We start from the raw sequence: 57,671 nt of genomic DNA on the forward strand, positions 1-57,671 counted from the left end.
AAATCCTGCCTTCAGGAGCGATCGGCCTCCCCCAGAAACGCACTTGCTGTTGTATGACGCCTTGAGCGTAACCTTTCCCCTTGGAGTCAGGGCCAACATACAAGGAGCTGGCTTGCCAGCGAAGGCGTCAGCACAGCCACCACCTATCTGCGCCGGTCTGCGCTACCATGCCTGGCCGGACGCAGCAGCCTGCTGCGCGCAGGAGTCAGCATGGCCCACCCGTTTGAAACCCTTACGCCAGACCTCGTGCTCGATGCCGTCGAAAGCATCGGCTTTCTCAGCGACGCGCGCATCCTGGCGCTCAACAGTTACGAGAACCGCGTCTACCAGGTCGGCATCGAAGACGCCGAGCCACTGATCGCCAAGTTCTACCGGCCGCAACGCTGGAGCAACGAAGCAATCCTGGAAGAACACCAGTTCACCGCCGAACTCGCCGACTGCGAAGTACCGGTGGTGGCGCCGTTGATCCACAACGGTGAAACCCTGCACGAACATAGAGGTTTCCGTTTCACCTTGTTCCCCCGCCGCGGCGGCCGTGCACCGGAGCCGGGCAACCTCGACCAGCTGTATCGCCTTGGCCAGTTGCTCGGGCGATTGCATGCGGTCGGCTCGACCCGGCCGTTCGAACACCGTGAAGCCCTGGCGGTGAAAAACTTCGGCCATGACTCCCTGGCCACCCTGCTCGACGGCAACTTCATCCCCCGCAGCTTGTTGCCGGCCTATGAATCGGTGGCCCGCGACCTGCTCAAGCGGGTGGAAGATGCCTACGCCAAAACCACGCACCAGAACATCCGCATGCACGGTGACTGCCACCCCGGCAACATGATGTGCCGTGACGAAATGTTCCACATCGTCGACCTCGACGACTGCCGCATGGGCCCGGCGGTGCAGGACATCTGGATGATGCTCGCCGGCGATCGCCAGGATTGCCTGAGCCAGTTGTCGGAGCTGATGGACGGCTACAACGAATTCCACGACTTCGACCCGCGTGAACTGGCGCTGATCGAGCCACTGCGCGCCTTGCGCCTATTGCACTACAGCGCCTGGCTCGCCCGTCGCTGGGACGACCCGGCCTTTCCCCATAGCTTCCCGTGGTTCGGCACCGAGCGTTATTGGGGCGACCAGGTGTTGGCGCTGCGCGAGCAATGCGCGGCGCTCAATGAAGAACCCCTGAAGCTCTTCTGACCACAATCCCTCCAACTGTAGGAGCGAGCCTGCTCGCGAAAAACCCAAGGGCAACGCGTTTACCCAGACAGCACGCGTTATCGTTGACGTCCATTCGTGAGCAAGCTCGCTCCTACAGATATCGATGTTCACAAAAGTCCTACCTATTCAGTCAGCATTCGCAGACAAATCTCCTTACAATCCCTCCTTTGTTAGCTGCCTAAGCAAGGATTCTGCATGCAAGCCGCCAACCCGCGTCGCGGGTACATCCTGGGTCTGAGTGCCTACATCATCTGGGGATTGTTCCCACTCTATTTCAAAGCCATCGCCAGCGTGCCTGCCGTGGAAATCATCATCCACCGGGTGCTGTGGTCGGCGCTGTTCGGCGCCTTGCTGCTGATGGTCTGGAAGCATCCCGGCTGGTGGCGCGAACTGCGGGAGAACCCCAAGCGACTGGCGATCCTGGCCCTGAGCGGCACGCTGATCGCGGCCAATTGGCTGACCTACGTCTGGTCGGTGAACAACGGCCGCATGTTGGAGGCCAGTCTCGGTTACTACATCAACCCGCTGGTGAACGTGCTGCTGGGCATGCTGATCCTCGGCGAGCGGTTGCGGCGCATGCAGTGGATTGCCGTCGGTCTGGCGGCGGTGGGAGTGGCACAGCAAGTCTGGCAAGTCGGCAGCCTGCCCTGGGTGTCGCTGGTGCTGGCGCTGACCTTCGGCTTCTACGGGTTGATTCGCAAGCAGGCGCCGGTCAAGGCATTGCCGGGGCTGGTGGTGGAAACCTGGATGCTGGTGCCGATTGCCATTGCCTGGCTGCTGTTCAACCCGACGGCCAGCAGTGCACAGGCCGAGTTCTGGAGCACCTCCGAAGCCTGGTGGCTGGTGGCCGCAGGACCGGTAACGCTGGTGCCGTTGGTCTGCTTCAACGCCGCCGCACGGCATTTGCCCTACACCACGCTGGGCTTCCTCCAATACCTGGCGCCCACCCTCGTGTTGTTGCAAGCGGTGCTGTTGTTTGGCGAGCACCTGTCGTCCAGCACCCTGACGGCCTTCATGTTTATCTGGGCCGGCCTGGCGGTTTACAGCATCGATGCGTGGCTCAGCCTGCGCCGCCGCAGCTGATCAATAAACGTACAAACTTCTACAGGCCACGTCTCCCGTGGCCTGCATCGTTCCTTCCCAAGGTTATCCACAGCGTGATCCCCGCCGATTGTGCGCAAGTGGCTGAAACTGCTGGTTTTTTGATCAAATCCAGGAAAAGCCCGGCCGGCGTGGCCTGGCGGGGAGTCTCTACAGGTTATCCACAGGCGGGTGCACGTTTAACTTGGATAACCCGATCAGGGATCACTGCGTAGCACCAACTCAACCATCAAGTCGTCTGCCAGGGTCTCCAGGCGCGATTGCAGCACGTCGAGCGACAGCGTCAGCGGCACCGCTAGAATCGCCTCGGCATGGAACAGCGGCTCGCTGCTCATCGGCGCCGGGCGCACTTGCGTCACCAGCCGTTCCAGGTTCACCCCCTGCTCGCTCAACAGGCGCGTGATGTCCCTCACGATCCCGGGGCGATCGTTGCCCACCAATTCCATCGCGATTGGCTTCCAGGTGCAGGATTGTTCGATGCCGCTTTCGGCGATCAGCACGCGAATGCCATGGGCGGACAACGCCTGTAGGGCATCGACCAATTCGTCGTAGGCTTCGGCCGGCACTCCCACTCGAAGAATCCCGGCGAACTGCCCGGCCATGCGCGACATGCGGCTTTCCAGCCAGTTGCCGCCGTGCTCGGCAATGCATTGGGCAATGCGCTCGACTTGCCCGGGTTTGTCCGGAGCAAAAATAGTGAGTACGAGGTGGTCCATGGCGCAGCCCTCTTTGCTATTGAAAACGAAGTATAGGCAAGGGTTGTTTCTGCGCTGAATGGGAGGACGCCTTCGCTGGCAAGCCAGCTCCTACGCGATTTGCGCAGGCCCTGTAGGCGCTGGCTTGCCAGCGAAGGAGAACACCGCCGATCTGAAGCGCACGACAAATCGTGTACAACTTTCGATATTTAGCTGGAACAATCTATTGGTTTTTTGAGAACATCACGTCCCGCGCCGTGACCGCAATGCGTCATGGGGTCGCAGAACGACGTAATTAGTCTAATTTTCACAACCGCAATTCATCATGTAGTATGCCGCAGCGCGCACTACATAACGTTGGATCGATGTCTGCCGCAGGCACGTTCGCAACCCTGAAAGCCCTGTCAGCAAGGCCCCAAGCCGTTGATTGGTCCCAACCCAGCCGCCGTTTTTCGGCATGTACTGGTAGACGGGTTTGTGGTTTAAATGGCCAACGGCTTCATTGTTAAATTGAAGAGCTGAAAAGCGAAATAGCTGAGCAGAGTGAGGCAAGCAATGACTGAACACGTTCAAGTCGGTGGCCTGCAGGTCGCCAAAGTCCTGTTCGACTTCGTGAACAACGAAGCCATTCCCGGAACCGGCCTCACCGCCGACCAGTTCTGGGCCGGTGCCGACAAGGTCATCCATGACCTGGCGCCGAAGAACAAAGCCCTACTCGCCAAACGCGATGATTTCCAGGCTCGTATCGATGGCTGGCACCAATCCCGTGCCGGCCAGGCGCACGACGCCGTGGCCTATAAAGCCTTCCTGCAAGACATCGGTTATCTGCTGCCAGAAGCGGCCGATTTCCAGGCAACGACGCAAAATGTCGATGAAGAAATCGCCCGCATGGCCGGTCCACAGCTTGTGGTGCCGGTGATGAATGCCCGCTTTGCGCTCAACGCCTCGAACGCCCGTTGGGGTTCGTTGTACGACGCGCTCTATGGCACTGACGCCATCAGCGAAGCTGACGGCGCGGAAAAAGGCAAAGGCTACAACAAGGTCCGTGGCGACAAGGTCATCGCCTTCGCCCGTGCCTTCCTCGACGAAGCCGCGCCATTGGCCGCCGGCACCCACGTCGACTCCACCCGCTACACCCTTGTCGACGGCAAACTGGTGGTCGCCCTGGTGGGCGGCAGCAACACGGGCTTGCGCAACGATGCGCAACTGATCGGCTTCCAGGGCGAAGCTTCGGCACCGACCGCGATCCTGCTGAAAAACAACGGCCTGCATTTCGAAATCCAGGTCGACGCCAGCACCCCGGTCGGCAAGACCGATGCGGCTGGCGTCAAAGACATTCTGATGGAAGCCGCGCTGACCACCATCATGGATTGCGAAGACTCGGTTGCCGCCGTCGATGCCGATGACAAAGTGGTGATCTACCGTAACTGGCTCGGCCTGATGAAGGGCGACCTGTCGGAAGAAGTGGCCAAGGGTGGCAAGACCTTTACCCGCACCATGAACGCCGACCGAACCTACACCGGTGTTGACGGCAACGCGGTAAACCTGCACGGCCGTTCGCTGTTGTTCGTGCGCAACGTTGGTCACCTGATGACCATTGATGCAATCCTCGACAAAGACGGTAACGAAGTGCCGGAAGGCATTCTCGATGGCTTGGTGACTTGCCTGGCATCGATGCACAACCTGAACGGCAACACCTCGCGCAAAAACACCCGCACCGGCTCGATCTACATCGTCAAACCTAAGATGCACGGTCCCGAAGAAGCAGCGTTCACCAACGAGCTGTTCGGTCGCATCGAAGACGTGCTGAACCTGCCGCGCTACACCCTCAAAGTCGGGATCATGGACGAGGAGCGTCGCACCACGATCAACCTCAAGGCCTGCATCAAGGCGGCGAGCGAGCGTGTGGTGTTCATCAACACCGGTTTCCTGGACCGCACGGGCGACGAAATCCACACCTCCATGGAAGCCGGCCCGATGGTGCGCAAGGCGGACATGAAGGCGGAAAAATGGATCGGCGCCTACGAGAACTCCAACGTCGATATCGGCTTGAGCACCGGCCTGCAAGGTCGTGCGCAAATCGGTAAAGGCATGTGGGCCATGCCCGACCTGATGGCGGCGATGCTCGAACAGAAAATCGCCCATCCGCTGGCCGGCGCCAACACTGCCTGGGTTCCGTCGCCAACCGCCGCTGCGCTGCACGCACTGCACTATCACAAGGTTGACGTGTTCGCCCGTCAGGCCGAACTGGCCAAGCGTGCCCACGCCTCGGTGGACGACATCCTGACCATCCCGCTGGCGGTGAACCCGCAGTGGACCGCCGAGCAGATCAAGAACGAACTGGACAACAACAGCCAGGGCATTCTCGGTTATGTGGTGCGCTGGATTGACCAGGGCGTCGGCTGCTCGAAAGTGCCGGACATCAACGACGTCGGTTTGATGGAAGACCGTGCGACGCTGCGTATCTCCAGCCAGCACATCGCCAACTGGCTGCGCCACGGCATCGTGACCCAAGAGCAAGTGATGGAAAGCCTCAAGCGCATGGCGCCGGTGGTTGACCGTCAGAATGCCGGTGATGCGCTGTACCGTCCGCTGGCTCCGAACTTCGACAGCAACATCGCCTTCCAGGCGGCGGTCGAACTGGTGGTCGAAGGCACCCAGCAGCCAAACGGCTACACCGAGCCGGTCCTGCACCGTCGTCGTCGCGAGTTCAAGGCTGCCAATGGCCTGTAACTGAGCGTTGATGCCAGACATGAAAAAGCCCTGATCGAAAGATCAGGGCTTTTTTGTTTTTTCACGTCGAAAGACAAATAACACAATACCTGTAGGAGCTGGCTTGCCAGCGATGGTCGTGCACGATAACGCGTACAAACTGGATAAACGCGGTGCACTAAAGCCCATCGCCGGCAAGCCGACTCCTACAAAATGCAGTTCACGCGCGGCTACAACTTCATCCCCAACTCACGCTTGACCAATTCCAGCAATGTGCCGGCATTGATCGGCTTGAGCAGAAAATCCACCACGCTCAAATGCATCGCGGCAATCGCATCCTTCACGTCGGCATCACCCGAGACAATGATGATCGGCAACGCCGCCCTTACTGACTCGCGCACCTGACGAATCAATTCCAGCCCATCAACGTGCCCCATGCGAAGGTCGGTGACCAGCAAACCAATCGTGGGTTTTTTGATCTCGGCCTCATTGACCAGCATCTTGAGTGCCGCTTCGCCACTGGCTGCGGTCACACAGCGAATACCGTCCAGCGCCAGGATTTCCGACATCAGCTCGCGGGCGTCTTTATCGTCATCGACAATCAGCACCCGTTGCAGCGGCAGGTCAGGTTCGAGCATGACGGCACTGAGCAGTTCCCGCTCGGCGTCACTCAAAATATCGTGGTCGGACATGGCGTTCTCTACATGTTCAATTCAATTCCCTAGCACAGTGGTGAGACATCGCTAAGCAGACCATCAATGTGCACTCCGTCGGATAATTTTCCAATAGGGCAGACGAGAGGTTTTTCGCACGATTGCGTAGGGTGCTTCCGACATTTCAGGGTGCTGACTGCCTACATAGACTTACGTCCAATGGGCACCCCGGCCGCAGGGGTTGACCATGGCTGAGTCACCCGACAACAACAATTCAAAAAAAGACTGCGGTAATGGTTATGAGTAAAGCGGACGCCTTCACACAGGCAGGGAAAACCGCGGTGTTGCAAAACATCCAGGGCACGTTGCAATTTCTCCAGCGCTTCCCGCCCTTCAACCAGATGGAACACGCGCACCTGGCGTTCCTGGTCGAGCAATGCCAACTGCGTTTCTACGCCCCCGGCGAGAGCATCATCAAGCCTGTCGACGGCCCGGTTGAGCACTTCTATATCGTCAAGCAAGGCCGGGTCGTGGGCGAGCGTCCGCACACGGCAAAAGGTGGTACCGAGACGGTCTTCGAGATCACCACTGGCGAGTGTTTCCCCCTCGCGGCGTTGCTGGGTGAACGGGCGACCCGCACCGAGCACCTGGCGGGTGAAGACACCTTCTGCCTGCAACTGAACAAACCGGCCTTCATTCGCCTGTTTTCGCTGTCGGACACCTTCCGCAATTTTGCCCTGCGCTGCGTCAGCAGCCTGCTGGATCAGGTCAACCAGCAAGTCCAGCAAAAAGCCGTGGAAACCCTCGGCACCCAATACTCGCTGAACACCCGGCTCGGCGAATTGGCCATGCGCCATCCGGTCACGTGCGGCCCGCAGACGCCGTTGCGTGAAGCGGTGACGCTGATGCACGAACAGCAGGTCGGCAGCATCGTGGTGGTCGATGAACACAAGGCACCCTTGGGGATTTTCACCCTGCGTGACCTGCGCCAGACCGTGGCCAACGGCAGCAGTGATTTCAACGAGGCCATCGAAGGGCACATGACCCGCTCGCCTTTTTTCCTCTCACCCGACCACTCCGCCTTCGACGCGGCAATTGCCATGACCGAACGGCATATCGCCCATGTCTGCCTGGTCAAGGATCAACGCCTGTGCGGCGTGGTGTCCGAACGCGATCTGTTTTCCCTGCAACGGGTCGACCTGGTGCACCTGGCGCGCACCATCCGCCATGCGCAAAAGGTGGAAAACCTGGTGGCGCTGCGCGGCGAAATCGGGCAACTGGTCGAGCGCATGCTGGCCCACGGCGCGTCATCGACGCAGATCACCCACATCATCACGTTGCTCAACGATCACACCGTGTGCCGGGTGATCGAGCTGACCCTCGCCGAAAAAGGCGACCCTGGCGTGCCGTTCAGCTGGCTGTGTTTTGGTAGCGAAGGTCGTCGTGAACAAACCCTGCACACCGATCAGGACAACGGCATTCTGTTCGACGCCCGGGATGCGGCTCACGCAGCAGAGATTCGCGGCAAGCTGTTGCCCATCGCCCAGCAGATCAACCAGAGCCTGGCGCTGTGCGGCTTCACCTTGTGCAAGGGCAACATCATGGCCGGCAATCCCGAGCTGTGCCTGTCCCGCGCGGAATGGGCGCGGCGCTTTGCGGCGTTTATCCGCGAGGCAACGCCAGAGAACCTGCTGGGTTCGAGCATCTATTTCGATTTGCGCGTGGTCTGGGGTAGCGAACAAGATTGCGAGCAATTGCGTCGAGGCATTCTCGACCAGGTCGGCGACAACCGTTTGTTCCAACGCATGCTGGCCGAGAATGCGCTGCGCAATCGCCCGCCCGTCGGGCGTTTTCGCGAATTCGTGCTAGCCCGCAAGAATGGCGAAAAGGCCACGCTCGACCTGAAGATCCAGGGCCTGACACCCTTCGTGGATGGCGCGAGGCTGTTGGCATTGGCCCATGGCATCGAGGCCAACAACACCCAGGAACGCTTTCGCCGCCTGGTGCAAAAACAGGTCATCGACCCACTGGACGGCGCGGCGTACGAAGAGGCCTATCACTTCATCCAGCAAACCCGCATGCAGCAACATCAACGACAGACCCGGGAGAATTTTCCTTACTCCAACCGGGTCGATCCTGACAGCCTCAATCACCTGGACCGACGCATCCTGCGTGAATCCCTGCGCCAGGCCCAACGCCTGCAAAGCAGCCTGGCCCTGCGGTACCAGTTATGAGCCTGTTTTCCTGGCTACGCCCGGCCACGCCCGACCTGTCCGCCGAACTGCAACAACGCGTGAGTCGTTTGCCGACGGCTGCCGACCTGGGTGAATGCAGCTTGCGCGAGCAACGCTGGGTGGTGCTCGATCTGGAAACCACCGGGCTGAACCTGAACAAGGACCGCGTGCTGTCCATTGGCGCGGTGGTGATCGAAGACGGCGCCATCGACTTTCGCCAGCAATTGGAACGTACCCTGCAATATCCGCAAGTCAAACTCGGTCCCAGCGTGCTGATCCACGGCATTGGCCCCAGCGCCATTGCGGCGGGCAGCGACCCGGCCGAGGCGCTGCTCGACCTGATGACCTTCATCGGCGACAGTCCGGTGCTGGCCTTCCATGCACCGTTTGACCAACACATGCTCGGCCGCGCATTGAAAGATCACCTGGGCTACAAGTTGCAGCATCCGTTTGTGGATGTGGCGGACATCGCGCCGCTGCTGTGTCCACAGGCCAATATCCGTGAAGCCGGGCTGGATGACTGGATCGACTGGTTCAAGCTCGAGGTTTTCGAACGACATAACGCCAGCGCCGACGCCCTGGCCACGGCCGAGCTGGCGTTGATTTTGTTCAGCCGCGCACGACAGCAGCACATTCACAGCCCGCTGAACTTGCAGCAACGGTTGAGTCAGTGGAAGCGCCGGCAGCAGGCGCCGTCCTTCTGAACTTGCACTAACTGCAGGCGCGAGCCTGCTCGCGAAAATCGTCAACGATGAGCCGCTTTCCTGGCAGTCCGTGGTGCCAGATGTTTTTTTCGCGAGCAGGCTCGCTCCTACAAGGGCCTACTCCGATTTCCCACCCGACCAGTGTCAATTGCTTACCTTCCTCGCCTCTGACACAATCGCGAATAATTCTCGTTAGTTAACCTTTCCCAAACGGTGATGCGGCGTGTCGTCAGTCCCAAGCCCCCAACGTGAGCTCGTCGGTGCGTTGTATCGTGACCATCGCGGTTGGCTATTGGCCTGGCTTCGCCGCAATGTCGCCTGCCCCCAGCGCGCCGAAGACCTGAGCCAGGACACCTTCATGCGCTTGCTCGGCCGCGAAGAACTGAAAGCACCGCGCGAACCGCGGGCATTCCTGGTGGCCATCGCCAAGGGCCTGTTGTTCGATTACTTCCGCCGTGCCGCGCTGGAACAGGCTTACCTCACCGAGCTGATGCTGGTTCCCGAAGCCGAACAGCCGTCGGCGGAAGAGCAGCAAATGGTCCTCGAAGACCTGAAGAACATCGACCGTTTGCTCGGCAAGCTGTCGAGCAAGGCTCGCGCCGCGTTCCTATATAGCCGTCTCGACGGCCTCGGCCACGCCGAGATCGCCAAGCGTCTGGGTGTGTCGGTCCCACGGGTGCGCCAATACCTTGCCCAAGGCATTCGCCAGTGCTATATCGCGCTGTACGGTGAGCCGACATGAACCCGGTCAGTTCCAAACCGGTGTCGGCCAATGTGCTGGACGCGGCGATTGCCTGGCAGTTATCGATGGATTCGGCCAACCCGGTTGAACGCGAAGAGTTCGCCAAATGGCACGCCGCCCACGAAGAGCACGCCCGCGCCTGGCGCCAGTTGGGCATGCTCGACCAGCGCTTCAGCGTGGCCAACGGCCCAGCGCGCACTGCCCTGCTGCAATCGCGTGAAGGCATCCGCCGGCGAGTGCGCAAGCTCGGCAATGGCCTGGCGAGTGTGGTGGCGGTGATCGGCCTGGCGGTGTTTGCCGGGCCGCGCTACCTGCCGATCGACTATTGGCTGGCCGACCAGCGCACCGCCGTTGGCGAACAACGCACCTTGCGCCTGGCCGACGGCACGCTGGTCAATCTCAACACCCACAGTGCGCTGGATGTGCGCTTCGACGAGAAGCAGCGGCGCATCGTGCTTCAGGAAGGTGAAATCCTGGTGGAAACCGCCCATGGCGATCCACGACCGTTCATCGTCGAAACCCGCGACGGCAGCATGCGCGCGCTGGGCACGCGGTTTCTGGTCAAGCGCGAGGATGAAGGCACGCGCCTGAGCGTGTTGCAGTCGGCGGTGGCGGTTCATCCGCAATCCAACCCGGACGAGCAAATCCTGCACGAAGGCCAGCAGGTGCTGATCCGCAACGACGGCCTCGGCCCGTTTTTGGCCGTGAACCTCGGCGCGGACGCCTGGACTCGCGGCATGCTGGTGGTGGACAACACCCGTCTGGAAGACCTGGTGCATGAAATCGGCCGCTATCGCACGGGGTACGTTGGCATCGCGCCGGACGTGGCCGACCTGCGCATCACCGGTAGCTTCCCGCTGCGCGACACCGACCTTGCACTCAATGCCCTGCTGCCGACCCTGCCGGTGCAGATCGAACAGCACACGTCATGGTGGGTGAAGGTTGTGGCCAAGCCCTGAGCAGCACGGGCACCGCTGTCCCTGTAGGCGCTGGCTTGCCAGCGAACATCGTCAACGATAACGCGCGTCGATTGGATAGCTGCGGTGCCTTTGAGGGCTTCGCTGGCAAGTCAGCCCCTACTAAAACGAATACTGAATCTAAATTATTTTCATCCAGCCCTATCACTTTTCAATTTTCGTTCGGTACACAGGCAATTGAGAAATATTTCCATTCAGGAGCCGCCGTATGTCCCGTTCGCTAGACACCTTGTTGCGCCCCAGTTTGCTGGCGGTCGCCATTGCCTTTTGCACCCCATTGGCCAGCAGCCCACTGTTAGCCGCTGAACAGTCCAGTGTGCGCGCCTACAACCTGCCGGCGGCTCCGCTCTCCAGCACCCTTAACCAGATTGCCAGCCAAGCCGGTCTGGCCCTGTCGCTGAACCCTTCGCTCGCGGCGGGCAAAACCTCGGCACCGGTCAACGGCCAGTTCGACGCCGCCAGCGCCTTGCGCGAAGCCCTGCGTGGCACCGGGCTGCAACTGGAACAAAGCAGTGCGGGCACCTACACCCTGGTGGCCGTGCCGGAAGGCGTGATGGCGTTGCCTGCGACCAGCGTGATCGGCGTCGAAGACACCGAAAGCGCCTGGGGCCCGGCGCAAGGCTATGTGGCCAAGCGCACCGCCGCCGGCACCAAGACCGACACCGCGCTGGTCGAAGCGCCGCGTTCGATTTCGGTGGTCACTCGCCAGCAGATGGACGACCGCAACGTCCACACCCTCGATGACGCCGTGCGCTACCTGCCGGGTATTACCGCCAGCAGCTACGGCAGCGACACCCGCAGCGACTGGTTGCGTGTGCGAGGCTTCGAACCGACCCAATTCCTCGATGGCCTGCCCCTGCCAAAAGGCGTGTACGCCAACCCGAAACAGGAAACCTGGAACCTCGACCGCCTCGCCCTGCTTCGCGGCCCGGCTTCGTCGGTGTACGGCCAGACCCCGCCGGGCGGCCTGCTGGACATGGTCAGCCGTCGTCCAAGCGCAGAGGCCAGCAACGAAGTGCAGTTGCAATACGGCAGCGACAACCATCGCCAGATCAACTTCGCCAGCACCGGCAAGATCGACGACGAAGGCCAGTTTCTCTACAGCGTGAGCGGCGTGCTGCGCGACGGCGGCACCCAGATCGACCATATCGACGACAAGCGCTACAACATCGCGCCGAGCCTGACCTGGAACATCGACGACGACACCACGTTCACCCTGCTGACCCAGTTCACCCGCGACGATACCGGTGTCACCAGCCAGTTCTATCCGATCCAGGGCACCAAGATCGACATGCCGTTCGGCGAGATCTCGCATCACAAGAACCTGGGCGATCCGGACTACGACTTCTACGACCGGACTTACTACGCGCTGGGCTACGCCTTCGAACATCGCCTGAATGACGTCTGGCAGTTCAAGCAAAACCTGCGCTACACCAAGTCCGAGCTGTCGTTCCAGACGGTCACCGTCAACAGCTACTTCCCCTCTATCGGTTTCGTCGTTGACGATGCTGGCAACACCGGGCGCGGCACCACCAACGTCGATGAAGACATCGCCCAGATCGCCGTGGACAACAACTTGCAGGGTGACTTCGCCACTGGCGACATCCACCACACCCTGCTGATCGGCCTGGATCACCAGCGCAATACCACCAACTACCTGTCGATCTTCGGCAGTGCGCCGGGCATCAACGTCAACCACCCGATCTATGGTTTGCCGATCACGCGTCCTGATCGCTCTACAGCGTTCTACGACTACGAACAGAAGACCCAGCAGACCGGCCTGTACGTCCAGGACCAGATGGCCCTCGACCAATGGCGCCTGACCCTCGGCGGTCGTGAAGACTGGGTCCACACCGGGACCACGTTCTTCAACAAGGGCGATGCCACCAACACCCAGCGCGACAAGAACTTCAGCGGTAACGCGGCGATCAGCTATGTGTTCGATTCGGGCTTCGTACCGTACCTGTCCTACGCCGAGTCGTTCCAGCCAGCCAGCAATGCCGTCGCGACCCCGACCGATTCGTTCAAGCCGACCGAAGGCAAGCAATGGGAACTGGGGATCAAGTACCAGCCACCGGGCAGCAACACGCTGCTGACGGCGGCCGTGTATGACCTGACCCAGAAAAACGTTTCCGTCACCAACAACGTCGGCAACGTCACCGTCACCAGCCAGACTGGCGAAGTGAAAGTCAAAGGCCTGGAGCTGGAAGCTGTTTCCGACGTGACCGAAAACCTCAAGGTCACTGCGGCCTACACCCTGGCCAAGTCCGAAGTGCAAGACGGCGCGTTCAAAGGCAACCGCCTGCAACTGATGCCTAACCAGCAAGCGTCCGCGTGGGGCGACTACACCTGGCACAACGGCGTATTCGACGGCTTCGGCATCGGCGCCGGCGTGCGGTACACCGGCAACACCTACGGCGATGAGGCCAATACCTGGCTGGGCAAGGCCGGCGCCTATACCGTGTTCGACGCTGCGGTACACTACGACCTCGGCCGCCTGGACAACAGCCTCAAGGGCGCATCGCTGGCCATTAACGCAACCAACCTGTTCGACAAGGACTACATCTCGACTTGCGACAGCTTTTACTGCTACTACGGCGACCAGCGCAGTGTCGTCGCCAGCGCAACGTACAAGTGGTAACGCTTTGAGTTGACACGCCAATGACAGGCCGTCCTTCGTGGACGGCTTTGTCTTTTCTGAAGGCAATGAAATGAAAAGTAAAACAATTCGTCGCTGGTCCGCGATCCACACCTGGACCAGCCTGATTTGTACGGTGTTCCTGCTGATGCTGGCGCTGACCGGCTTGCCGTTGATCTTCCACCATGAGATCGACCACTTGCTGGGTGATGCGCCGCAAGTAAAGGAAATGCCTGCGCACACCCCGCGCCTGAATTTGCAGCAACTGGTGCAAGCCGCCGAGCAACACCGCCCTGGCGAAGTCCTGCAGTATTTCGGCTTCGAGGACGATGAGCCGAACGCCATTCTGACGATCATGGCCGCGACCGCCGGAACCGAGCCGAACTCGTCCCACACGTTCATGCTCGACGCCCGCACCGGTGAAGCGCTGGAGACGCCATCGGCCAACGGCGGCTTCATGCTGACCATGCTGCGCCTGCACGTGGACATGTTCGCCGGCCTGCCGGGCAAGTTGTTGCTGGCGTTCATGGGGATTCTGTTCGTGGTCGCCATCGTGTCGGGCACGGTGTTATACCTGCCGTTCATGCGCCGCTTGAAGTTCGCCACCGTGCGCCAGGACAAATCCACGCGCCTGCGCTGGCTCGACCTGCATAACCTGATCGGCGTGGTGACGCTGACCTGGGCTTTGGTCGTCGGCGTGACCGGCGTGATCAGCGCCTGCGCCGACCTGATCATCGCCGCCTGGCGCAACGACAGCCTGAACGCGATGGTCGCCCCGTACCGCGATGCACCGCCGTTGACGCACCTGGCCCCGGCCACCCGCTTGCTCGACATCGCCAAGGAAGTCGCCCCCGGCATGCAGCCAGACTTCATCGCCTTTCCCGGCACGCGGTTTTCCAGTGAGCACCATTACGCCGTGTTCATGAAAGGCAACACGCACCTGAGCTCGCACCTGTTGACCCCGGTGCTGATCGACGCCAGCACCCTGCAAGTCACCGCCGTGGCCGAGCGACCCTGGTACATGGACGCCATGGGCATGTCGCAACCGCTGCACTTCGGCGACTACGGCGGCCTGCCGATGCAAATCCTCTGGGCGACCCTCGATGTGCTGACCATCATCGTGCTCGGCAGCGGCGTCTACCTGTGGGTGGTGCGGCGCAAGGCTGCCAGCCCCGTGCGGGAAAAAGCGGAGAGCGTGGCATGAAACCCCGGCAGTCGAATTTCTGGAAAGTGTTCGCCATCCCGACCGCCATCGCAGTGCTCAGTGCGGGCGGGTTGTTCGCCGCGTTGCTGGGTGATGGTGTTTGGGATTCGCTGAGTTGGGTGGGCCTGGGCATCCCCGCCGCCCTGGCCCTGCGCGGCCTCGTGCAACGCCGCTGACATTGCAGGAGCGAGCCTGCTCGCGAAAGCGGTGGGTCAGCCAACAGGGATAGTGGCTGACATTACGCCTTCGCTAGCAGGCTCACTCCTACAGGTGCAGCCGTCGATATTCCATGGTCATACGACAACACCCTCCCCCACCCGTCGCCTCCTCCCGCAATTCCTCCGACATATTTGTTGACAATTTTACCCTCGCGATCCTATAAAGGCGCACGTTGTACGACAACCTACAACAGTGCAGCACCACACAATAAATCCAAAAAATAACGGTGAAGTGATGAAAGTCAAAGGCATCCGCTGGTGGATGGTCGGACTGGTGACGGCCGGCCTGATGGTCAACTACCTGGCTCGCAATACCTTGTCAGTGGCCGCTCCGACCCTGATGAGCGAAATGAACATTTCCACCGAGCAGTACTCGCACATCGTCGTTGCCTGGCAGGTGTGCTACGCGCTGATGCAACCGGTGGCCGGCTACATCATCGATGCCATCGGCACCAAAATGGGCTTTGCCATTTTTGCCTTCGCCTGGTCGATTGCCTGCGCGCTGGCCGCTTTGGCGACCGGATGGCAGGGCCTGGCGTTTGTCCGCGGCCTGCTCGGCCTGACTGAAGCGGCCGGGTTACCGGCAGCGGTCAAGACTTCCACTGAATGGTTTCCGGCCAAAGAACGTTCGGTGGCGATCGGCTGGTTCAACATCGGTTCGTCGATTGGTGCCGTACTGGCGCCGCCCCTGGTGGTCTGGGCGATCCTGCACAGCGGCTGGGAACTGGCGTTCCTGATCGTCGGCGGCCTGGGCGTGGCCTGGACGTTCCTGTGGATGGTGCTCTACAAACATCCGCGGGATCAAAAGCACTTGGGCGATGAAGAACGCGACTACATCCTCAGCGGCCAGGAACAGCATTTCAAAGACCCGGCGACGAAAAAAGGCAGCTGGAAAAAGATCATCGCCAGTCGCAACTTCTACGCCATCGCCAGCGCCCGCATCCTCTCGGAGCCGGCCTGGCAGACCTTCAACGCCTGGATTCCCCTGTACCTGATGACCGAGCGGCACATGAACATCAAAGAGATCGCGATGTTCGCCTGGCTGCCATTCCTCGCCGCCGACCTCGGTTGCGTGCTCGGCGGCTACCTGAGCCCGTTCTTCCACAAGTACTGCAATGTGTCGTTGTTCACCTCGCGCAAAATGGTCCTGCTGTTCGGCGCCTCGTGCATGATCGGCCCGGCCTGCATCGGCCTGGTGGCCAGCCCGTATACCGCGATCGCGCTGCTGTGCATCGGCGGCTTTGCGCACCAGACCCTGTCCGGCGCACTGTACGCAATCACCTCTGACTCGTTCGGCAAAAACGAAGTGGCCACCGCCACCGGCATGGGCGGCATGTTCGGTTACCTCGGCGCCGCCGCGTTCACCCTGGTGTTTGGCGTGATGGTGACCAAGATCGGCTACAGCCCGCTGTTCGTGGTGCTGGCGATCTTCGACATCGTCGCCGCGTTCATCGTCTGGACGGTGGCTCGTGAGATCAAGCCACACGCTGTTTCCGGTCCGACCGCGGAACAAACACTGCAACCCGCCAGTTAAAACGCAAAACCTGTGGGAGCGAGCCTGCTCGCGAAGGTCGTTAACGATGACGCTGGGCACCAGACACCACGCGGCGCCCTCAGGTTTTTCGCGAGCAGGCTCGCTCCTACAGGTGACGGTGATCTTGAGCTATCGCATCCACACGTTATGCTGCGTGACACCGCCACCAACCGAGACGCCGCCATGTCCGCCCCGAGCATGACCCTGTACCACAACCCCCTTTCCCCCTTCGTTCGCAAAGTCATGGTGCTGCTGCACGAAACCGGTCAACAGGACCGTGTGGCGCTACAGACCAGCGTGCTCACCCCGGTCAACCCGGACCTGACCCTGATCGACGACAACCCGTTGAGCAAAATCCCCGCGCTGCGCCTGGCCGATGGCAGCATCATCCATGACAGCCGGGTGATCCTCGATTACCTCGACCACCAGCACGTCGGCAACCCGCTGATTCCCCGCGAAGGCTCGGCCCGCTGGCGGCGCCTGACCCTCGCTTCGCTGGCCGACGGGATCATGGACGCGGCCGTGCTGGTGCGCTACGAAACCGCCCTGCGCGCCCCGGAAAAACACTGGGACGAATGGCTCGACGGCCAACGCGACAAAATCCGCCGCGCCGTGGCCTTGCTGGAGAAGGATGCCATTGCCGAATTGACCAGCCATTTCGATGTGGCGGCGATCAGCGTGGCCTGTGCCTTGGGATATCTGGATTTGCGCCATCCTGACCTTGATTGGCGCACTGCGAATCCGCAATTGGCGGCGTGGTACTTCGAGGTCAGCCAGCGGCCTTCGATGATTGCGACAATGCCGAAGGTTTAAGACGAACAGCAGCAAGACCTATCAGTTCTGCTAGTAGGCAACGCCTGGAAAAACTTCCACGCTCAAGGTCCCGCCATTCGGGACCTTCTCGGAGTTCAGTCGATGCCCAATTCACCTCGTGAAACCGTACTGTGTCGCTATCACTACGATCCGCTGGATCGTCAGAATGGCTGTACGGTACTAGAGCAACCCGTCATCCAGCGGTTTCATTGCAAAAGTCGACTGACCACTGAGATTCAGGGCGCCGCTCGCTGGAGCATCCTTCAACACGACGACCAATTGCTGGCCCAGCAAAATCACCTCGACGTCAAGGTGAGCACCACACTGCTGGCCACCGACCTACAGCGTTCGGTGCTCAACGCCCTGGACGCGACTCAAGCTAATCCCCTCGCCTACACACCCTACGGCTATCGCCCGGCGGAAAGCGGTTTGCTCAGCCTGCTCGGCTTCAACGGCGAACGGCCGGACCCGGTGACCGGGCATTATCACTTGGGCAACGGGTATCGGCAGTTCAATCCGGTGTTGATGCGGTTTAATAGCCCGGACAGTTGGAGCCCGTTTGGGGAGGGTGGGTTGAATGCCTATGCGTATTGCGAGGGGGATCCGGTGAATCGGGTAGATCCGACGGGGCATTCTCTTCAGGGAATATTGGATTTGCTACGACGAGGAACTTCGCGAGCAATATCAAATACAACCTCAACTATAAGCCAAGAAATAATAAACACCGCCACCGATATCGCAAACATGAAAAGAGGCATGACATATAAAGGACAGACTTTAGGCTATCAGCTTGGCGATGAAGCATCCCGTATAAAACTAGACAACATGAGTGTTAAAGATATCGACCTTCACACGAGCGTTATCGAGAAAGTCAATATTGAATTAATAAACAAAAGAACAGCACTACTAAAAAAAATACCAGACTCTGCGGAAAAGCAACGCGCCGTTCAGCATTTCGAAAGCCCAATACAATACCCCACGGTGATGAATACTTCGAGCGCCAGGGACAAGGCTGTTTTGCGTTTACACTCACAAGCAATGTATTTCAATTATCACCAACGGGATCTACTTATTCTCAATGATATTCACCCCAGCACATCACCACCTATCCAAAACCGGTCTATTCGCCAATCTCATTAGGGCCAAAACCTCACCATCAACAATCCGGCTTATCCGCCGTAAACCTTCTCGCCGGATTCACCGCCGCCCCAAACTCACGCAACGCCTTGGCCCCAATCAGCAATGGGTAGTTAAAGCTGCTGCGGTCAGTCAGGTTGACCTCGACCGTGCGCTTGACGTTGCCCAGGCACAGTTCCAGATCGACCACCGGGCGCTTGGTGGGTGCGATCACTTCGCTGTCATCCTCTTCCTCTTCGGAGCGGGTCTTGATCTTGCTGATGCGCGCGATCTTGTGTTCGTACACCTGGTTGCTCGCGTCCTTGGTGCCGAGGCGGAAACGTACCCAGTCTTCGCCATCGCGCTTGAAGGTTTCGATGTCCTTGGCCGACAGCGAAGCAGTCAGCGCGCCGGTGTCCATCTTGGCCTTGAGCACCTGCCCGCCGATTTCCGGCAGGGCGATGTATTCGTAGCGCCCGTAGAGGGTCGGCTCGGCGGCCATGACCGGCAGGGCAATGAGGGAAAGCACGGCGAGGAGGGATTTCACGTAAGGGGCTTCCTTGGGAATTTGGGCGTCGATCGCGGGATTTTAGACCGTCATTAAAGGATTCGTTCGCACTCCAGATCGCTTCGCGGGCAAGCCTGCTCCTACAGGGTTTTGTGTTGCTCACAATGCCTCTATACACCCCGGGCCACTGTAGGAGCGGGCTTGCCCGCGAAGAGGCCAGACTAAACACCGCAACAATATGATCTGTGCGCACATCCGAGCATAACCATCCAAAAGTGAAACATTCGTCAGCGCCGATTTGGCCTGTCGCTCGAAGCTGCTTATCATGGCGCGCCCAAAGGCTTTCAAGAGTTACTTATGCGCCGCCTGCTCACCGGCTGTTTCGTCACACTGCTGCTCCTGCTCAACACCCTGGTCCTGATCGGACCGCTGATGGTGTTTGCCCTGCTCAAGCTGGTCCTGCCCGGCCGTTTTCGCGATTACGCCTCCTGGTCGGTGATGTGGATTGCCGAGACCTGGTCGGAAATCGACAAGTTGATCTTCCGCCTGTGCATCCCCACGCAATGGGACATCCGCGGCGGCGATGACCTGCGCCGTGACACCTCGTACCTGGTGATCAGCAACCATCAGTCCTGGGTCGACATTCCGGCGCTGATCCAGACCCTCAACCGGCGCACGCCGTTTTTCAAATTCTTCCTCAAGAAAGAACTGATCTGGGTGCCCTTCCTAGGCCTGGCGTGGTGGGCGCTGGACTACCCGTTCATGAAGCGCTACAGCAAAGCCTTCCTGGCCAAACATCCGGAACTGGCCGGCAAGGACCTGGAGATCACCAAACAGGCCTGCGAGCTGTTCAAGCGCCAACCAGTGACCGTGGTCAATTATCTGGAAGGCACGCGCTTCACCTCGGCCAAACGCGCTCAACAGCAATCACCGTTCAACCACCTGCTCAAGCCCAAGGCCGGCGGCGTGGCGTTTGTATTGGCAGCGATGGGCGAACAGCTGGATGCGATTCTCGATGTGACGGTGGTTTACCCGCAGCAGCAGATTCCGGGGTTCTGGGATTTGATCAGCGGCAATGTGCCGAGGGTCATCATCGACATCAAGACCCGCGAACTCGACCCGGCGCTGTGGCAGGGCGACTACGAAAACGATCCGGCGTTTCGCGAAAAAATCCAGAACTGGGTCAACCAGCTCTGGATCGAGAAGGACCAGCGCATCGACGCCTTGCGCGTCGAGCGCCGCTGAATCAGCTACCGGTGCCGACGCCCCAAATGCTGCCCAGGCTGCCCAGCAGCGAACCGCCGACGCCTTGCTGACCGAGGTATTGCAGGATCACCGGGGCAAACTGGCCGACCATGCCGCTGTCCATGCCCAAGGCGCTGAAGGCGCTGTTCAAGTCATTGGTGTCCTTGACGTTGCCCAGGGCGTTTTCCAGACCGGCGGACTTGCCGCTGGAGCCGAGCAAACCGGCCAAGGCGCCCAGATCACCGCCGCCCGACAGTTTGTCGATGCCTGGCACGCTTTTGGCCAATTGCGAATAGTCGGTGGTGCTCAATTGATTTTTCGCCAGCCCCAGCATCGCACTGGTGCCGCCGACGGCTTGCTGTGGCGTTACGTTCAGTTTCGTCAGCGCGCCCAGCAGGTCCGCGGTTTGTGGTGTTGGCGCGGCGGCGGTAGCGGCGTTGCCGCCCTGCATGCTCGAAGCCGCCTTGGTCACGTCGTCCAGGCTGAAACCTGCGAAGGCCGGGCTGGCCGCCACGCTCAGCAGCGACACCAGTGCAATATTGCGTGAAATCTTCATCCCGCCATCCTCATGTCATGAAACCGCCCGGCACTGGGCGGCAAAAAACTGTGCTTTGGACTGGTATCCCCAAGGATTGTTCCCGATTCCTTTGTGGGAGCGAGTAGGCTAGCTCCCACAGAAATCGCCGTCGTCAAAAAAATCTCCAGCGCTGCATCCAGTCTACCCCACCCCCCGTATATCAAGCACGGACAGACATTCCTGGCCGATTTCCCCACAAGGACTCTCACCATGAAACGCACTTCGATCAAAACACCGTTGATTGCCAGCCTGCTGACCCTGGCCCTTGGCGGCGGATTTGCCTTGAACTCCGTGCAAGCGGCGGACATGGGCCATGACACCGTGATGGTCGGTGGGCAGAGCATGCAGCCGGGCAAAGACATCGTCGATAACGCGGTGAATTCCGCCGACCACACCACGCTGGTCGCCGCCGTCAAAGCCGCAGGCCTGGTCGACACGCTCAAAGGCAAAGGCCCGTTTACCGTGTTCGCCCCGGTCAACTCGGCGTTTGCGGCGCTGCCCGCCGGCACCGTCGACAACCTGCTCAAACCGGCCAACAAGGCGACCCTGACCCACATCCTTACCTACCACGTGGTTGCCGGCAAACTGGACATGATGACCCTGGCCGCGAAGATCAAGGCCGGTGGCGGCAAGGCCGAACTCGACACAGTCTCCGGCGGCAAGCTGTGGGTCATGATGAATGGCCCGCACAACATCATGATCAAGGATGAAAAGGGCGACGTCGCCGACATCACCACCTACGACGTGTACCAGTCCAACGGCGTGATCCAGGTCATCGACAAAGTGCTGATGCCGAAAAGTTGAGCCATGCCGCCGGTCCTGCGCATCGGGGCCGGCGGTGTTTTCGAGGTGACCCCCCGTGAATGGAACAACGGCGCGCCGTGAACTACCCTCTGCCTGCAACCGGTGCAGCTCGCAACCTTCCATCGCCGATTCGATCGCCTGGAGAACCGCTATTTCGACCGCCGACACCGATCAGCTCAGGCAATTGCTGGCTCAATGTTCACTGGGCGACCGCCGCGCTTTCGAGACGCTTTACCGCAGCGTCGGGCCGCGATTGCATGGCGTGGCCCTGCGGTTCATGGGCCGCCCGGACCTTGCCGAAGAAGTGCTGCAGGAAAGTTTCGTGCGGATCTGGCACAACGCCTCGCGTTATGAGGCGCATCTGTCGGCGCCGATGACCTGGATGATCAACATTACCCGCAACCAGGCCATCGACCAGCTGCGTAAACACCGCGACCGGCCGCTCAGCGACGTTGAAGAACAAGCGCTGGAAGATCAAGGCCCATCCGCCCATGAACAATTGAACAGTGCCCGCGAGGCCAGCGCCCTGAATCGTTGCCTGGACACCCTGGAAGGCATGCAGCGCCAATCGATTACCGTCGCCTACTTTCAGGGCCTGTCGTGTTCTGAGCTGGCCGATCATCTGTCGGCACCATTGGGTTCGGTGAAATCCTGGATCCGCCGTGGCATGGAACGCCTGCGCAGGTGCCTTGAATCATGAACTACCAAACGCCACACCTGCGCCGCGCCCTCGCCGCCGACTACGCCATTGGCCTGATGTCGTTCGCCGCCCGCCGTCGCTTCGAACAATTGCTGCGCGAAGACGCTACCCTGCGCACGGAGTTGGCACAGTGGCAGGAAAGCCTCGCTAGCCTCACCGACACCGTGGCCGAGCAACCGGTGCCGGACCGCGTCTGGCAAGGCATCACCGCAAGGATCGACCCGCAAGAACTGCACGTTCCAGCGAAACGCTCATTCTGGAATTGGCTGCGCATCAGCACGGCGATTGGCTCGCTGGTGATCGCCCTGACCCTCGGCGTGCTCTACACCCGCGACGAGGTGCGTTACAGCGCGACCCTGGCCAGCGCCAATGCGCAACCGGCATTACGCGTGCAGGCGCATGCCGATTACCTACAAGTCGAACCGCTGGCCTTGGCGGCGATCACGCCTGAACAAAGCCTCGAACTGTGGGCGATCCCGGCGGATGGCAAACCGATTTCCCTCGGCGTGATCCCGGCAGGTGGCAAAGGCAAGGTTGAACTGAGCGACGCGCAGAAAGCGCTGATCGGCAAGCCCATTGCACTGGCCGTCAGCCTGGAGCCGAAGGGCGGATCGCCGACCGGCCAGCCGACGGGGCCGGTGTTGTATCAGGGGGCGTTGGCTGCACTCTGAAAACCACGGGGCATTTGTGTATATGTTTTTGTGGCAAGGGAGCTTGCTCCCTCGCCACAAAGTTCTGCGTAATTCTGAACGTCCTGCGCCACTATCAGTTCTGCTAGTAGGCAGCCTAGGCCGAATGCGCGACAGTGAAACCTGAATTGACTGACTCTTCAGGGGCTCATGATTATGCCGTCCAACCGAGAAACGCTGCTCTGCCGCTACCACTACGACCCGTTGGATCGCTTGGTCGATTGCATGCCTTCAGCGCAGCCCAATGCTCAGCGCTATTACCTAAAGGATCGTCTGGCCACCGAAATTCAAGGCGTGATGCAGCGTTCGATCATGCAGCACGACGATCAATTGCTGTCGCAGCAACAGCGTCAGAGCGGTGTCGTGGAAACGCGTTTGCTCGCCTCTGATCAACAGCGTTCGGTATTGAATGTACTTGATGTCGCCCGGCCACATCCCCTCGCCTACTCACCCTATGGTCATCGCCCTGCGGAAAGCGGCTTGCTCAGCATGCTCGGTTTCAATGGCGAACGGCCGGATCCGGTGACGGGGTGCTATTTGTTGGGGAACGGCTATCGGGCGTTTAACCCGGTGTTGATGCGGTTTAACAGTCCGGACAGTTGGAGTCCGTTTGGGGAGGGTGGGTTGAATGCGTATGCGTATTGTGTGGGGGATCCGGTGAATCTGTGTGACCCAACTGGGCACTTAAAATTAGGGAATCCTATCAAGGGACTTTTGAATCTTTTAAAGCTTAGAGCGCCAAGCGCCCCCAAAAATATCTCCCATATTAGTATGACTACCACCTACAAGAACCCGCTCGCAAACCCGCAAGCAGCCCCCCTAGATCCGCTCAACATAGGCCCATCCCGTTTCAAACATAAAGCCACTCGACAGGATGTACTTAGCCGTGAAGTTTTAAGTAGAGATGGCGCACCTTTAGAAAGAAAAAATATACACGATAGAACACGGCCTCTCCCAGCTAAAAACCAACCAAATACAAAAATAGAATTTTCCGCCAAATCAAAAACCCAAAAACAACCAATGCAAAAAAGCGAATTCCTTATCATTCATATTACCAAAGACATTGAAAACTTGAGCTTGACCAACAAAAGCATTCAGAACATACGCTTTATAGGTAATGACAACAAAGTAACGTGGCGCATACATAACAAGCTTAAACAGGACCTAGAAGAAAAACGCAACTTCCTCACACGCTTGAAAAATTGAAGTCCCCCAATAAAAAGGGTGACATAACGTCACCCTTTTCTATTATTTTACAATTCACGCCGCACTAAACATCTTATGCGGATCGATCACAAACTTCTTCGGCACACCCGCGTCAAATTCACCATACCCCTGTGGCGCCTGATCCAGGCTGATCACCTGAACGCCCACCACTTCGGCAATGTTGATGCGATCCCACATGATCGCCTGCATCAGCTGGCGGTTGTACTTCATCACCGGGGTCTGGCCGGTGTGGAAGCTGTGGGATTTGGCCCAGCCGAGACCAAAGCGGATGCTCAGGCTGCCCATTTTCGCGGCAGCGTCGACAGCGCCCGGATCTTCAGTGACATAGAGGCCGGGGATGCCGATCTTGCCGGCCACGCGCACCACGCCCATCAGCGAGTTGAGGACGGTGGCCGGAGCTTCGTGTTTGACGCCGTCATGGCCATGGCCACGGGCCTCGAAGCCCACGGCATCGACGGCGCAATCCACTTCCGGCTCACCCAGTAATGCGGCGATTTGTTCGTGCAGCGGTGTGTCCAGGGACAGGTCGGCGATTTCGAAGCCCTGGGCCTTGGCGTGGGCCAGGCGGATGGTGTTGACGTCACCGATGATCACCACCGCCGCGCCGAGCAGGCGAGCGGATGCGGCCGCTGCCAGACCGACCGGGCCGGCACCGGCGATGTACACCGTGCTGCCAGGACCAACGCCCGCCGTCACGGCGCCGTGGTAGCCGGTCGGCAGGATGTCGGAGAGGCAGGTCAGGTCACGGATTTTTTCCATGGCCCGGTCGCGGTCCGGCAGTTTCAGCAGGTTGAAGTCGGCATACGGCACCATGGCGTATTCGGCCTGGCCGCCGGTCCAGTCGCCCATGTCGACATAACCATAGGCACCGCCGGGACGCGCCGGGTTGACGCTCAGGCAGACACCGGTGTGCATTTCCTTGCAGGAACGGCAGCGCCCGCAAGCCACGTTGAACGGCACCGACACCAGGTCGCCGATATTCAGGTTCTCGACGTCGCTGCCCTTCTCGATCACTTCACCGGTGATTTCGTGGCCCAGCACCAGGCCGGTTTGCGCCGTGGTACGCCCGCGCACCATGTGCTGGTCGGAACCACAGATGTTGGTGGACACCACACGCAGGATGACGGCGTGTTCAATCTTCCTGCCGCGCGGGTCCTGCATTTTCGGATAGTCGATCTTTTGTACTTCGACCTTGCCAGCGCCGAGATACACCACACCACGATTGCCAGACATGCTTTCACCTCGCTGTTGTTGTTATGGAACCGCGTTGCCCAGGCAGGCAGCGCGTTGAGTGCTCGGGTTATTGCCTGTGTTCTTGTGTTGTCTGTGAGGGCCTCTTCGCTGGCAAGCCAGCTCCTACAGTGATTCGGGGCGAAACAAAACCCTGTAGGAGCTGGCTTGCCAGCGAAGGCGATCTAGAGAACGACCGTGCGATTGGCGTTCAAAAACACGCGTCTTTCGATGTGATACCCAACGGCCCGCGCCAACGTCAGCCCCTCGATATCCCGCCCCTTGGCAATCAAATCCTCGGGGTAATAACTATGATCCACCGCCTCGACGCCTTGGGCGATGATCGGCCCTTCATCCAGGTCGTTGTTGATGTAGTGCGCCGTGGCACCCACCAGTTTCACACCCTTGTTATAGGCCTGGTGATAAGGCTTGGCGCCCTTGAACCCCGGCAGCAGGGAGTGATGAATGTTGATCGCCTTGCCATCGAGCTTGCGGCACAACTCCGGCGACAACACTTGCATGTAGCGCGCAAGAATCACCAGCTCAGCGCCGGACTCTTCAATCACCTGCCACACCTGGCGCTCCTGCGACGGCTTGTCGTTCGGATCGAGCGGGAAGTGGTAGTACGGAATCTGGTGCCAGTCGGCCAGCGGCTTGAGGTCCGGGTGGTTGGAGACCACGGCGGCGACGTCCATCGACAATTGGCCGATGCGCTGGCGATAGAGCAAGTCATTGAGGCAGTGATCAGCCTTGGAGACCATGATCACTACTTTCGGCCGATAGTTTGGCGACGTCAGTTCGAAGTTCATGCCGAAGGATTCACCGCGCTCGGCCAGGCCTGCGCGGAACGATTGTTCGTCGAATCCATCGGGCTGGCGGAACTCCACGCGAATGAAGAAACGGCCCGACAACCGGTCATCGAAGGAATGGTGCTCGGTGACGTAGCAGCCCTGCTCGAACAGAAAGCGCGTCACCGCGTCCACGGTGCCGAGCAGGCTTGGGCAGTCGGCGGTCAGAATCCATGTGTCTGGGGCGCGGCTCATGGTGCGGTGACTCCAGTTCGTTTAATGGCAACCGCTACGCGGTTGTTCGCTGGCAAGCCAACTCCTACAGATTTTGTGCCGCTATCAATAGCGCAACACGGTCACTGTAGGCGCTGGCTTGCCAGCGAAAGCAATCTCAAGCCTGAACGCTCAGCCCGTACTCGGCCGAAGCATCCTGCAACCACAACCACCAGTAATCCGAGAAGCTGCGACGGATCAGCAACTCCCAAGTGTCTTCGGCGGTGTGACGGATCATCAGCTGTGACTTGGCGAACACCGTGCCGACGGCTTTGCCCACCGGGAAGTTGTTCGGGTGCACGTCGTAGCTGGTGGACTTCATCAGTACCTGGCGCACGTTCGGGCCGCTCAGTTCGAGGACTTGCTGACCGCCGCTGACGTTAACGATCGCAATGTGCAGATCACCCAGCGCTTCGCGCAGTTTCTGCTCGGCGGTCAGTTCTTCACCAGTCGGCACGATTAGCAGCCATTCATCCGGGCCCATCCATTGCAGGCTGGTCTCGCCCTTGACGACGACGGTCAACGCGCCTGGCAATTCAATGCCGAGGGCCTTGTGCACGCCGGCGGCAAACGCGGCATCGTGGCCATCGCCGCGGATAGTCAGGTGACCGAGGAGTTTCTTCTCACGCACGGTCACGCCGGCGTTCTTGCGACCCTTGCCCACCAGGCTGGCGAGGTCGGCATGATGCAACGACGACTCTGCCTTGGCCCCGGTGGTCGGGCGTTGTTGGTACACATTGGCTGCGGTCATAAAGCACCTTCCTGAATTCTGTTGTGAGGCTAGCGGGTGTCCGGGCTGACGCCTTCGCTGGCAAGCCAGCTCCTACAGAACCGCGTTCACCTCAATCCTGTAGGAGCCGGCTTGCCGGCGATCCAGGCAACGCGGTGTATCGGATACACCGCGCCGCACTCGGCAATCACACGTTCTGGCGTTCGCCTTTCGGATCGAAGAACACCGAAGACACAATCTCCGCCTCGATCACGCTGCCATCGGCCAACGGTGCAAACACGCGCTCGCCCATGCGCTGCAACCCGCCCTTGACCACGCCCATGGCAAACGAATAGCCGAGGGAGTTGTGCAGGTAACTGGACGTCACGTGGCCGACCATGGTCATCGGGATCGCCTGCTTGGTGTTGAACACCAGTTGCGCGCCTTCCGGCAGCCATTTGTTCGGATCAATCGGCTTCAGGCCCACCAGTTGCTTGCGCTGGTCACGCACGCAGTCTTCACGGTTCATCCCGCGCCAGCCGATCCACGAGAACGGTTTGGTGCGACCGACACACCAGCCCATGTTCAGGTCGTCCGGGGTCATCGAGCTGTCAGTGTCCTGGCCGACGATGATGAAACCCTTCTCGGCCCGCAGCACGTGCATGGTTTCGGTGCCGTACGGCGTCAGGTTGTACTTCTTGCCGGCGTCGACGATTTTTTCCAGCACGCCCATCGCGTAGTCGGCCTGCACGTTGACTTCGTACGACAGCTCGCCGGTAAACGAAATCCGGAATACCCGCGCCGGCACACCGCCGACCAGGCCTTCTTTCCAGGTCATGAACGGGAAGGCTTCGTTGCTCAGGTCGATGTCGGTGACTTCGCTGAGCAGCTTGCGGCTGTTCGGCCCGGACAGGGTCATGGTCGCCCAGTGGTCGGTGACGGAAGTGAAGTACACCTTCATGTCCGGCCATTCGGTCTGGTGGTACAGCTCCAGCCACTGAAGTACGCGAGCCGCGCCGCCGGTGGTAGTGGTCATGACGAAATGGTTGTCGGCCAGGCACGCCGTCACACCGTCGTCGAAGACCATGCCGTCTTCCTTGCACATCAGGCCGTAACGGGCCTTGCCCACGTCGAGCTTGGTCCAGGCGTTGGTGTAGACGCGGTTGAGGAACTCACGCGCATCCGGGCCCTGGATGTCGATCTTGCCCAGGGTCGAGGCGTCCAGCAGGCCGACACTGTCGCGCACGGCTTTGCATTCGCGCTTCACGGCCGCATGCAGGTCTTCACCGGATTTCGGGAAGTACCACGGACGTTTCCACTGGCCGACGTCTTCAAACTCGGCGCCGTTTTTCAGGTGCCATTGATGCAGCGCGGTATAGCGCACTGGCTCGAAGATGTGCCCACAGTGACGACCGGCCACCGCGCCGAAGGTCACCGGCGTGTAGTTCGGACGGAACATGGTGGTGCCCATCTGCGCGATGGTCACGTTCAGCGAACGGGCCGCGATGGCCAGGCCGTTGACGTTGCCGAGCTTGCCCTGATCGGTTCCGAAGCCCAGCGCGGTGTAGCGCTTGACGTGCTCGACCGACTCGAAGCCCTCGCGGGTCGCCAATTCGATGGCGGCGGCGGTGACGTCGTTTTGCAGGTCGACGAATTGCTTCGGTGCCCGTGCAGTGTTCTTTTCGTGCGGCACCTGGAACAGCGCCAGCGTCGGCTCTTCGAGACGGCTCAGGGCTTTGGGCAATGTACCTTCGACCGACTGGAACCCGGCTTCGGACGCTGCGCGCACGCCACCTTCAAAACCATCGGCCAACGAATCACCGAGACCGTAGACGCCGTTGATGCCACCGACGCACACGCGTTTCTGCGGTGCTTCACCCGGTACGAAACCGAGGATGTCTTCGCGCCAGATCGGCTTGCCACCCAGGTGCGAAGCCAGGTGCACCACCGGGCTGTAGCCACCGGAGCTGGCGACCACGTCGCATTCGAGCCATTCGCCAGGACTGGTCACGGTGTGGGCCTTGACGTCGATGGCCGCCACGCGGGCACCGGTCACGTGCTTGCTGCCACGGGCCTCGATCACGGCGCTGCCGGTGAGGATGCGAATACCCTTGGCGCGGGCTTCTTCTACCAACGCACCCCGCGGGTTGTGACGGGCGTCGGCGATAGCCACCACTTGCAGGCTGGCGTCGAGCCAGTCCAGGGCAACGCGGTAGGCGTGATCGTTGTTGGTCGACAGCACCAGTTTCTTGCCCGGCGCTACGCCGTAACGCCGCACGTAAGTCGAGATCGCGCCGGCCAGCATGTTGCCCGGCACGTCGTTGTTGCCGTAGACCAGTGGACGCTCGTGGGCGCCGGTCGCCAGCACCACACGCTTGGCACGCACCCGGTGAATGCGCTGGCGCACCTGGCCAATCGGTGCGCGGTCGCCGAGGTGATCGGTCAGGCGCTCGTGAATGGTCAGGAAGTTGTGGTCGTGGTAACCGTTGACCGTGGCGCGCGGCAACAGCAGCACGTCCGGGGTGTTCTTCAGTTCGTCGATGACACTGGCGACCCAGTCCACCGCTGGTTTGCCGTCGAGGCTTTCGCGGGAGTCGAGCAGGCTGCCGCCGAACTCTTCCTGCTCATCGGCGAGGATCACCCGGGCGCCGCTGCGCGCAGCTGCCAAAGCAGCCGCCAGACCGGCAGGACCTGCGCCGACGATCAGCACGTCGCAGTGCTGGTTCATGTAGTCGTAGGTGTCCGGATCGACCTCGGTCGGCGAACGACCCAGACCGGCCGCCTTGCGAATGTACTTCTCGTAAGTCATCCAGAACGATTGCGGGTACATGAAGGTTTTGTAGTAGAAACCCGGTGGCATCAGCTTGCCGCCGACCTTGCCGAGAATCCCCATCATGTCGTTGTTCACGCTCGGCCAACCGTTGGTGCTGGTGGCGACCAGGCCCTGATACAGCGCCTGTTGCGTGGCGCGCACGTTGGGGATTTGCGTGGCTTCGGTGGCGCCGATCTGCAGCACCGCGTTCGGCTCTTCAGCGCCCGCGGCGAAGATGCCGCGTGGCCGGGAATACTTGAAGCTGCGACCGATGATGTCGACGCCGTTGGCCAGCAGTGCCGCGGCCAGAGAGTCGCCTTCGAAGCCTTTGTAGTTCTGGCCGTTGAAGGTGAAGCTCAAGACTTTGTTGCGGTCGATCCGGCCGCCGTTGGACAAGCGATTGACTTGGCTCATACCTTCTCTCCCAGAGCCGTGCTGGCCGCTTTCGGGCTATCGGTCTTGTCGGTGAATTGCGGCTTGGTGCCGATCTTGTAGGTCTCGAGAATCTCGTAGGTCACGGTGTCGCGGGTGACGTTGAAGTACTGGCGGCAACCGGCGACGTGATCCCACAGTTCATGGTGCAGGCCACGCGGGTTATCGCGGAAGAACATGTAGTCGCCCCACTCCTCGTCGGTGCAGGTGCCGGGGTCCAGTGGGCGCGGGATGTGAGCCTGGCCGGATGCATGGAATTCCTCTTCGGAGCGCAACTCGCCGCAGTGAGGACAGAAGATATGCAACATAGGAAATTTCTCCTGTTAGTGGGCGACGGCCGCAGCGCCGTGTTCGTCAATTAGCGCACCGTTGTGGAAACGGTCGATGGAGAAAGGAGCGGCCAATGGGTGCATTTCACCCTTGGCCAGGCTGGCGGCAAACACGTTGCCCGAGCCCGGTGTAGCCTTGAAGCCGCCGGTGCCCCAACCGCAGTTGAAGAACATGTTCGGCACCGGGGTTTTCGAAATGATCGGGCAGGCGTCCGGCGTGGTGTCGACGATGCCGCCCCACTGGCGGTTCATGCGCACCCGCGACAGCACCGGGAACATCTCGACGATGGCCTGTATGGTGTGTTCGATCACCGGGTACGAACCGCGCTGGCCGTAGCCGTTGTAGCCGTCGATACCGGCGCCGATCACCAGGTCGCCCTTGTCGGACTGGCTGATGTAGCCGTGCACGGCGTTAGACATGATCACGCTGTCGATAATCGGTTTGATCGGCTCGGACACCAGCGCTTGCAGCGGGTGGGATTCGATCGGCAGGCGGAAACCGGCGAGCTTGGCCATGTGCCCCGAGTTACCGGCAGTGACGACACCGACGCGCTTGGCGCCGATGAAACCCTTGTTGGTTTCGACACCGATGCACACGCCGTTTTCCTTGCGGAAACCGATCACTTCGGTCTGCTGGATCAGGTCCACGCCCAATGCATCAGCGGCACGGGCGAAGCCCCAGGCCACGGCATCGTGACGGGCCACGCCGCCGCGACGCTGGACGGTTGCGCCCATCACCGGGTAGCGGGTGTTTTTCGAGCAATCCAGGTACGGAATCTCGTCGGCGACTTGTTTGGCATCGAGCAGCTCACCGTCGACGCCGTTGAGGCGGTTGGCGCTGACCCGACGCTCGGAGTCACGAATGTCCTGCAAGGTGTGGCACAGGTTGTAGACGCCGCGCTGGGAGAACATCACGTTGTAGTTGAGGTCCTGGGACAGGCCTTCCCACAGTTTCATCGCGTGTTCGTACAGGTGCGCCGACTCGTCCCACAGGTAGTTGGAGCGAACGATGGTGGTGTTGCGCGCGGTGTTACCGCCGCCCAGCCAGCCTTTCTCGACCACGGCCACGTTGGTGATGCCGTGCTCCTTGGCCAGGTAGTAAGCCGTGGCCAGGCCATGCCCGCCACCGCCAACGATGACCACGTCGTAGACCTTTTTCGGGGTCGGCGTGCGCCACATTTTCTGCCAGTTTTCATGGTGGCTGAGAGAGTGCTTGAAGAGGCCGAAGCCCGAGTAGCGTTGCATAGTCATTTACTCCAAAACCGCACTCAGCGATAAACCGGGAAGTCCGCGCACAGGGCCGACACTTGCTGGGCAACGTTGGCCTCGACATCGGCGTCGCCGAGGTTGTCGAGGATGTCGCAGATCCAGCCGGCCAGCGTGACGCACTGAGCCACCTTGAAGCCGCGGGTGGTCACCGCCGGGGTGCCGATGCGCAGGCCGGAGGTGACGAACGGCGACTGTGGATCGTTCGGCACGGCGTTCTTGTTCACAGTGATGTGGGCGCGACCGAGGGCGGCGTCTGCGTCCTTGCCGGTCAGGCCCTGACGGATCAGGCTGACCAGGAACAGGTGGTTGTCGGTGCCGCCGGACACTACATCGTAGCCACGTTTGATGAATACGCTCGCCATGGCCTGGGCGTTGTCGATCACTTGTTGCTGGTAGACCTTGAAGCCGGGCTCCAGCGCTTCCTTGAAGCACACTGCCTTACCGGCGATCACGTGCATCAGCGGGCCGCCCTGGGCGCCCGGGAACACCGCGGCGTTGAGCTTCTTCTCGATTTCTTCGTTGGACTTGGCCAGGATCAGCCCGCCACGCGGACCGCGCAGGGTCTTGTGGGTGGTGGTGGTAACCACGTCGGCGTAAGGCAGCGGGTTCGGGTACAGGCCGGCAGCGACCAGGCCGGCGACGTGGGCCATGTCGACGAACAGCAGCGCACCGACCTTGTCGGCGATCTGGCGGAAGCGCGGGAAGTCGAGGGTCTTGGAGTAGGCGGAGAAGCCGGCAACGATCATCTTCGGCTTGCACTCGACCGCCAGGCGCTCGACTTCGTCGTAATCGATCAGCCCGGTCTTGGTGTCGATGCCGTACTGCACGGCGTTGTACAGCTTGCCCGAGGACGACACTTTGGCGCCGTGGGTCAGGTGGCCGCCGTGGGCCAGGCTCATGCCGAGAATGGTATCGCCGGCCTGGATCAGCGCAAGGTAGACAGCGCTGTTGGCCGACGAACCGGAGTGCGGCTGGACGTTGGCGTAGTCGGCACCGAACAGTTGCTTGGCGCGCTCGATGGCCAGGGCTTCGACCTTGTCGACGTGCTCGCAGCCACCGTAGTAGCGCTTGCCCGGATAGCCTTCGGCGTATTTGTTGGTCAGGCCGCTGCCTTGCGCTTGCATCACGCGCTTGCTGGTGTAGTTCTCTGACGCGATCAGCTCGATGTGATCTTCCTGACGTTGCTCCTCGGCATTCATCGCCGCCAGCAGTGCATCGTCGTAACCCTGGATCTGGTCTTGCTTGCTGAACATCGCGTCTCTCCCAGCGGCGGCGGTGCGCCATTCGTCTCGGTGAGGCACTGGCGTTTCGGCAGTGCCCTGTGGATGCGATGGTATGACCGGCGCAGAGAGGTCAAATGCCTATGGACGCCACGCAAAGGTGCGTTTACGACATTGCCCGAAACTGCTGGGTTGAGGATTTCTCTGTGGCGAGGGGGCTTGCCCCCGTTCGGCTGCGCAGCAGTCGCAAATGCGGCAAGCCTGGTGTGCCTGAAAAAACGCCGATCGCGCAGTCGGGGCCGCTGCGCAGCCCAACGGGGGCAAGCCCCCTCGCCACAAAAGCGGGGTCAGGCGATGACCTGACGCAAAGCCAAAAGAACAAGGAAATGCACCGGATAAAGCGCATACGCCCACCGCCGCATCGGTGGTGGTTTTACGCCCTTTGCCTGTCGCAACAAGAACAGTCCGAGCCATGGCGCAAACAGGCAGGCGACGATGGCTGGAATCGCCACGCCATTGCCTTGGCGCGCAGCCTGAAACAACACCTGCCATTGATTGGCCGCCAGGCACACCAGCCCCGCCAACAGCGCGAAATACCAGGGTCGTCGCAGCACCCGCAACATCACCAGTGGCAACAGCACGCCGAAAAAACCGAACATCAGCCACTGGGAGAAAACAACCGCCAGCAACAAGGCACCAGCGGCCAGCCAACGTGCCTGTGAGGTTCGATCCTGCCAGCCTCGCGCCACCAACAAACCCAGCACAAGGGTGGGCATCACGTTCAGCGTGTCGTGTTCGGCAATGAACAGCCGGTAGGGCAACTCACTCACTGCGCTGAACAGCACCAACCAGCCCAGATAACGCCACTGATTCCCGGTCGTCACCTCCCGCCCTCGCGCCAGGTTGACCGCCATCGCCAGGCAGAACCACGCAAACGCCAAGCGCCCCGGCACATACAACCAATCGAAGGAATAACCGACATATCGCAGGTGATCGAGCACCATGCTCAATAGCGCCAGCCACTTGAGCAGGTCCAGTGCCCCGTCGCGCTGCTTTAAGTGCATGGTCTTGTGCATTGTCACGTGCATAATTGCCCTTCGACGCTGTATTTTTCCGACAGCGACATCCTCTGCGCTGCACCTGACGATCTTGGGCACAGTGCGCCCCACATTGACCACGAGACGCTTCACCATAGGCGTCCCGACCACGGAAACAGGCCATGACCGACAAGAGCCAACAATTCGCCAGCGACAACTATTCCGGTATCTGCCCTGAAGCCTGGGCCGCCATGGAGCAGGCCAACCACGGCCACCAGCGCGCCTATGGCGACGACGAATGGACCGCCCGCGCCTCCGACGGTTTCCGCAAACTGTTTGAAACGGACTGCGAAGTGTTTTTCGCCTTCAACGGCACCGCCGCCAACTCGCTGGCCCTGTCGTCGTTGTGCCAGAGTTACCACAGCGTGATCTGCTCCGAAACCGCCCACGTCGAAACCGACGAATGCGGCGCGCCGGAATTTTTCTCCAACGGTTCCAAACTGCTGATCGCCCGCACAGAAAACGGCAAGCTGACCCCGGAATCGATCCGCGAAGTCGCACTCAAGCGCCAAGACATCCACTACCCGAAACCGCGCGTCGTGACCCTGACCCAGGCCACTGAGGTCGGCAGCGTCTATACCCCGGACGAAATCCGCGCCATCAGCGCCACCTGCAAAGAGCTGGGCCTGAACCTGCACATGGACGGCGCACGCTTCTCCAACGCCTGTGCGTTCCTCGGCTGCACCCCGGCCGACCTGACCTGGAAGGCCGGTGTCGACGTGCTGTGCTTTGGCGGCACGAAAAACGGCATGGCCGTGGGTGAAGCGATTCTGTTCTTCAACCACAAACTGGCCGAAGACTTCGATTACCGCTGCAAGCAGGCCGGGCAACTGGCCTCGAAGATGCGTTTCCTGTCGGCGCCGTGGGTCGGGATTCTGGAAAACGACGCCTGGCTCAAGTACGCCAACCACGCCAACCGTTGCGCACAGTTGCTGGCCGAGCTGGTCAGCGACATTGCGGGCGTGGAGCTGATGTTCCCGGTCCAGGCCAACGGCGTGTTCCTGCAACTGTCGGAGCCGGCCATTGCCGCACTGACCGCCAAGGGCTGGCGCTTCTACACCTTCATCGGCAACGGCGGCGCACGCTTCATGTGCTCGTGGGACACCGAGGAGGCGCGGGTGCGTGAGTTGGCTCAGGATATTCGTGAAGTGATGTCGCTCTAAATTATTTGCCCTGTGCATAACTTGTAGGCGCCGGCTTGCCAGCGAAGGCGGTGTTCCAGCCAACATGTTCACTGGCTGTGCTGGCCTCTTCGCCGGCAAGCCGGCTCCTACACAAGCGTCTGCGCTCATGGTCTACATTGTTTGCACATAACAATAACCAGGAGCGCACGCATGTCCCTAAAAGGCAAAACCCTGTTCATCACCGGCGCCAGCCGTGGCATTGGTCGCGAGATCGCGCTGCGGGCCGCGCGTGATGGCGCCAACATCGTGATCGCCGCCAAAAGCGCCGAGCCCCACGCCAAGTTGCCGGGGACGATTTTCAGTGTGGCCGAGGAAGTGCAGGCCGCCGGCGGCAAGGCGCTGGCCTTGCAAGTCGATGTGCGTGAAGAGGACGCCGTACGCAAGGCGAAAGCGGCGTGAGCGAATTCGAGCACTATCGCTTCGCGCCGGACAGCAGCGACAAGCTCATGACTGACCTGTTTATCGACTAAACACCCTCCCCTGTAGGAGCGAGCCTGCTCGCGATGAACCTGAGAACGCCGCGGGGTGTCAGGTCGCCAGCGTTATCGTTGACGTCCATCGCGAGCAGGCTCGCTCCTACAGGTTTTTTTGCGCGACCATCAGAACTCGATACGCACGTCGCCCTTCGGCACGCTGCAGCACGACAGGATGAACCCGTCGGCTTCATCTTCCTCGGTGATCCCGCCGTTGTGCTCCATCTCCACTTCGCCGCCCAGCTTCAACACCTTGCAGGTGCCGCAGATGCCCATGCCGCAAGCTTTCGGAATCATCAGGCCGACCTTGGCCGCCGCTGCATGCACGGTCTCGCCCGGGGCCACGCGAATGCTCTTGCCGGAGGCGGTGAATTCCACCTGATGCAGATCCGCCACGTCGACTTCCGGTGCCTCGGCCGCTTGTTCGGCGTGCTCCACGGCGTCGGCGCGCGCCTCTGGCGGGGTCGCACCGAAGGATTCCTCGTGGTAACGCGACATGTCGAAGCCAGCGGCTTCCAGCAAGCGCTTGACCGCATTCATATACGGTGTCGGGCCGCAGCAGAACACTTCGCGCTCCAGGAAGTCCGGCGCCATCAATTCAAGCATTCTGTGGTTGAGGTAACCGCGATAACCGGCCCAGGGCTCACCCATACCGTGCTTCTCGCAGATCAGGTGCAGGCTGAAGTTGTCGATCCGCGATGCCATGTGTTCCAGCTCGCGGTGGTAGATGATGTCCTTGGGCGAACGGGCGCTGTGGATAAACACCATGTCGACATTGCCGTTGGTGTCGTAGAACCAGCGCGCCATGGACATGCACGGCGTGATGCCGACGCCGCCGCTGAGGTAAAGCACCTTTGGCGCGGTGAAGTCCATGGCGTTGAACAACCCGACCGGCCCGTGCACCGCCAGTTCCTGGCCCTCGTGCAGGGTATCGTGCAGCCAGTTGGAGACGCGGCCGCCCGGCACGCGCTTGATCGTCACCGAAAAGCTGTAGGGTACCGACGGCGAACTGGAAATGGTGTACGAGCGCATGATCGGCTCGCCTTCGATTTCCAGCTCCAGGGTGACGAACTGGCCCGGCTTGAAGAAGAACAGGATCGGCTGGTCGGCCATGAAGCAGAAGGTGCGCACGTCCCAGGTTTCCTGGATGACTTTGACGCAACGGACGATGTGCCGACCATTGGCCCAGGTCTGGGTGGTTACCGGGTTCAGGAAGCTGTTGGACATGCTGATCTCCACGGCCGACTGTCGGCCTTCATGTTGGCGATTCTGCGTATAGCGCGAACCACCCATTTACCTATCTGCGACATTGACATGCTTATCGCGACCAGCCCCCAACGACCCGGGCTTGCGCGTCGGGAACAGATTGCACCATGTCGCCCATGGATAAGGTTCTGGGCTGCGCCGGCCCCACACTCGCCTCAACAGATCACCGCTGTTTTTGTCTTGCGTCGCACAACCGTAGCCACATTTCGCCGGCCACACAGAATGGCCATGAGGATTAAACGATGGACGTCACTACTACCCTGAGCCTGGGCGATCCGCTGGAACCCGCACGCAAGGCCACCGCGCAGATGCTGCAAGAGCGCGAGCGCACGTTCTCGCTGCCGCAGCCGTTTTACTCTGACGAGCGCCTGTTTGATATCGACATGCAGGAAATCTTTCAGAAAGAGTGGTTGATCGCCGGCATGACCTGCGAGATCCCGACCAAGGGCAACTACCTGACCCTGCAAATCGGCAAGAACCCGATCATCGTGATCCGTGGCGCCGAAGGTGTGGTGCACGCGTTCCATAACGTCTGCCGCCACCGTGGCTCGCGCCTGTGCACCAGCGACAAGGGCAAAGTCGCCAAACTGGTGTGCCACTACCACCAGTGGACCTACGAACTCGACGGCCGCCTGTTGTTTGCCGGCACCGAGATGGGCGACGACTTCGACATGCAGCAGTACGGCCTCAAGCCGGTGAACGTGAAGACCGCCGGCGGCTACATCTTCATCAGCCTGGCGCAAAACCCGCCGGCCATCGATGACTTCCTGTCGACGCTCAACCATTACATGGAACCGTACGACATGGAGAACACCAAGGTGGCGATCACCACCACCTTGATGGAAAAGGCCAACTGGAAACTGGTGCTGGAAAACAACCGCGAGTGCTACCACTGCAACGCGTCGCACCCGGAACTGCTGAAAACCCTGCTGGAGTGGGACGACGTCACCGACCCGCGCGCCGACCAGGCGTTCAAGGACCACGTCGCCGCCTCTGCCGCCGCCTGGGAAGCCGAGAAGATTCCTTACGCCCACGCCAGCTTCGGCCTGCGTAATCGCATCGTGCGCATGCCGTTGCTCAAGGGCACCGTGTCGATGACCCTGGACGGCAAGCAGGGCTGCGCCAAGCTGATGGGCCGCATCAAGAACCCGGACCTGGGCTCGATGCGCATCCTGCACCTGCCGCACTCGTGGAACCACTGCATGGGCGATCACATCATCGTGTTCACCGTGTGGCCGATCAGCGCCCAGGAAACCATGGTCACCACCAAGTGGATCGTGCACAAGGACGCGGTCGAAGGCGTGGACTATGACGTTGAGCGCATGCGCAAGGTCTGGGACGCCACCAACGACCAGGACCGGCGCCTGGCCGAAGAGAACCAGCGCGGGATCAACTCCACCGCTTACCAGCCTGGGCCGTATTCCAAGACCTATGAGTTTGGCGTGGTGAACTTCGTGGACTGGTACAGCGAACGCCTGCTGAGCAACCTCGGCGCCGAGCCTGCGCCGTACCTCAAGGGTGTGCCGGTCAGCGGCTAACCTGGATTGACGCGTTATCGTTTACGACCTTCGCGAGCAGGCTCGCTCCTACAGGGGGTAGTGGCGTACACAACTTTTGTGAACACCACAGATCACTGTAGGAGCGAGCCTGCTCGCGATGAACCTGAGAACGCCGCGGGGTGTCAGGTTGCCCAGCGTAATCGTTGACGTCCATCGCGAGCAGGCTCGCTCCTACATGGGTTTATTAGAACTGTACGAAATATGATCTATCTCGATCAGGCCTATGCGCACCGCGCCTCCCAGCCTTCCGCGAACAACTTATCCACACCTCCACCCACAGCTAATGGGGACAACTGTGGAAATACTGATTATTTTCTTCGCAAAAACCGAACAAAAAACGTGACTTATCCAGAAACGCACTTCCATAAGCGACCTGATCATTTTTTGATCTAATGCCCGCAAGCCACGTTTCGTAAGGCTTATAGCGGATGGCGAACACCTTATCCACAGAAGCGCCAACAGACTTTGGGGGCAACTTTGCCACGGCTGTGGAAAACCGCTGAAAGCCGCATAAAATCGCTGTTGGAGCGCCAATTGACTTGCAAAAACCGCCCCTTTGATCACTTTATGACCAACCCTCTGAAAGCCGCTGTTTACCTGACCTCCAGCCGATAGCAAACATCTTATCCACAGAAGCGCCAACAGAGATTGGGGGCAAGTGTGGAAGACGGCGAGCTGTTATCCCCCTGAAAACACTCGGGAAAATCACACTTTGGACTGATCGTTTTTCGACCAATTGCTTGCAAGGCTTGATCTGCAAGGGGTGCAGCAAGACACGAACATGTTATCCACAGATATGCCAACCGCCATTGTGGGTAAACACGTCCAGGACCAACGCGTCACCTACACCTGCAGGAGCGAGCTTGCTCGCGCCTACAGGGGGTGCTGGATGTGCTAGCGGACCACGCCTTCTTCGATCAGCAGTTTGAGAATCGCCTCGGCGCCGGCCTGGGCCGTCGCGCCTTTGAGCACTTGTCCACCGCCGCCACTGGCCTTGGCCGTCGCGGCCTTCATGCGGTCGGCGCCGCTCTTGGCCTTGATCACCTTCAAGCGCTTGGGCCGTGGCTTGGCCGGTTGCAGGCTGGCAATCGCGAGCAGCTCATCGTCGATGACCTCGACGTCCTGCGCTTGCAGCACGCCGCGCCGGGCCGGGCCGTAAGCGCTCTGGCGTGGCTTGGGCGCGGCGTTATCCACCGTCGCCAGGAACGGCAAGCGCACTTTCAGCCGACGACGTTGACCCCGAGGCAAAGCCTGCAGCACCAATGCCGAACCGCCATCGATCGACTCGACCTGCGCCAGCCCCACCACCAGCGGCCAGCCCAGGCTTTCGGCCAGCAGGAACGGCAGCATGCCCGAGCCTTCGCCGGTTTCCGCCTGGCTGCCGGTCAACACCACCTGCGCCCCGGCATCGCGTAAATAGTCGGTCAGCGCCGGTAGCGCGTCAGCGCCTTGCGGCTGTTCCAGCACATGCAATTGCTCCAGCCCCATGCCCAGGTAAGCGCGCAAGGCAGGCTCGGCGATATCCCCGGCGTGCAGCACCTGCAATTTATCCCCAGCCAGTTGCAGGCCCAGTTCCACCGCCCGCGCATCCTGCTCCGCGCGGCGCGGCCGACCGGAAGTCGGGTGGGCGCCGATGGACACCAGGCTGATGATTTTCGTGCTCATAACCCTTTCCTTCCCTTAGGCCGCATCGCGCCTGGCGTCATTGCGGTAAGCCTCGATCGCATCGATCAAGGCTTGCAGAATCTCCGCGCTCTCGCCGATCACCGAGAGGTCGGCACGCTTGATCATGTCGCAGCCAGGGTCGAGGTTGATCGCCACCACCTTGTCGCAGGCACCGATGCCTTGCAGGTGTTGGATCGCCCCGGAAATACCCACCGCCACGTAGACCCTTGCGGTGACCCAGGTGCCGGATGCGCCGACCTGACGGTCGCGGGCCATGAAGCCGTCGTCCACCGCCACCCGCGAGGCACCTTCGGTCGCGCCGAGGGCTTGGGCGGTCCTGTGGAAAAGTCCCCAGTCCTTGACCCCGTTGCCGCCAGAGAAGATGAACTCGGCTTCGGCCATGGGAATGGCCGCCGGATCGACCGCCACCGCGCCCAGGTCCTCGATCCGTGACAAGCTGCGTGCCACGGTTGTGGATAACTCCACCGACAACGCTTCGTGACGGGTTTCACTGACCGGTTCGGCGCACTCGGCAGCCGCTAGAATCAGGCGTGCGAGAGGACGGGCCAAGTCTTGTAAACCCGCGCCAGCGCGGCCGATGCACGCCTGATCCTTGACCTGCCAGACCCGCGTGGCCGGACGCTCGCCCAATGCCGCAGCGAAACGTCGGCCGAGTTCGCCACCGCCACTGCGGCTGTCCGGCAGCAACCAGTGACGTGGGCTGAACTGGTTATCCACAGCCCGCAGACCCTGCACCCGTTGTTCCGGTGCATAACCGCTAAACTCTTCGCCTTCGAGCACCAGCAGGCGGTCGACGCCCGCCGTGGCGAAAGCATTTTCCTTGTGCTCGCCGAACACCACGGCCAGCACCGCACCATCCTTACCGGCCAACTGATGCGCCAGGCCCAGCAGGTCGCGGTCATGACTGCTCAAGCGGCCGCCGACCATGTCCGGCACCACGCTGATGTAAAACGCTGGCGCGGCCACCTGATGCAGCGGCAATTGCACTTCGACGGCGGCCGAACGCTTGGTCGCCCCGCCCTGCTGGGCGCCGCTGCGGTCGATGCGCTTGATGCCGTTGGGGCCGATGAAGCCCATGCCGTGGGGATTCTTGCGGATGACGCCGTTCGGTCCCATCCAGCTGTGTTGCGCCGGTTGCATGGCCGCGTGCAGCGGGTGCAAGCGGTTACGGGCAATCCATTCGGCCCGCGGGTCGCGGCGGATAATGTCGCTCATCAGTGGGCCTCCGCAGGTTCACGTTGGGCTGGAGCGGCCGGCTTGCTTGGCGCTGCATCTTCGAGCAAGGCGTCGGCCACCAGTTCGGCAATGTCCTTGATCAGCGGCCGGGGTTCGACCACGCCTTCGAGCATCGCCGTGCATTGTGGGCAACCCACGGCCACCAGTTCGGCACCGGTTTCGCGGATGTCTTCCATGCGCATGTCGGGAATCCGTTGCTTGCCGGGAATGTCGGTGATCGGCGCCCCGCCGCCGCCGCCGCAGCAGCGCGAACGAAAGCCCGAACGTTGCATCTCTTTGACTTCGATGCCGAGGGCGCGCAGCACCTGGCGCGGTGCCTCGTATTCGCCGTTGTAGCGGCCGAGGTAGCACGGGTCGTGATAGGTCACGCTGTCGCCTTTGTGCTGACCGAGGTTCAACGCGCCAGCGTCGATGATGTGCGCCATGTAGGTGCTGTGGTGCTGCACCAGGTAGTGGCCATCGAAGGCGCCGTATTCGTTTTTCAGCACGTGGAAGCTGTGCGGATCACAGGTGACGATGCGGTTGAAGCTGTACTTGGCCAGGGTCTGGATGTTGCGCTTGGCCAACAGCTGGAAGGTCGCTTCGTCACCCAGGCGCCGGGCCACGTCACCGCTGTCGCGCTCTTCAAGGCCGAGCACGGCGAAGTCGACTTTCGCCGCTTTCAGCACTTTGACGAAGGCGCGCAGGGTGCGCTGGTTGCGCATGTCGAAGGCGCCGTCGCCAACCCAGAACAGCACGTCGGTGGATTTCTTCTCGCTCATCAGATTGAGGTTCAAGTCCGCCGCCCAGTTCATCCGCCCACCCGGCGCGAAACCGCCCGGGTTGTCGGTGGCGATCAGGTTTTCCAGGACCTCGGCGCCCTTGTTCGGGGTCGCGCCTTTTTCCAAAGTCAGGTGACGGCGCATATCGACGATGGCATCGACGTGCTCGATCATCATCGGGCATTCCTCGACGCAGGCGCGGCAGGTGGTGCATGACCACAGGGTCTCGGCATCCACCAGGCCGTTGACGATCGGTTGATGCGGATTGCCGGCGTGTTCGCCAATGGCTTTGCCTGGATACGGGCTGCCGGCGAACTTCGCATCAGTGCCACCGGCCAGGCCGACGACCATGTCCTGAATCAGTTTTTTCGGGTTCAGTGGCTGGCCGGCGGCGAACGCCGGGCACGCGGCTTCGCATTTGCCGCACTGCACGCAGGCGTCGAAACCGAGCAGTTGGTTCCAGGTGAAATCCTTGGGTTTTTCCACGCCTAGCGGCGCGGTCGGGTCGTTGAGATCCAGCGGTTTGAGACCGGTGGAACGACCGCCGCCAAAGCGCTCGGCGCGACGGTGCCAGGCCAAGTGCAAGGCACCGGCGAAGGCGTGCTTCATCGGCCCACCCCAGGTCATGCCGAAGAACAGTTCCGACACGCCCCACAGCACGCCCACCCCGAGAATCGCCACCAATAGCCAGCCACCGAAGTTTTCCGCAAGGATGCCGGCGACCGGCAGCGTCAGCAGAAAGAACGAGGCCGAGAACGCCAGCAGGCTTTTCGGCAGACGCATCCACGGGCCTTTCGACAAACGGGCTGGCGGGTTGCGCCGACGCAGGTAGACGAAGATCGCGCCGACGAACATCACGGCCGTCATCAACAGCAGCGCATAACCGAGAATGCGGTTATGCAGGCCGAAACCGTGCACCAGGAGCGCCAGCACGATGGACGCCACCGCACCGCCCGCCGTGGCGACGTGGGTATTGGCGATGTATTTGTCCCGCGCCACCACGTGGTGCAAGTCGACCATGTAGCGCTTGGGCATGGCGAACAGGCCGGCGATCAGGTCGACTTTCGAAGCCCGGCCCCGGCGCCACATGGCCACCCGCCGCAACGCGCCCAGCACCGCAAGGGACAGGGCGGCGAACAACAGGATTGGAAGAAGGGTGTTCAACATGGTGAAGCTCCCAAAGACCTCGGGCTTAACTACTTGGATGCCTTGCTTGATCCCTTGTAGGAGCGAGCCTGCTCGCGAAAAACCTGAGAACACCGCGTTGAATCAGACTCCCCGCGTTATCGTTCACGTCCATCGCGAGCAGGCTCACTCCTACAGGGGTATCCACAAGCCGTTAGAAATCCTTGCAGAGGCGCAGGGCGTCATAAATGGCCGCGTGGGTATTACGCTGGGCCACACAGTCGCCGATACGGAACAGCAGGTAGCCGTCACCCGTGGTGCTCAACGATGGCTGCGGCTTGATCGCGAACAACGCTTCGATGTCGATCTGGCCCTTGTTGCGCGAGCCGTCCTTGAGGCCGTAATAAAGCGCCTCGTCCGGACGCACGCCGTTTTCCACCACCACCTGGTCCACCACCCGCTCCTCTTTGGCGCCGGTGTATTCGTTCTCCAGCACCGCCACCAGCTTGTCGCCTTCGCGGTAGACCTTCTCCAGCATCATGTCGCCGGTCATGATCACTTCTTTCGGGTACATGCTGCGGTAGTAGGTCGGGAACGACGTACCACCAATGGCCACGCCCGGCTTGATGTCGTCGGTGACGATTTCGACCTGGCTGCCCTTGTCGGCGAGGAAGTCAGCGACCGACATCCCGGTGAACTCGCAGATGGTGTCGTAGACCAGCACGTTCTTGCCCGGCGCAACCTTGCCGTCGAGCACGTCCCAACTGCTGACCACCAGCCCTTCGGCGGCGCCCCAGTGTTCGTTCTGCTCAAGGAACGGATGCCCACCGACCGCCAACACCACCACGTCCGGACGCAGATCGAGAATGGTCGCCGCATCAGCAGCGGTGCCCAGACGCAGATCGACTTTCAGCCGCGCCAACTCCAGCTGGAACCAGCGGGTGATACCGGCGATCTGGTCGCGTTGCGGCGCTTTCGAGGCGGTGGTGATCTGCCCGCCGATGAATTCTTTCTTCTCGAACAGGGTCACGTCGTGGCCGCGTTCGGCAGACACGCGCGCGGCTTCCATCCCGGCCGGGCCGGCACCGACCACCACCACCTTGCGTTTGACGCCGGTGGTTTTCTCGATGATGTGCGGCACGCCCATGTATTCACGGGACGTCGCGGCGTTCTGGATGCACAGCACGTCCAGTCCCTGGTACTGGCGGTCGATGCAGTAGTTGGCGCCGACGCACTGCTTGATCTGGTCGACCTGGCCCATCTTGATCTTGGCGATCAGGTGCGGGTCGGCGATGTGTGCGCGTGTCATGCCGACCATGTCAACGTAGCCGCCCTCCAGAATCCGCGTGGCCTGGTTCGGGTCCTTGATGTTCTGCGCGTGCAGGACAGGTGCCTTGACCACTTCCTTGATCCCGGCCGCCAAATGCAGGAACGGCTCCGGTGGATAGCTCATGTTGGGGATCACGTTGGCCAGGGTGTTGTGGGTGTCGCAACCCGAACCGACCACACCGATGAAGTCGAGCATGCCGGTGTCGTCGTAGTACTTGGCGATCTGCTTCATGTCCTCATGGGACAAGCCGTCCGGGTGGAATTCGTCACCGCACAAACGGATGCCGACGCAGAAATCCGGACCGACTTCGGCCCGCACAGCCTTCAACACCTCCAGGCCGAAACGCATGCGGTTCTCGAAGCTGCCGCCCCATTCGTCGGTGCGCTTGTTGACCCGCGGGCTCCAGAACTGGTCGATCATGTGCTGGTGCACCGCCGACAATTCCACGCCGTCCAGGCCACCAGCCTTGGCCCGCGCCGCTGCCGTGGCGTAGTTGCCGATCACCCGCCAGATTTCTTCCGGCTCGATGGTCTTGCAGGTGGCACGGTGTACCGGTTCACGGATGCCAGACGGCGACAGCAGGGTCGGCCAATGCTCGCCGTCCCAGCGGGAACGACGGCCCATGTGGGTAATCTGGATCATGATCTTGGCGCCATGCTTGTGCATGGCGTCGGCCAGGTTCTGGAAGTGCGGGATGATCCGGTCATCGGCCAGGTTGACCGATTTCCACCAGCCTTGCGGGCTGTCGATGGCCACGCTGGAGGAACCGCCGCAAATCGCCAGGCCGATCCCGCCCTTGGCTTTCTCTTCGTAATACTTGACGTACCGGTCGGTGGTCATGCCGCCGTCGGTGGCATAGACCTCGGCATGCGCGGTGCTGAGCACGCGGTTGCGGATGGTCAGTTTGCCGATCTGGATCGGCTGGAACATTGCTTCGAAAGCCATGGCGGGTTCCTCGACTTACAACGGCTTGACGGTGAACAAGCCGTCTTCGTGGCCCTCTTCGGAGCCACCGTAGACTTGCTCGGCCACGGTGCGGATCTTGCTGCCGCGTGCGGCGAGGATCTGGTCCATGGCACCGGCAAACCAGCCGGTGAACATGTAGTCGACCTTGCGCCCGACCTTGCCGTACACGTAGACGAAGGCCGAGTGTTCGAGCTTGACGCTGGCGGTGCCTTTGTCGAGGTCGATGTCCTGGATCTTGAACAGGCCCCAGCCGCGCTGCGACAGGCGCAACATGTAGTGTTCAAACACAGCGACGCCTTCCAGGCCGTGGCATTCGGCTTCTTTTTCACACCAGTGCCAGGCGGACTTGTAGCCGGCCTTGTAGAGGATTTCGGCGTAGGCATCAGCGCCCAGCACTTCCTCGATGCCCATGTGGTTGTTGACGAAGAAATGCCGCGGCACGTACAGCATCGGCAGGGCGTCGGAGGTCCAGACACCGGTCTCGCTGTCGACTTCGATTGGCAATTGCGGGGCGATCTTGGCCATGGAAACTTAACTCCAGAAAATTCGTTGTGTTGCCCGCTGCGCGGACGGCAGCGGAAAAGGGTTCAGAAGTGCGGTGGCTTATTCGCCCCAAACATCCTTTAAGACGTTCACCCAGTTCTCGCCCATGATCTTGCGCACCACACGCTCGGAGTGGCCGCGCTTGAGCAGGGTCTCGGTCAGGTTCGGGAACTCGCCCACGGTGCGGATGCCCAGCGGGTTGATGATCTTGCCGAAGCTGGTCAGGCGGCGGGCGTAGCCCTTGTCGTGGGTCAGGTACTCGAAGAAGTCCTGGCCATGGCCCTGGGTGAAGTCGGTGCCAATGCCGATGGCGTCTTCGCCGACGAGGTTCATCACGTATTCGATGGCTTCGGCGTAGTCGTCGATGGTCGAGTCGATGCCCTTGGCCAGGAACGGCGCAAACATGGTCACGCCGACGAAACCGCCGTGGTCGGCAATGAACTTGAGTTCTTCATCGGACTTGTTGCGCGGGTGTTCCTTGAGCCCCGACGGCAGGCAGTGGGAGTAGCAGACCGGTTTTTTCGATTCGAGGATGACTTCTTCGGAGGTCTTGGAGCCGACGTGGGACAGGTCGCACATCACGCCAACCCGGTTCATCTCGGCGACGATTTCGCGACCGAAGCCCGACAGGCCGCCGTCACGCTCGTAGCAACCGGTGCCCACCAGGTTCTGGGTGTTGTAGCACATCTGCACAATACCGACGCCGAGTTGCTTGAACACCTCGACGTAGCCAATTTGGTCTTCGTACGCATGGGCATTCTGGAAGCCGAAGAGGATGCCGGTCTTGCCCTGTTCCTTGGCCTTGCGGATGTCGGCGGTGGTGCGTACCGGCATCACCAGGTCGCTGTTGTCGCGGATCAGCTTCTGGCTTGCGGCGATGTTGTTGACGGTGGCCTGGAAGCCCTCCCATACCGACACGGTGCAGTTGGCCGCGGTCAGACCGCCCTTGCGCATGTCTTCGAACAGTTCACGGTTCCACTTGGCAATAATCAGCCCGTCGATAACGATGCTGTCGGCGTGCAATTCGGCTGGGCTCATCAGGCTGTCCCCTTATTAGCGATTCATGCGCCGAATCGTCTGCCGGCGCTTTGGGGCCAGCATATGCCTCGGTGCCTCGGCGACCGGGTGCAAAAACGACAGGGGAATTGCCGAAAGCGTCAATCCGCGACAAAGGGTCATCGCCGGGCACAATCGCCGACCTGTTCAAGGCCGCCCGCTTGAGCCAGAATTCCCCGCATCACTGGAATAGAGCGGCGACCCGAATGAAATCCATCCTTCTGGCTTTGGCACTGATTGCGACCGGCGTACACGCCGCCGAAGAGTCCGACAGCAACCCCTGCGACGCGGTCGAAAACGACGTTCAGACCCTGGAATGCTCGACCTACAGCCGCACCACCGCCGAAGACCTGCTCAAGGAAAACTTCCAGGGCCTCACCGAACGCATGCAGTCGCAGTACGGCAAAAACCCGTCGCAACTGACCGACATCACCACCAAGCTCAAGACCGCCCAGCAACAATGGCTGAAAACCCGCGACGCCGACTGCGCCGTCGAAGCCTTCCCCGCCACCAGCGGCAGCAAGGCGTTCACCATTGCGCAGAATGATTGCATCGCGCGAATGAGCGACGAGCGGTCGGAGTTTTTGGAGTCGATTGGGCAGGAGTGATCCTGAATATTCCGCTGAAAGCTGGAATCGCATCCATCTTTCAGCAGCAGTTCCCCCTCTTCCTACAATACGTTCTGACCTCGCCTACACGTATTGCTTGAAAGCCCCAGGCTGTGGGTTTTTCACGCAACATGCTGACAATCGTTGTTGATTGGCCGCCTGAAAAATATAAGTAAAGATTCGCAAATCTTATAAAAGACTTATATTCTTCCATGAATAGCATCCACTGGACTCGAAAGGCCGTTAAGCAACTTCTGAAATTGCATTCCGCTCATCAGGGCCAGGTTCGTGATGCCATCACGGCGCTTGCAGACATGCCCGATGTAGGCAATGTCAAAGCACTGGTCGCTCATGACTACGCTTATCGACTGCGTGTCGGTCACTATCGGGTCATGTTTGATTGGGATGGCGCGATCAAAGTGGTCAGTATTCAAGAGGTCAAAAAACGCGATGAACGCACCTACTGACATCCAAATCATCAATGACGCCGAAGGCAATCCAGCCTTCGTGGTTATTCCGTATGCGCAGTATCTGGCGCAGAAGATCGAGCCTGACTTGATCCCTCACGAAGTGGTCAGTCGTATTGTCGATGGCGCCACACCCATTCGCGCCTGGCGCGAATACTTGAACCTTACCCAGGACGAAGTGGCCAAACGCATGGGCATCACCCAACCGGCATTCGCCCAGCAGGAAACCGTCGCCAAGCCTCGCAAGGCCACTCGCGAGAAGATTGCCGTAGCGTTTGGCATTACTGCCAATCAACTTGAGCTGTAAGCTGCCCACCCTCTGTCACTAACGGGATTGAACATGAAAGTCTGCGGCATCGAAATCAAAGGCAGCGAAGCCATTATCGCCGTCGCCTCCCTCGACGGTTCGACGTTGAACCATGTCGCGCTCACGACCAAGAAAATCGCTTTGGACGATGACGACGAAGCGGCCAACGTCAAAGTGTTTGCAGCTCAGGTTGCGTCGTTTGTGCGCGAGAATTCCATTGATCGCATCGCGATCAAAAAGCGCAGCAAGAAAGGTGAGTTCGCGGGCGGGCCGACCACGTTCAAGATCGAGGGAGTTTTCCAGTTGCTGGAGAATTGCGAAGTGACGTTGTTGTCGCCGCAGACGATCACGGCGCAGAGCAAGAAATTCACCGGTGAACTGCCGGGGACGCTGAACAAGTATCAGCATGAGGCGTACAAGGCTGCATGTTCAGCGTTGATAAAAAAATAAAGAGATAACGATATGTAGGAGCCGGCTTGCCGGCGAAGGAGCCTTGAGCTTCACGACCCATCTCAAAATTGCCTTCGCTGGCAAGCCAGCTCCTAGAGGAATCAGCGTTATGCCTTTTGGCTTTGTCGTCGATCCTCTCGCGGGCACCGCTCATACTTCGCCCGATAGCTACGGGTGAAATACGACGGCGATTCAAACCCGCACGCGATGCTCACTTCCAGCACGCTCATGTCCGTCTGACGCAGTAACTGCCGTGCTTTCTCCAGCCTTAACCGCAGATAGAAATTGCTCGGCGTGTCGTTCAGGTGCAGGCGAAACAGGCGTTCCAGTTGCCGCCGCGTCACCTTGATCGATTCCGCCAGTTCCAGCGTGCTCAGTGGTGGTTCGCTGTGCTGCTCCATCTCGCCAATGACCTGCACCAGTTTCTTGTTGCTGATGCCATAGCGCGTGGCGACTTCCATGCGTTGGTGGTCTTTGCGCGGGCGTATGCGGCCGAGTACGAATTGCTCGCTGACCTGGATCGCCAGGTCTGGGCCGTGGGCTTGGGCGATCAGATCCAGCATTAAATCAATCGAGGCCGTGCCGCCAGCGGAGGTAATGCGTCGGCGGTCGATCTCGAACAGCTCCTGGGTGACGCTGAGCTGTGGATAAGATTCCTTGAACGCGTCGATGGCTTCCCAGTGCAGGGTCAGGCGATGGCCGTCGAGCAAACCCGCCTCGGCGAGGATAAAGCTGCCGGTATCGATGGCGCCGAGGGTCACGCCCTCGTTGTCCAGCCGCCTCAGCCAGTGCTCGAGCGCCGGGGTGGCAAATTCCAGGGGTTCGAACCCGGCGACCACCAGTAGCGTCGCGCCTTTTTTCAATGGCTCCAGCGCCGCATCGGCGTTGACCGACATGCCGTTGCTCGCCAGCACCGCCCCGCCGTCGGCGCTCAGCACATGCCAGCGATACAGTTCGCCACGAAAACGATTGGCGACCCGCAGCGGTTCGATGGCCGAGATAAACCCGATGGCCGAAAAACCCGGCATCAACAAGAAGTAGAAATCCTGGGACATGGAGCGCACTCGCTTAGCCGGTAACGAGAGGACGGGGAGCGTGAGGATGTTGATACGCCACTTGCAACAGGCATTCAAGAGCACAGGTCGCTGCAGTGCAAGTGCTGGTCGCCGCAGTGCGCTTTCATGGCTGATTTGCTGCGTAACGTGTCATCACCGGCGCACAAAGACGACCGGACCCACAATAATGAAACTGCCGAGGAACCTGAGAATGAAACGACTGATCAGCAGCTGTGTTCTTGCACTCAGTGGTACCGCGTTACTGAGCGCCAGTGTCATGGCCGCCGAGCCCGCCGCGTGCCAGAACGTGCGCATGGGTGTAGTGAACTGGACCGACGTGATCGCCACCAGTGCCATGACCCAGGTCTTGCTCGATGGCCTCGGCTACAACACCAAACAAACCAGCGCCTCCCAGCAAATCATCTTCGCCGGGATCCGCGACCAGCGCCTGGACCTGTTCCTCGGCTACTGGAACCCGCTGATGACCCAGACCATCACCCCGTTCGTCGACGCCAACCAGGTCAAGGTGCTTGAAGCGCCAAGCCTGCAGGATGCCCGGGCGACCCTCGCGGTGCCCACCTACCTTGCCGACAAAGGTCTGAAGACCTTCGCCGACATTGCCAAGTTCGAAAAAGAGCTGGGCGGCAAGATCTACGGCATCGAGCCAGGCTCAGGCGCCAATACCCAGATCAAGGCGATGATCGCCAAGAACCAGTTCGGCCTCGGCAAGTTCCAATTGGTCGAGTCCAGCGAAGCCGGCATGCTCGCTGCCGTGGACCGCGCCGTGCGCCGCAACGAAGCCGTGGTGTTCTTTGGCTGGGCGCCGCACCCGATGAACGTCAACGTGAAAATGACTTACCTCACCGGCAGTGAAAACGCCCTTGGCCCGGACGAAGGCAAGGCCACGGTATGGACCGTCACCTCGCCGACCTACGCCCAGCAATGCCCGAACATCGGCCGCCTGCTGACCAACCTGACGTTCACCGCCGAAGACGAGAGCCGGATGATGCAGCCGCTGCTGGAGCACAAGGACGCCTTCGAATCCGCCAAGCAATGGCTCAAGGATCACCCGCAGGACAAAAAACGCTGGCTTGAAGGCGTGACCACCTTCGACGGCAAGCCGGCCGCTGAAAACCTTCAGCTCACCAGCAAATAAACCCGATTGACGTACCGATTCGCAGCCCGAGAGGGCTGCGGAGCGGATCGTCACACCCCGACTTTTCTATCTAAAAAGCATTCACCTGAAAGGAACCGCCCAATGAACCACGACGTCATCATCACCTGCGCACTCACCGGTGCTGGCGACACGACCGCCAAGAGCCCACACGTGCCGGTCACTCCAAAACAAATTGCTGCCGCCGCCGTGGAAGCCGCCAAGGCCGGCGCCACCGTGGTTCACTGCCATGTGCGCGACCCGCAAACCGGCAAATTCAGCCGTGACGTGGCGCTGTATCGCGAAGTGATGGAGCGCATCCGCGAGGCGGACGTCGACATCATCGTCAACCTGACCGCCGGCATGGGCGGCGACCTGGAGATCGGCGCTGGCGAGAACCCGATGGAGTTCGGCCCGAACACCGACCTGGTCGGCCCGCTGACCCGCCTGGCCCACGTCGAGGCACTGTTGCCGGAAATCTGCACCCTCGACTGCGGCACCCTGAACTTCGGTGATGGCGACACCATTTACGTGTCCACCCCGGCGCAATTGCGTGCCGGCGCCAAACGCATTCAAGAGCTAGGCGTGAAAGCCGAGCTGGAAATCTTCGACACCGGCCACCTGTGGTTCGCCAAACAGATGATCAAGGAAGGCCTGCTGGATAACCCGCTGTTCCAGCTGTGCCTGGGCATCCCGTGGGGCGCGCCGGCGGACACCACCACCATGAAGGCCATGGTCGACAACCTGCCTGCCGATGCGGTGTGGGCCGGTTTTGGAATTGGCCGCATGCAGATGCCGATGGCGGCGCAGGCGGTGTTGCTCGGCGGCAACGTGCGCGTTGGCCTGGAAGACAACCTGTGGCTGGACAAGGGTGTGCTGGCGACCAACGGCCAACTGGTCGAACGCGCCACGGAAATCCTCAGCCGCCTCGGCGCTCGCGTGCTGACCCCGGCTGAAGGCCGCAAGAAAATGGGCCTGACCCAGCGCGGCTGATCGTTATTTGTCCCCTTTTAGGAGCCGGCTTGCCGGCGAAGAGGCCGGTACATCCGCCGCAGCTCTCTGCGTTGCGGGAATCGTCTTCGCCGGCAAGCCGGCGCCTACAGAAATCACCGAATTCTTCAGGAAATCAACATGACCTTCATCACCGAAATCAAAACCTTCGCCGCGTTAGGCAGCGGTGTCATCGGCAGCGGCTGGGTATCGCGCGCCCTCGCCCATGGCCTGGACGTGGTGGCCTGGGACCCGGCCCCTGGCGCCGAAACGGCCCTGCGCAAACGTGTCGCCAGTGCCTGGGGCGCATTGGAGAAACAAGGCCTGGCGCCCGGTGCATCACAGGATCGCCTGCGTTTTGTCGCGACCATTGAAGAATGCGTGCGTGACGCCGATTTCATCCAGGAAAGCGCCCCGGAGCGCCTGGAGTTGAAACTGGAGTTGCACAGCAAGATCAGCGCGGCGGCCAAGCCCAATGCCTTGATCGGCTCCAGCACTTCCGGCCTGTTGCCGAGCGAGTTCTACGAAAGCGCCACGCACCCGGAGCGCTGCGTGGTCGGTCACCCGTTCAACCCGGTTTACCTGCTGCCACTGGTGGAGGTGGTCGGCGGCAAAAACACCGCCCCTGAAGCGGTGCAAGCGGCGATGAAAGTCTACGAATCCCTCGGCATGCGCCCGCTGCATGTGCGCAAGGAAGTACCGGGGTTCATTGCCGACCGCTTGCTCGAAGCGCTGTGGCGCGAGGCGCTGCACCTGGTCAACGACGGTGTGGCGACCACTGGCGAAATCGACGATGCGATTCGTTTTGGCGCCGGTTTGCGCTGGTCGTTCATGGGCACCTTCCTGACCTACACCCTGGCCGGCGGTGATGCCGGCATGCGCCACTTCATGGCCCAGTTCGGCCCGGCGCTGCAACTGCCGTGGACCTACCTGCCGGCACCAGAACTGACCGACAAATTGATCGACGACGTGGTCGACGGCACCAGCGATCAATTGGGCAAACACAGCATTTCGGCGCTGGAGCGCTATCGTGATGACTGCTTGTTGGCGGTGCTGGAGGCGGTGAAAACGACCAAAGAGAAGCATGGGATGGCCTTCGCCGACTAAACACCGCTCTCTGTAGGAGCTGGCTTGCCAGCGAAGACGCCGGTACATCCGCCGCCACTTTTTGCGGTGCTGACACTGTCTTCGCCGGCAAGCCGGCTTCTACAGGTTTTCATGACTCCAGGATGTGATGCCATGCCCACCCTCACCACCTACCAAACCCGAATCATCCCCGATTGGGTCGACTATAACGGCCACCTGCGCGACGCCTTCTACCTGCTGATTTTCAGCTACGCCACCGACGCCCTGATGGATCGCCTGGGCCTGGACAGCAACAGCCGCGAAGCCAGTGGCAACTCGCTGTTCACCCTCGAACTGCACCTCAACTACCTGCACGAAGTGAAGCTCGACGCAGACGTCGAAGTGCACACCCAAATCATCGCCCACGACAGCAAACGCGTGCACCTCTATCACAGCCTGCATTGGGTCGGTGATGCCCAGGAACTGGCGGGCAACGAACAGATGCTGCTGCACGTTGATCTCGCCGGGCCGCATTCGGCGCCCTTCAGCGAACTGTCCTTGAGCCGGCTGCAAGCCATCGTCGCCGAACAGGCGGATTTGCCCGCGCCCGGGTACATTGGTCGAGTCATCGCGTTGCCCCCCAAAAAATAACAAGGAGATCGCCATGAACACCGCCGCTGCATTTGCCGACTTTCGTACCTATCCGTTGATCAGCGCGCTGACTGGCGTGCAGACCCTGGCTGACCGTGTTCTGGTGAAGTGGGCCGACGATCGCGTCAGCCCTTTCCACCACCAATGGCTGCGGGACAACTGCCCGTGCCCGCAGTGCGTCTACACCGTGACCCGCGAGCAAGTGCTGGAAATCGTCGATGTGGCGCAAGACTTGATGCCTGGCGCCGTGCACATCGACACCGAAGGTTGCCTGTCGGTGGACTGGCAGGATGGCCACAGCAGCCGCTTCGACCCCGGCTGGCTGCGCGCCCACGCCTATGACGATGAAACCCGTGCCGAGCGTGCACAACGCAAACCCAAGGCCAGGCTCTGGCACAGCGATGTTCAGTTGCCGGTGTTCGAGTACCTGGCGCTGATGACGGATAACCACGCGCTGTTGCAATGGCTGCTGGCCGTGCGCGATATCGGGCTGACGCAGGTGCGTGGCGTGCCCACCGAACCCGGCTCGCTGAAACTGATCGCCCAGCGCATTTCGTTCATCCGCGAGAGCAATTTCGGCGTGCTGTTCAATGTGCAATCCAAGGCCGATGCCGACAGCAACGCCTACACCGCGTTCAACCTGCCGCTGCACAGCGATCTACCAACCCGCGAGTTGCAACCGGGGCTGCAATTCCTGCATTGCCTGGTCAACGATGCCGACGGTGGCGAGAGTATTTTTGTCGACGGTTTTGCCATCGCCGATGCCTTGCGCGGTGAAGATCCGCAAGCCTTCAAGAGCCTGTGCGAGATCCCGGTGGAGTTTCGCAACAAGGACCGTCACAGCGACTACCGCTGCCTCGCGCCGATCATCGCCCTGGACGCCTCGGGGCAGGTGTCGGAGATCCGCATGGCGAACTTTCTGCGCGGGCCGTTCGATGCCTCGGTAGAGCAGATGCCCAGGTTGTATCAGGCCTACCGGCGCTTTATCGCGATGACCCGCGAGCCTCGATTCAGGTTGATGCAGCGGCTCAATCCCGGCGAGCTGTGGTGCTTCGACAACCGCCGCACCCTGCATGCCCGCAATGCGTTCGACCCGGCAACCGGGGCGCGGCATTTCCAGGGTTGCTACGTTGATCGGGACGAGTTGTTGTCGCGCATCCTGGTGTTGCAGCGCTAGACCGCGTCATCGTTCTTCGCTGGCAAGCCAGCTCCTACAGAGGTCACACCGCCCTTGTAGGAGCTGGCTTGCCAGCGAAGGCGATCTCTCAATCAACCAAAACCCCACAGATTTTCACAGACGAAAAAAAGCCCCGATCAAGCCGTGACAGGATCGAGGCAGAGGGTACTGTTGAGGAGCTGTAGCGCGAGGGTGACCAAACCTTCGTGAAGCCAGCTGAGTCCAGTGTGCCCACTCCTCTGCAAGGCAAGTTAGCCGAAAGCGACCTGTTCATAGCCATTGCGGCCATGGCGACAATTCGCCCTTGCCCCCACCTTGTGGCCCTACCAGAATCGAGCCACGACACCGTTCCCTGAAGAAGGATTGCGTCATGATGCACGCCGATTTGATAGACCAGGAAGACCTGTTGGGCCAGCTCAAGTCATTGGGGTTTCAAGTGCCGAGTGGCGCCACGGCCGAGCAGGCTTGCGAATGCGCGGTACGCGGTTTGAACAACGAACGGGCGATCGTGCTGCGCACCATGGTCAAGCAGATGTACACCAGCAGCGCGACCATCCTGCCGGCGGTGCGCCAGGCGATCGACAAGCAGTTGTTGCCGGCGTTGGCGGAGTATCAGCAAAGCCATCGCGCCTGATTGCTTTATGACTTACCTGTGGCGAGGGGCTTGCCCCCGTTCGGCTGCGTAGCAGTCGTAAAACTTTAGGGCCGCTGCGCGACCCAACGGGGGCAAGCCCCCTCGCCACAATGGTTTAGAGCCTTACACTGGCAAACGTCGACTCGTTGCGCGCCTGGCTCAGTGCCGACAACGGTCCGGACAGCGGCGACAGCACCAGCGCTTGTGGCAGCGGCATCATCGCCACTTGCTGGGTAGTGTTGGAGCCTACGCGCTCGTCACGCGGCGGAATGCCGAAGTATTCGCGGTAGCACTTGGAGAAGTGTGGCGTGGACACGAAGCCACACACCGACGCCACTTCGATGATCGACATCGGCGTTTGCTTGAGCAATTGCCGGGCGCGGATCAGGCGCAGCTTGAGGTAATAACGCGACGGCGAGCAGTGCAGGTATTTCTGGAACAACCGCTCGAGCTGACGACGCGATACCGCGACATACACCGCCAGTTCGTCGAGGTCGATGGGTTCTTCGAGGTTGGCTTCCATCAGCGCGACGATTTCCTGCAACTTCGGCTGATTGGTGCCGAGCATGTGCTTGAGCGGCACGCGCTGGTGATCCTGTTCGTTGCGGATGCGCTCGTAGACGAACATTTCCGAAATGGCCGCCGACAGTTCACGACCGTGATCGCGGCTGATCAGGTGCAGCATCATGTCCAGCGGCGCGGTGCCGCCAGAACTGGTGAAACGGTTACGGTCGAGGGTGAACAAGCGAGTGCTCATCGCCACGCGCGGGAAGGCTTCCTGCATCGCTGCCAGACATTCCCAGTGCACGCTGCAATCAAAACCGTCGAGCAGGCCGGCGCAGGCCAGCGCCCAACTGCCGGTGCACACCGCGCCGAGTCGGCGAGACTGGCGCGCCTGGCTTTGCAGCCATGACACGTGTTCGCGGGTCACGGTGCGTTGAATGCCGATACCGCCGCAAACAATCACGGTGTCCATCGGTGGGGCTTTGTGCATGGAAGCGTCGGGGGTGATCTGCAGGCCGTCACTGGCCCAGACCTGGCCACCGTCGACGGTGAGGGTGGTCCAGCGATACAGCTCGCGACCGGACAATTGGTTGGCCATACGCAGGGGTTCCACTGCGGAAGCCAGAGAAATCAGCGTGAAATTGTCCAGCAGCAGAAAGCCGATGGATTGAGGCGCACGGTTCTGGGGTTGGGCCCCGGAGTTGAACGTCGTCATCGCGGTATCTCCTCACACAAAGCGGGTGATGGCCTCAGGCGGAGGCTCTTGTTATGGCCATCGTTCTCGCGTGGGAGACGGGCTTTGTAATGACAGAGCAATTGCCATGCCTAAATTTGAATGCGCGTTCAACAACTCCTAAAAACGACGTCGGAATGTGTCTGGATATGACGCGCAAGGTGTAGGGATTTAAATGGCCATCAGCGCTGACAAGCGCCCCGCCCCACAAGCTGTGAGCAATTCGGTAGCACTTG

General features: G+C 60.7%; 51 protein-coding genes and 1 pseudogene. 31 read left to right on the forward strand and 21 right to left on the reverse strand.

Going from position 1 to position 57,671, the window contains the following annotated elements:
• Positions 1 to 210: 210 nt before the first annotated feature.
• Together J1D76_RS05370 and rarD are read left to right on the forward strand one after the other, a co-directional pair.
• Entirely contained in the window at positions 211 to 1,185 is a 975-nt protein-coding gene (locus J1D76_RS05370; protein ID WP_421137368.1) for a serine/threonine protein kinase, read from the forward strand.
• Positions 1,186 to 1,401: 216 nt separating this feature from the next.
• Complete coding sequence (gene rarD, locus J1D76_RS05375) at positions 1,402 to 2,289, forward strand: EamA family transporter RarD (protein ID WP_421137369.1); 888 nt, start codon at positions 1,402 to 1,404, stop codon at positions 2,287 to 2,289.
• Positions 2,290 to 2,504: 215 nt separating this feature from the next.
• Here rarD and J1D76_RS05380 read toward each other — a convergent pair whose 3' ends face one another.
• Complete coding sequence (locus J1D76_RS05380; RefSeq protein WP_421137370.1) at positions 2,505 to 3,023, reverse strand: glycine cleavage system protein R; 519 nt, start codon at positions 3,021 to 3,023, stop codon at positions 2,505 to 2,507.
• Positions 3,024 to 3,557: 534 nt separating this feature from the next.
• Here J1D76_RS05380 and J1D76_RS05385 point away from each other — a divergent pair.
• Entirely contained in the window at positions 3,558 to 5,735 is a 2,178-nt protein-coding gene (locus tag J1D76_RS05385) for a malate synthase G (RefSeq protein ID WP_421137371.1), read from the forward strand.
• A gap of 209 nt (positions 5,736 to 5,944) precedes the next feature.
• Here the strand turns inward: J1D76_RS05385 and J1D76_RS05390 are convergent, their stop codons facing one another.
• Positions 5,945 to 6,406, reverse strand: a complete 462-nt coding sequence (locus tag J1D76_RS05390) for a response regulator (protein WP_421137372.1) — start codon at positions 6,404 to 6,406, stop codon at positions 5,945 to 5,947.
• Between the two features lie 254 nt (positions 6,407 to 6,660).
• On the opposite strand from J1D76_RS05390, the gene J1D76_RS05395 reads away from it, so the two are divergent.
• From J1D76_RS05395 to J1D76_RS05440, 10 genes are all read left to right on the forward strand, one after another.
• Positions 6,661 to 8,601, forward strand: a complete 1,941-nt coding sequence (locus J1D76_RS05395; RefSeq protein ID WP_421137373.1) for a putative nucleotidyltransferase substrate binding domain-containing protein — start codon at positions 6,661 to 6,663, stop codon at positions 8,599 to 8,601.
• Positions 8,598 to 9,305, forward strand: coding sequence for a PolC-type DNA polymerase III (locus tag J1D76_RS05400; protein ID WP_421137374.1), 708 nt, complete (start codon positions 8,598 to 8,600; stop codon positions 9,303 to 9,305). Before J1D76_RS05395 ends, J1D76_RS05400 begins: the two co-directional genes overlap by 4 nt.
• Before the next feature lie 223 nt (positions 9,306 to 9,528).
• Positions 9,529 to 10,047, forward strand: a complete 519-nt coding sequence (locus J1D76_RS05405) for an RNA polymerase sigma factor (protein WP_421137375.1) — start codon at positions 9,529 to 9,531, stop codon at positions 10,045 to 10,047.
• On the forward strand, positions 10,044 to 11,006 hold the full coding sequence (locus J1D76_RS05410; RefSeq protein ID WP_421137376.1) for a FecR domain-containing protein: 963 nt from the start codon (positions 10,044 to 10,046) through the stop codon (positions 11,004 to 11,006). The genes J1D76_RS05405 and J1D76_RS05410 overlap by 4 nt, the downstream gene beginning before the upstream one ends.
• A 226-nt stretch (positions 11,007 to 11,232) precedes the next feature.
• Positions 11,233 to 13,665 carry a TonB-dependent siderophore receptor gene (locus tag J1D76_RS05415; protein WP_421137377.1) on the forward strand — a complete coding sequence of 811 codons (2,433 nt, stop codon included), beginning with the start codon at positions 11,233 to 11,235 and terminating at the stop codon, positions 13,663 to 13,665.
• Positions 13,666 to 13,735: 70 nt separating this feature from the next.
• Positions 13,736 to 14,866, forward strand: coding sequence for a PepSY-associated TM helix domain-containing protein (locus tag J1D76_RS05420; RefSeq protein ID WP_421137378.1), 1,131 nt, complete (start codon positions 13,736 to 13,738; stop codon positions 14,864 to 14,866).
• Positions 14,863 to 15,042 carry a hypothetical protein gene (locus J1D76_RS05425; protein WP_421137379.1) on the forward strand — a complete coding sequence of 60 codons (180 nt, stop codon included), beginning with the start codon at positions 14,863 to 14,865 and terminating at the stop codon, positions 15,040 to 15,042. The genes J1D76_RS05420 and J1D76_RS05425 overlap by 4 nt, the downstream gene beginning before the upstream one ends.
• A gap of 277 nt (positions 15,043 to 15,319) precedes the next feature.
• A complete protein-coding gene (locus J1D76_RS05430) occupies positions 15,320 to 16,618 on the forward strand; it encodes an MFS transporter (RefSeq protein ID WP_421137380.1) in 1,299 nt (432 codons plus the stop codon).
• Positions 16,619 to 16,801: 183 nt separating this feature from the next.
• Complete coding sequence (locus J1D76_RS05435) at positions 16,802 to 17,431, forward strand: glutathione S-transferase (RefSeq protein ID WP_421137381.1); 630 nt, start codon at positions 16,802 to 16,804, stop codon at positions 17,429 to 17,431.
• Positions 17,432 to 17,533: 102 nt separating this feature from the next.
• A complete protein-coding gene (locus J1D76_RS05440; protein WP_421137382.1) occupies positions 17,534 to 18,571 on the forward strand; it encodes an RHS repeat-associated core domain-containing protein in 1,038 nt (345 codons plus the stop codon).
• A 16-nt stretch (positions 18,572 to 18,587) separates the two neighbouring features.
• Here J1D76_RS05440 and J1D76_RS05445 read toward each other — a convergent pair whose 3' ends face one another.
• Entirely contained in the window at positions 18,588 to 19,094 is a 507-nt protein-coding gene (locus J1D76_RS05445; protein ID WP_421137383.1) for an ATP-dependent zinc protease, read from the reverse strand.
• A gap of 318 nt (positions 19,095 to 19,412) precedes the next feature.
• Between J1D76_RS05445 and J1D76_RS05450 the strand changes: the two genes are divergently transcribed.
• Positions 19,413 to 20,300, forward strand: coding sequence for an acyltransferase (locus J1D76_RS05450; protein ID WP_421137384.1), 888 nt, complete (start codon positions 19,413 to 19,415; stop codon positions 20,298 to 20,300).
• Between the two features lies 1 nt (position 20,301).
• On the opposite strand, the gene J1D76_RS05455 is transcribed toward J1D76_RS05450, so the two are convergent.
• Positions 20,302 to 20,856: a DUF2780 domain-containing protein gene (locus J1D76_RS05455; RefSeq protein ID WP_421137385.1), complete on the reverse strand. Its 555-nt coding sequence runs from the start codon at positions 20,854 to 20,856 to the stop codon at positions 20,302 to 20,304.
• Positions 20,857 to 21,087: 231 nt separating this feature from the next.
• Between J1D76_RS05455 and J1D76_RS05460 the strand changes: the two genes are divergently transcribed.
• The 4 genes from J1D76_RS05460 to J1D76_RS05475 all read left to right on the forward strand — a co-directional run bounded on the left by J1D76_RS05460 (position 21,088) and on the right by J1D76_RS05475 (position 24,276).
• Positions 21,088 to 21,681 (forward strand): fasciclin domain-containing protein, encoded by a 594-nt coding sequence (locus J1D76_RS05460; protein ID WP_421137386.1) that lies wholly within the window; start codon positions 21,088 to 21,090, stop codon positions 21,679 to 21,681.
• A 55-nt stretch (positions 21,682 to 21,736) separates the two neighbouring features.
• Complete coding sequence (locus J1D76_RS05465) at positions 21,737 to 22,381, forward strand: sigma-70 family RNA polymerase sigma factor (RefSeq protein WP_421137387.1); 645 nt, start codon at positions 21,737 to 21,739, stop codon at positions 22,379 to 22,381.
• Positions 22,378 to 23,052: an anti-sigma factor gene (locus J1D76_RS05470; RefSeq protein WP_421137388.1), complete on the forward strand. Its 675-nt coding sequence runs from the start codon at positions 22,378 to 22,380 to the stop codon at positions 23,050 to 23,052. Before J1D76_RS05465 ends, J1D76_RS05470 begins: the two co-directional genes overlap by 4 nt.
• A gap of 174 nt (positions 23,053 to 23,226) precedes the next feature.
• Positions 23,227 to 24,276, forward strand: coding sequence for an RHS repeat-associated core domain-containing protein (locus J1D76_RS05475; RefSeq protein ID WP_421137637.1), 1,050 nt, complete (start codon positions 23,227 to 23,229; stop codon positions 24,274 to 24,276).
• 54 nt (positions 24,277 to 24,330) lie between these two features.
• Here J1D76_RS05475 and fdhA read toward each other — a convergent pair whose 3' ends face one another.
• From fdhA to J1D76_RS05515, 8 genes are all read right to left on the reverse strand, one after another.
• Positions 24,331 to 25,530, reverse strand: a complete 1,200-nt coding sequence (fdhA, locus tag J1D76_RS05480; RefSeq protein ID WP_421137389.1) for a formaldehyde dehydrogenase, glutathione-independent — start codon at positions 25,528 to 25,530, stop codon at positions 24,331 to 24,333.
• 182 nt (positions 25,531 to 25,712) lie between these two features.
• Positions 25,713 to 26,570 (reverse strand): formyltetrahydrofolate deformylase, encoded by an 858-nt coding sequence (gene purU / locus J1D76_RS05485; RefSeq protein WP_421137390.1) that lies wholly within the window; start codon positions 26,568 to 26,570, stop codon positions 25,713 to 25,715.
• Positions 26,571 to 26,706: 136 nt separating this feature from the next.
• Positions 26,707 to 27,339: a sarcosine oxidase subunit gamma gene (locus J1D76_RS05490; protein ID WP_421137391.1), complete on the reverse strand. Its 633-nt coding sequence runs from the start codon at positions 27,337 to 27,339 to the stop codon at positions 26,707 to 26,709.
• A gap of 166 nt (positions 27,340 to 27,505) precedes the next feature.
• Entirely contained in the window at positions 27,506 to 30,523 is a 3,018-nt protein-coding gene (locus J1D76_RS05495) for a sarcosine oxidase subunit alpha (protein WP_421137392.1), read from the reverse strand.
• A complete protein-coding gene (locus J1D76_RS05500; RefSeq protein WP_421137393.1) occupies positions 30,520 to 30,849 on the reverse strand; it encodes a sarcosine oxidase subunit delta in 330 nt (109 codons plus the stop codon). Before J1D76_RS05500 ends, J1D76_RS05495 begins: the two co-directional genes overlap by 4 nt.
• Before the next feature lie 15 nt (positions 30,850 to 30,864).
• Positions 30,865 to 32,115 (reverse strand): sarcosine oxidase subunit beta, encoded by a 1,251-nt coding sequence (locus tag J1D76_RS05505; protein WP_007947735.1) that lies wholly within the window; start codon positions 32,113 to 32,115, stop codon positions 30,865 to 30,867.
• A gap of 23 nt (positions 32,116 to 32,138) precedes the next feature.
• Positions 32,139 to 33,392, reverse strand: coding sequence for a serine hydroxymethyltransferase (glyA, locus tag J1D76_RS05510; protein ID WP_421137394.1), 1,254 nt, complete (start codon positions 33,390 to 33,392; stop codon positions 32,139 to 32,141).
• 314 nt (positions 33,393 to 33,706) lie between these two features.
• Entirely contained in the window at positions 33,707 to 34,423 is a 717-nt protein-coding gene (locus J1D76_RS05515) for a TraX family protein (protein ID WP_421137395.1), read from the reverse strand.
• Between the two features lie 155 nt (positions 34,424 to 34,578).
• On the opposite strand from J1D76_RS05515, the gene J1D76_RS05520 reads away from it, so the two are divergent.
• Positions 34,579 to 35,619 (forward strand): low specificity L-threonine aldolase, encoded by a 1,041-nt coding sequence (locus tag J1D76_RS05520; RefSeq protein WP_421137396.1) that lies wholly within the window; start codon positions 34,579 to 34,581, stop codon positions 35,617 to 35,619.
• A 171-nt stretch (positions 35,620 to 35,790) separates the two neighbouring features.
• A pseudogene (locus tag J1D76_RS05525) lies at positions 35,791 to 36,033 on the forward strand (SDR family NAD(P)-dependent oxidoreductase); the annotation flags it as partial.
• A gap of 206 nt (positions 36,034 to 36,239) precedes the next feature.
• Here J1D76_RS05525 and gbcB read toward each other — a convergent pair.
• Positions 36,240 to 37,340, reverse strand: a complete 1,101-nt coding sequence (gbcB, locus tag J1D76_RS05530) for a glycine-betaine demethylase subunit GbcB (RefSeq protein ID WP_421137397.1) — start codon at positions 37,338 to 37,340, stop codon at positions 36,240 to 36,242.
• 281 nt (positions 37,341 to 37,621) lie between these two features.
• Between gbcB and gbcA the strand changes: the two genes are divergently transcribed.
• On the forward strand, positions 37,622 to 38,917 hold the full coding sequence (gbcA, locus tag J1D76_RS05535) for a glycine-betaine demethylase subunit GbcA (RefSeq protein WP_421137398.1): 1,296 nt from the start codon (positions 37,622 to 37,624) through the stop codon (positions 38,915 to 38,917).
• A gap of 915 nt (positions 38,918 to 39,832) precedes the next feature.
• Here the strand turns inward: gbcA and J1D76_RS05540 are convergent.
• The 6 genes from J1D76_RS05540 to J1D76_RS05565 form a co-directional block, all read right to left on the reverse strand.
• Positions 39,833 to 40,603 (reverse strand): electron transfer flavoprotein subunit beta, encoded by a 771-nt coding sequence (locus J1D76_RS05540; protein ID WP_421137399.1) that lies wholly within the window; start codon positions 40,601 to 40,603, stop codon positions 39,833 to 39,835.
• A gap of 15 nt (positions 40,604 to 40,618) precedes the next feature.
• Positions 40,619 to 41,839, reverse strand: coding sequence for an electron transfer flavoprotein subunit alpha/FixB family protein (locus J1D76_RS05545; protein WP_421137400.1), 1,221 nt, complete (start codon positions 41,837 to 41,839; stop codon positions 40,619 to 40,621).
• A complete protein-coding gene (gene dgcB, locus J1D76_RS05550) occupies positions 41,839 to 43,788 on the reverse strand; it encodes a dimethylglycine demethylation protein DgcB (RefSeq protein ID WP_421137401.1) in 1,950 nt (649 codons plus the stop codon). The genes J1D76_RS05545 and dgcB overlap by 1 nt, the downstream gene beginning before the upstream one ends.
• A gap of 172 nt (positions 43,789 to 43,960) precedes the next feature.
• Positions 43,961 to 46,021, reverse strand: a complete 2,061-nt coding sequence (gene dgcA, locus J1D76_RS05555) for a dimethylglycine demethylation protein DgcA (protein WP_421137402.1) — start codon at positions 46,019 to 46,021, stop codon at positions 43,961 to 43,963.
• Positions 46,022 to 46,036: 15 nt separating this feature from the next.
• The gene (locus tag J1D76_RS05560; protein WP_421137403.1) at positions 46,037 to 46,567 is read right to left on the reverse strand and encodes a DUF5943 domain-containing protein; all 531 of its coding nucleotides are present in this window, start codon (positions 46,565 to 46,567) and stop codon (positions 46,037 to 46,039) included.
• A gap of 78 nt (positions 46,568 to 46,645) precedes the next feature.
• A complete protein-coding gene (locus tag J1D76_RS05565) occupies positions 46,646 to 47,623 on the reverse strand; it encodes a dipeptidase (protein WP_421137404.1) in 978 nt (325 codons plus the stop codon).
• Positions 47,624 to 47,847: 224 nt separating this feature from the next.
• On the opposite strand from J1D76_RS05565, the gene J1D76_RS05570 reads away from it, so the two are divergent.
• The 4 genes from J1D76_RS05570 (at position 47,848) to J1D76_RS05585 (ending at position 49,473) form a co-directional block, all read left to right on the forward strand.
• Positions 47,848 to 48,249, forward strand: coding sequence for a lysozyme inhibitor LprI family protein (locus tag J1D76_RS05570; protein WP_421137405.1), 402 nt, complete (start codon positions 47,848 to 47,850; stop codon positions 48,247 to 48,249).
• A 212-nt stretch (positions 48,250 to 48,461) separates the two neighbouring features.
• The gene (locus tag J1D76_RS05575) at positions 48,462 to 48,716 is read left to right on the forward strand and encodes a type II toxin-antitoxin system RelE family toxin (protein WP_421137406.1); all 255 of its coding nucleotides are present in this window, start codon (positions 48,462 to 48,464) and stop codon (positions 48,714 to 48,716) included.
• Complete coding sequence (locus J1D76_RS05580) at positions 48,700 to 49,023, forward strand: helix-turn-helix domain-containing protein (RefSeq protein WP_421137407.1); 324 nt, start codon at positions 48,700 to 48,702, stop codon at positions 49,021 to 49,023. The genes J1D76_RS05575 and J1D76_RS05580 overlap by 17 nt, the downstream gene beginning before the upstream one ends.
• A gap of 33 nt (positions 49,024 to 49,056) precedes the next feature.
• On the forward strand, positions 49,057 to 49,473 hold the full coding sequence (locus J1D76_RS05585; protein WP_421137408.1) for a DUF3010 family protein: 417 nt from the start codon (positions 49,057 to 49,059) through the stop codon (positions 49,471 to 49,473).
• Positions 49,474 to 49,580: 107 nt separating this feature from the next.
• On the opposite strand, the gene J1D76_RS05590 is transcribed toward J1D76_RS05585, so the two are convergent.
• Positions 49,581 to 50,528 carry a GlxA family transcriptional regulator gene (locus J1D76_RS05590; RefSeq protein ID WP_421137409.1) on the reverse strand — a complete coding sequence of 316 codons (948 nt, stop codon included), beginning with the start codon at positions 50,526 to 50,528 and terminating at the stop codon, positions 49,581 to 49,583.
• Between the two features lie 211 nt (positions 50,529 to 50,739).
• On the opposite strand from J1D76_RS05590, the gene choX reads away from it, so the two are divergent.
• The 6 genes from choX to J1D76_RS05620 all read left to right on the forward strand — a co-directional run bounded on the left by choX (position 50,740) and on the right by J1D76_RS05620 (position 56,198).
• Positions 50,740 to 51,684, forward strand: coding sequence for a choline ABC transporter substrate-binding protein (gene choX, locus J1D76_RS05595; protein WP_421137410.1), 945 nt, complete (start codon positions 50,740 to 50,742; stop codon positions 51,682 to 51,684).
• A 102-nt stretch (positions 51,685 to 51,786) separates the two neighbouring features.
• Entirely contained in the window at positions 51,787 to 52,674 is an 888-nt protein-coding gene (locus J1D76_RS05600) for a 3-keto-5-aminohexanoate cleavage protein (RefSeq protein WP_421137411.1), read from the forward strand.
• A gap of 138 nt (positions 52,675 to 52,812) precedes the next feature.
• Complete coding sequence (locus tag J1D76_RS05605) at positions 52,813 to 53,778, forward strand: L-carnitine dehydrogenase (protein ID WP_421137412.1); 966 nt, start codon at positions 52,813 to 52,815, stop codon at positions 53,776 to 53,778.
• 132 nt (positions 53,779 to 53,910) lie between these two features.
• Complete coding sequence (locus J1D76_RS05610; RefSeq protein ID WP_421137413.1) at positions 53,911 to 54,387, forward strand: thioesterase family protein; 477 nt, start codon at positions 53,911 to 53,913, stop codon at positions 54,385 to 54,387.
• A 13-nt stretch (positions 54,388 to 54,400) separates the two neighbouring features.
• Positions 54,401 to 55,564 (forward strand): gamma-butyrobetaine dioxygenase, encoded by a 1,164-nt coding sequence (locus tag J1D76_RS05615; protein WP_421137414.1) that lies wholly within the window; start codon positions 54,401 to 54,403, stop codon positions 55,562 to 55,564.
• A 370-nt stretch (positions 55,565 to 55,934) separates the two neighbouring features.
• Entirely contained in the window at positions 55,935 to 56,198 is a 264-nt protein-coding gene (locus tag J1D76_RS05620; RefSeq protein WP_421137415.1) for a hypothetical protein, read from the forward strand.
• 115 nt (positions 56,199 to 56,313) lie between these two features.
• On the opposite strand, the gene J1D76_RS05625 is transcribed toward J1D76_RS05620, so the two are convergent.
• On the reverse strand, positions 56,314 to 57,417 hold the full coding sequence (locus J1D76_RS05625) for a GlxA family transcriptional regulator (RefSeq protein ID WP_007975492.1): 1,104 nt from the start codon (positions 57,415 to 57,417) through the stop codon (positions 56,314 to 56,316).
• Positions 57,418 to 57,671: the final 254 nt, after the last annotated feature.

This window comes from Pseudomonas sp. NFX15, assembly GCF_049132105.1.
Classification (GTDB): Bacteria; Pseudomonadota; Gammaproteobacteria; order Pseudomonadales; family Pseudomonadaceae; genus Aquipseudomonas.

Bases quoted from the DNA above. Each gene is read 5' to 3' on its own strand.
- choX (WP_421137410.1), top strand. From the start codon at position 50,740: ATGAAACGACTGATCAGCAGCTGTGTTCTTGCACTCAGTGGTACCGCG.
- J1D76_RS05590 (WP_421137409.1), bottom strand. From the start codon at position 50,528: ATGTCCCAGGATTTCTACTTCTTGTTGATGCCGGGTTTTTCGGCCATC.
- dgcB (WP_421137401.1), bottom strand. From the start codon at position 43,788: ATGTTGAACACCCTTCTTCCAATCCTGTTGTTCGCCGCCCTGTCCCTT.
- J1D76_RS05420 (WP_421137378.1), top strand. From the start codon at position 13,736: ATGAAAAGTAAAACAATTCGTCGCTGGTCCGCGATCCACACCTGGACC.
- J1D76_RS05610 (WP_421137413.1), top strand. From the start codon at position 53,911: ATGCCCACCCTCACCACCTACCAAACCCGAATCATCCCCGATTGGGTC.
- J1D76_RS05605 (WP_421137412.1), top strand. From the start codon at position 52,813: ATGACCTTCATCACCGAAATCAAAACCTTCGCCGCGTTAGGCAGCGGT.
- J1D76_RS05470 (WP_421137388.1), top strand. From the start codon at position 22,378: ATGAACTACCAAACGCCACACCTGCGCCGCGCCCTCGCCGCCGACTAC.
- J1D76_RS05430 (WP_421137380.1), top strand. From the start codon at position 15,320: ATGAAAGTCAAAGGCATCCGCTGGTGGATGGTCGGACTGGTGACGGCC.
- J1D76_RS05385 (WP_421137371.1), top strand. From the start codon at position 3,558: ATGACTGAACACGTTCAAGTCGGTGGCCTGCAGGTCGCCAAAGTCCTG.
- J1D76_RS05515 (WP_421137395.1), bottom strand. From the start codon at position 34,423: ATGCACTTAAAGCAGCGCGACGGGGCACTGGACCTGCTCAAGTGGCTG.
- J1D76_RS05495 (WP_421137392.1), bottom strand. From the start codon at position 30,523: ATGAGCCAAGTCAATCGCTTGTCCAACGGCGGCCGGATCGACCGCAAC.
- glyA (WP_421137394.1), bottom strand. From the start codon at position 33,392: ATGTTCAGCAAGCAAGACCAGATCCAGGGTTACGACGATGCACTGCTG.
- J1D76_RS05580 (WP_421137407.1), top strand. From the start codon at position 48,700: ATGAACGCACCTACTGACATCCAAATCATCAATGACGCCGAAGGCAAT.
- dgcA (WP_421137402.1), bottom strand. From the start codon at position 46,021: ATGGCTTTCGAAGCAATGTTCCAGCCGATCCAGATCGGCAAACTGACC.
- J1D76_RS05565 (WP_421137404.1), bottom strand. From the start codon at position 47,623: ATGAGCCCAGCCGAATTGCACGCCGACAGCATCGTTATCGACGGGCTG.
- J1D76_RS05505 (WP_007947735.1), bottom strand. From the start codon at position 32,115: ATGCAACGCTACTCGGGCTTCGGCCTCTTCAAGCACTCTCTCAGCCAC.
- J1D76_RS05475 (WP_421137637.1), top strand. From the start codon at position 23,227: ATGCCGTCCAACCGAGAAACGCTGCTCTGCCGCTACCACTACGACCCG.
- gbcA (WP_421137398.1), top strand. From the start codon at position 37,622: ATGGACGTCACTACTACCCTGAGCCTGGGCGATCCGCTGGAACCCGCA.
- J1D76_RS05395 (WP_421137373.1), top strand. From the start codon at position 6,661: ATGGTTATGAGTAAAGCGGACGCCTTCACACAGGCAGGGAAAACCGCG.
- J1D76_RS05545 (WP_421137400.1), bottom strand. From the start codon at position 41,839: ATGAGCGACATTATCCGCCGCGACCCGCGGGCCGAATGGATTGCCCGT.
- J1D76_RS05615 (WP_421137414.1), top strand. From the start codon at position 54,401: ATGAACACCGCCGCTGCATTTGCCGACTTTCGTACCTATCCGTTGATC.
- purU (WP_421137390.1), bottom strand. From the start codon at position 26,570: ATGAGCCGCGCCCCAGACACATGGATTCTGACCGCCGACTGCCCAAGC.
- J1D76_RS05490 (WP_421137391.1), bottom strand. From the start codon at position 27,339: ATGACCGCAGCCAATGTGTACCAACAACGCCCGACCACCGGGGCCAAG.
- J1D76_RS05370 (WP_421137368.1), top strand. From the start codon at position 211: ATGGCCCACCCGTTTGAAACCCTTACGCCAGACCTCGTGCTCGATGCC.
- rarD (WP_421137369.1), top strand. From the start codon at position 1,402: ATGCAAGCCGCCAACCCGCGTCGCGGGTACATCCTGGGTCTGAGTGCC.
- J1D76_RS05560 (WP_421137403.1), bottom strand. From the start codon at position 46,567: ATGGCCAAGATCGCCCCGCAATTGCCAATCGAAGTCGACAGCGAGACC.
- J1D76_RS05625 (WP_007975492.1), bottom strand. From the start codon at position 57,417: ATGACGACGTTCAACTCCGGGGCCCAACCCCAGAACCGTGCGCCTCAA.
- J1D76_RS05455 (WP_421137385.1), bottom strand. From the start codon at position 20,856: ATGAAGATTTCACGCAATATTGCACTGGTGTCGCTGCTGAGCGTGGCG.
- J1D76_RS05425 (WP_421137379.1), top strand. From the start codon at position 14,863: ATGAAACCCCGGCAGTCGAATTTCTGGAAAGTGTTCGCCATCCCGACC.
- J1D76_RS05415 (WP_421137377.1), top strand. From the start codon at position 11,233: ATGTCCCGTTCGCTAGACACCTTGTTGCGCCCCAGTTTGCTGGCGGTC.
- J1D76_RS05500 (WP_421137393.1), bottom strand. From the start codon at position 30,849: ATGTTGCATATCTTCTGTCCTCACTGCGGCGAGTTGCGCTCCGAAGAG.
- J1D76_RS05570 (WP_421137405.1), top strand. From the start codon at position 47,848: ATGAAATCCATCCTTCTGGCTTTGGCACTGATTGCGACCGGCGTACAC.
- J1D76_RS05440 (WP_421137382.1), top strand. From the start codon at position 17,534: ATGCCCAATTCACCTCGTGAAACCGTACTGTGTCGCTATCACTACGAT.
- J1D76_RS05520 (WP_421137396.1), top strand. From the start codon at position 34,579: ATGACCGACAAGAGCCAACAATTCGCCAGCGACAACTATTCCGGTATC.
- J1D76_RS05600 (WP_421137411.1), top strand. From the start codon at position 51,787: ATGAACCACGACGTCATCATCACCTGCGCACTCACCGGTGCTGGCGAC.
- J1D76_RS05400 (WP_421137374.1), top strand. From the start codon at position 8,598: ATGAGCCTGTTTTCCTGGCTACGCCCGGCCACGCCCGACCTGTCCGCC.
- J1D76_RS05450 (WP_421137384.1), top strand. From the start codon at position 19,413: ATGCGCCGCCTGCTCACCGGCTGTTTCGTCACACTGCTGCTCCTGCTC.
- J1D76_RS05620 (WP_421137415.1), top strand. From the start codon at position 55,935: ATGATGCACGCCGATTTGATAGACCAGGAAGACCTGTTGGGCCAGCTC.
- J1D76_RS05585 (WP_421137408.1), top strand. From the start codon at position 49,057: ATGAAAGTCTGCGGCATCGAAATCAAAGGCAGCGAAGCCATTATCGCC.
- J1D76_RS05410 (WP_421137376.1), top strand. From the start codon at position 10,044: ATGAACCCGGTCAGTTCCAAACCGGTGTCGGCCAATGTGCTGGACGCG.
- J1D76_RS05435 (WP_421137381.1), top strand. From the start codon at position 16,802: ATGTCCGCCCCGAGCATGACCCTGTACCACAACCCCCTTTCCCCCTTC.
- gbcB (WP_421137397.1), bottom strand. From the start codon at position 37,340: ATGTCCAACAGCTTCCTGAACCCGGTAACCACCCAGACCTGGGCCAAT.
- J1D76_RS05380 (WP_421137370.1), bottom strand. From the start codon at position 3,023: ATGGACCACCTCGTACTCACTATTTTTGCTCCGGACAAACCCGGGCAA.
- J1D76_RS05460 (WP_421137386.1), top strand. From the start codon at position 21,088: ATGAAACGCACTTCGATCAAAACACCGTTGATTGCCAGCCTGCTGACC.
- J1D76_RS05390 (WP_421137372.1), bottom strand. From the start codon at position 6,406: ATGTCCGACCACGATATTTTGAGTGACGCCGAGCGGGAACTGCTCAGT.
- J1D76_RS05540 (WP_421137399.1), bottom strand. From the start codon at position 40,603: ATGAGCACGAAAATCATCAGCCTGGTGTCCATCGGCGCCCACCCGACT.
- J1D76_RS05575 (WP_421137406.1), top strand. From the start codon at position 48,462: ATGAATAGCATCCACTGGACTCGAAAGGCCGTTAAGCAACTTCTGAAA.
- fdhA (WP_421137389.1), bottom strand. From the start codon at position 25,530: ATGTCTGGCAATCGTGGTGTGGTGTATCTCGGCGCTGGCAAGGTCGAA.